We start from the raw sequence: 57,671 nt of genomic DNA on the forward strand, positions 1-57,671 counted from the left end.
TGGCGCTGATACTACATTAACTGATTCTTCAGCTATCGTTACTGATACTAATAAAGTTGATACAATCGTTAAAGATTCTACAGTAAAAGATACAACTGTAAAAGTAACTACAGAAAAAACTGAAGTTAAACACTAGTTTAAACTTTATTTTATAAGAGAAGGCTTTGGATTATGTCCAAAGCCTTTTTTTATTTTAAAATTTCAGGTTAAGTTTTTCAATTGGAGGCAAGAATATTAATCTAGCCCTAAAACATTCATCAATTATGAAAAACGCAATCTAATCCTGCTTTTGGCTAGATTTATTTTTAACCTTTTTTGCTTGTGGAAAATCGACTAAAAAAGTTGATGGCGCAGATACTACTCTAATTGAATCAACAATAATTCTATTTATACAACTGCGATTTACAAACCATTAAAAAATCTACAATAAATTCGCTATATTAAAGCTATAATCACTACTTAAAGAGAAAAAGACTAATTTATTTTATTCTTAACAATGAAAATGATTCTAATTTTCATTACAATCTTTTTTATTTAAAAAATATGGGTTACCTTTTCATTTTTTAAGTATAAATAGATAATTAATTAATTTCAAAACCACAACAAAACGAAAAAAAATGAAAAATGCATTCAAATTAGGCTTTTTAGCTTTAGCTTTATCTTTATCAGTAGCAGCTTGTAAATCAGAGAAAAAAGATGGCGCAGCAGATTCTACTACTGTTGATTCTACAGTTGTTGATACTACTGTTAAAGACACTACAGTTAAAGATTCTATGGTTAAAGACACAATGATGAAAGACACAACAAAAAAAATGTAGTCTAAATTTTACTAATACGAAAAGGCTCTGAGTTTTATTCAGAGCCTTTTTTGTTACAACAGGAATTCTTTACATCCCAAATCCCCGAAAATCCATCAATTGTAGTAAATTTGCGAAAAAATATATTTCGCCTAATGAATTTAACCTCACTACAAGCTATTTCCCCCGTTGATGGTCGTTACAGAAAGACTACCGAAAGTTTAGCTGCCTATTTCTCTGAAGAAGCATTAATTAAATATCGTGTTTTTGTTGAAATCGAATATTTCATTGCACTTTGTGAAATTAATTTACCTGGATTAGAAAAGTTTGATAGAAGTGTTTATGCTGAATTACGTAAAATACACCAAAATTTTTCAGAAACGGATGCGCTGGAAATCAAAGAAACGGAGAAAGTAACCAATCATGATGTTAAAGCGGTTGAATATTTTATCAAAAACAAATTCGATGCTTTAAATCTTCAAGACTATAAAGAGTTTATTCATTTTGGCCTAACCTCTCAAGATATAAACAACACGGCGATTCCTTATACGATTAAATTGGCGCTAAGCGAAAGCTACTACCCTGCTATCGCGATATTAATAGAAAAGATAAATGCTTTGGCTGTAGAATGGAAAGACATTCCGATGCTTGCCTTTACCCATGGACAGCCGGCTTCTCCTACCAAATTGGGCAAAGAATTTTTAGTTTTTGCTGAGCGATTGAGCATTCAGCTGGCAAATTTAAAGTCCATTCCAAATAGCGCAAAATTTGGTGGTGCAACAGGAAACTTCAATGCACACCACATTGCTTACCCACAAATAAACTGGGTCGATTTTTCAAACGACTTTGTAAATAATACATTGGGTTTAAGCAGGGCGCAACACACTACACAAATTGAGCATTATGATCAGTTCGCTGCTCAATGTGATGCATTGAAAAGAATTAACAACATCATAATCGATTTAGATAGAGATATTTGGACTTACATTTCCAAAAATTATTTTAAACAAAAAATCAAGGCAGGAGAAATTGGCTCATCGGCTATGCCACATAAGGTTAATCCTATCGATTTTGAAAATGCAGAAGGAAATGCGGGAATTGCAAATGCCCTGTTCGAATTTTTTGCCGCAAAATTGCCTATTTCTCGCTTACAGAGAGATTTAACGGATTCTACAGTATTGAGAAATGTAGGCGTTCCATTGGCGCACACCTTAATTGCTATAAATTCTACTTTACGCGGATTAAACAAAATTATTTTAAATGAGCAAGCTTTGCATGCAGATCTGGATGATAACTGGGCTGTTGTGGCCGAAGCTATTCAGACCGTTTTAAGAAGAGAAAATTTCCCTAACCCGTATGAAGCTTTAAAGGAATTGACCAGAACAAATTCAAAAATCAACGCAGCTAGCATTGCAGAATTTATTGAAGGTTTAGCCGTTTCAGAAGAAATAAAAGTTCAGTTGAGAACAATTACTCCTTTTAACTATACAGGAGTTTTCTAGTAAATTAAATTGACGCTAAACAGACAGCGTAGAAAAGCTTTATTGATGAGTAATTGTTAATTTTGTTTATTCAAATTGATTAAAGACATGACGATTAACGTATATACAGAACAGACTCCTAACCCAGCAACCATGAAATTTATGGTTAACAAGCTGTTAATTAATGGAAGTGAAGATTTTGCTACTAAAGATAGTGCGGAACAATCGCCATTTGCAAAGGAGTTATTCAAGTTTAACTTTGTTGCTGGTGTGTTTTTTGCCAGTAATTTTGTAACAGTTACCAAAACTGAAGATGCAGAATGGGCTGATATTGAGGCCATTTTAAAGGAGTTTGTTAAAGGTGCCGTAGAATCAGAATTGAAGATTAAAGAGGCAACTTCAGAAGAAGCGCCTAGTTTTGAAGGTACTGAAACTGAAATCAAAATTCAGCAAATTCTACACGATTACGTTCGCCCGGCTGTAGAGCAAGATGGTGGCGCAATTAGCTATAAATCTTTTGATGAAGGTGTTGTAACTGTAGAATTACGTGGATCTTGCAGTGGTTGTCCTTCTTCTACCATGACTTTAAAATCTGGGATCCAGAATTTATTGCAAAGAATGGTTCCAGAAGTTACGGATGTAGTTTCGGAAGCACTATAAAAAGCGCATTTTTCAAATTAAATAAAAGAAGGGCTTACTAAATTTTAGTAAGCCCTTTTTATGCTTTTAAATTAATCGTTACTAGTTAAAATGTCTCTTCATTGCTTCCAACATCTCCTCTGTCAATTTTCCATTGGTTGCTAGAATCTCTCTTTTATTGAAGAAATCACATCCTCCTGAAAAATCAAAAACTTCTCCCCCGGCCTGTTGAACAATAAAGCACCCAGCTGCGAAATCCCATTGTTGTAAATTGTATTCAAAAAAAGCATCAAAACGGCCACAGGCTGTATAAACAAGATCGATTGCTGCTGCACCAATTCGCCTAACACCATGGCTTTTCTGCATCATTTCCTCCAAAAGCTTTAAGTATTGAGGCTGCTTATCAAATTGATAATAGGGAAATCCAGTGGCCAGTAAGCTCGATTTTAAATCTGGATTTACTGAAACCTGAATTTCTTTTTTATTCATAAAAGCACTTCCACCTTTAAAAGAATAAAACATTTCTCCTCTATTTAACTCATAAACTACACCAATTACAGCTAAACCATCTTCGTAAAGTGCAACGCTAATTCCATAAGCAGGAATGCCGTGAATAAAATTAGTGGTTCCATCTAAAGGATCAATAATCCATTTATAAATTTTTCCTTCTCTGCTGATTGTTTTTTCTTCGGTAATAAATCCAGCATCTGGAATCAGTTTCTCAAGGTTTTGAACCAGTTTCTGTTCTGCTGTTTTATCAACATAAGAAACCATATCATTTAAACCTTTGTATTCTATTTTATTGGCATCGAATTGCATCGCTTCTTTACGGATAAAATTTCCGGTGAGCTTTACAATGGAGATTACCTTATTGCACAGTAATTCGTAATTCATAATTGTTTAACAAAAACCAAGATTGGTTGTTGGATTTTTAATGAATTTAATAAATGGTTTTAAGCGAGTTTATTCTTGTTTCGCAAGGCGTAAGCAGATAAAATAATTCCACCCACCACTAAGAATGTCGAAATCATTTCTGCTTGAGTAAAAGATAAGCCGAAAACATGATATTTTGAGTTTACTCGAATCAATTCGATGCAGAAACGCTCAATCCCATTTAAGATCATGTAAATACCGAACATGAGTCCTGGTGCTTTAATTTTGTCTCTAATTTGCCAAAGAAATGCAAAAAGAATTAAGCAGATGATGACTTCATATATTGGAGTTGGGTAAACGCCTTGTGCAAGCTCTGCACAAAATTTACCGTTACAACCCGGAATTGGAATCCCTTCTCCTACTACATTGTTTGGATATTTGTAGGACCATAACCAATCTGGAAGCCAAGAAAAAGGCTTTGGATTGTTATTTACAATTCCCCAATCGCCATCGCCAGCCAAATGGCAACCAATACGGCCAACGGCATAAGCAAGCATCATTCCTGGTCCGCCAACATCAAGCATGTGCAATGGCTTAATTCCATTTCTTTTTGCAATGATCAGAACCGCTGCACCACCACAAATTAAACCTCCGTAAAAGGTTAATCCACTAAAAGATAAAAGTCTTTCGATTGGATGTTGAACGAAATCGTCCCAATATTCTAAATTATCAAAAAACTTTGCACCAAGAAATCCCCACACCGCAGCCCAAACAATTAGGTTGCTCATTAATTGGTACGGATGAACAGTTACCTCAACATTTTTTGTTTTAGCAAGCTTATTTTTATCTTTCTCCTTGTAATCCCAATAGGCAAACAAGCCAGCAAAAAACAATCCACCTATAATGTTTCCTTTAGTCGACATTAGAATAGACTGCGCATCATTTACAAAAAGGCTATAATTAACCAATGCATAAACCAATTTGTAGCCGATAATGAAACCGAACAAACCGTTTAAAAGAAGTTCTGAAGTTGTTGCAGGTTGCCCAACAACCATTGTTTTTTTAAATGGATGAAGAATGCCCAACGCTTCTTTACGCTTAAGTTCTTGAGAAAAAGCCCAATAACCTGCTATAAATGCTAGCGCTACAAAAACCCCGAAAGTATTAAATGGTAAGGGAAGATTAATCCCGAATAAGTATTGTAAAAAGTGCGAAACGGTAGGAAACATACAAAAAGTTTGATGCGAAGATAGTAAAGAAAGCTGAAAGACTAAAGGTGAAAGCTAAAAGACTAAAGGTGAAAGACCAAAGCTTAAAGACTAAAGGAAAAAGCGAAAAGGATAAAGGTGAAAGACTAAAGCAGAAAGACAAAAGGTGGAAGAGGCTAGACACAGCTAATCTCGATACCTGATACTCTCTATATAATACTAAAAAACAATTTAATGATGTGCGTAAGCAGTTTCTAATTCGGCAACTTCAACTTCTCCATCGGCAGTAATTTCTAAAAGCTTAACACCTTTAAGTTCATTAACCATAATGGGATCGTATTTTGCTCGAACTTTTACATAATTTTTAGTGAAACCATGCATATAACCAGACTTCTGATCGGCTTCGAAAAGCACTTCTGCGGAGCTACCAATTTGAGATTGGTAGAAGGCTCTGCGTTTTTTATCAGAAAGAATATGAAGCATTTTACTTCTTTCGTTCCGCTCACTTCCGGCAACTACCCCTTTCATTTCCACAGCAGCAGTCTGCTCACGTTCAGAATAGGTAAATACGTGTAAATAAGAGATATCGAGTTGATTTAAAAACTGATAGGTATCTAAGAAATCTTCTTTTGTTTCGCCTGGAAAACCTACAATAACATCTACACCAATACAGCAATTGGGCATCACTTCTTTAATTTTAGCCACTCGCTCAACATACAAGTCTCTACGATAACGGCGTTTCATTAAGCCTAAAATTTTATCAGATCCAGATTGTAAGGGAATATGAAAGTGCGGAACAAATCTTTTTGAGGTTGAAACAAATTCAATAATTTCATTACTTAATAAATTGGGTTCAATAGAAGAAATACGGATTCTTTCTATGCCTTCAACTTCATCTAAAGCTTTAACTAAATCGAAAAATTTATCTTCTCTTGATCCGTTTCTGATTCCAAAATCACCTAGATTTACACCTGTTAACACGATTTCTTTAACACCACCTTCAGCAATTATTTTGGCACGATTTACCACGTTCTCAATTGTATCACTCCTACTTGCCCCACGAGCCAATGGAATTGTACAATACGTACATGGGTAATCGCAACCATCCTGAACTTTTAAGAAAGTACGCGTTCTATCGCCAATTGAGTAAGAAGCAATAAAATTGTGGTTTACCTTTTCTATATTTTGTTGGTGAACAATTGCCTTTTGGTTTTTAGTTAGATCAGAAATATATTCAACAATTCTGAATTTTTCCGCAGCGCCTAAAACCATATCAACGCCTTCTATCTCGGCAATTTCTTGAGGTTTCAACTGGGCGTAACATCCAACAATGGTTACATAAGCATTAGGCGAATACTTTAATGCCTCTTTAACAACCTTACGGCATTTTTTATCAGCATGATCGGTAACCGAACAAGTATTAATTACATATACGTCTGCCTGATCCTGAAATTCTACAACAGCATAACCCGCATCGGTAAATAAACGCCCGATGGTAGAGGTTTCAGAAAAATTTAACTTGCAACCTAATGTATAAAATGCGACCTTTTTCATTGAGTCTGCAAAGATAGGAAAATAGATTTGAGATAAGAGATAGGAGATTTGAGATAAGAGGTAAATTACAGTGAATTAACATTTCATCTCTGGCTATCGACTGTGTTTTAAAGTTATTGAGGCCCAGCGATATTGAAACTAGAAATTGCCAATTGAAACTATTTCTCTTGCCAACGATAGCTTTCCTGTTCAAAACCAGCCAAATCTAAAACCCTACTCACAACAGTTCCAGCAACTTCTTCGATGGTTTTTGGCAAACTATAATAAGATGGATTAGCCGGGCAAATTATTCCGCCAGCTTCTGTAACCGTTTTCATATTATTGATGTGGATTAAACTAAAAGGTGTATCTCTAACAACTGCAATCAGTTTTCTCCGTTCTTTCAACACAACATCGGCTGCACGAGAAATCAAATCATTAGATATGCCGTGTGCAATTCTCCCTAAGGTTCCCATAGAACAAGGAATAATAATCATCGTATCGTATTTCGCAGAGCCAGAAGCAAATGGCGCATTAAAATCATTTTTGTTGTAGAAGGTAAAGTCGTAATCATTGTAAGCCTGATTGCCTAATTCAAACCGCCAAACTTCTTTAGCATTATCGCTCATTACTACACCAACTGCTTCTATTTGATCTTTTAACTTTTGTAATTGATCAAACAAAACTTTAGCATAAACAGATCCACTAGCACCGGTAACCGCAACAATTACTTTCTTTTTTATCATAACAAACAAAAGTAAGTTTTATTGAATAGAAATTAACAAAAAAGGGCCAGAACAAAGTTCTGACCCTACATCTACCTATGAAAAACATACCCTCGAAAGGGTAAGAACAAATATATATATTTTTTTAAAAAAAGTTGATTGTTAACTGTTAAATCGTGTATTTAACACACTATTTCCGTTGACAAAAGTCAATCTATTGATTTTCAGTGAATTAATTTTATAAAAAACAATAAAATATTAACTTTTACTTAACATTAAAAAGTCCATATTAGAAAGTTTCGTGTATTGAAAGCGTAAATCAGGCCACAAAACATTCTCATTAGCTCTACAATTTTCTATTTTTTTGTTCTTAAAAGTTTAGGAAATTTAATTTCCATATGAATAAAATCAAGATCTAGCTCCATTTAACGATCCAAATACAAAAAGAGAAGAATAAGATTTTCTTGAGATTTTATCTAGAAAAATCGACAACATAAAACTTTACTATTCTTTTGTTGGGTATGAAATTAGGCATGTAAATCACAATTACCATCCAAGTTGCCAAAACTTATTATCTATTGGAATATTTGCAAAATATGAATAAGATTTATATAAATAATTATTCGTAAATTGGGATAAATTATACGTGTCTACATCCCTAATTAAGACAGTTATTTTGATAACCAAGCGACTCTTCTAATCAATGGATTTATTATCAAATGTTTTCTTAAAAACTTTGCTTGATCAATCAGCAAATCCAACATTTATTATAAATGTAGCACACAAATCTCAATTGATTGATAAGAACAAGGCTTATAATAATTTGCTAGAGCGAATATCATTACTCACTAAAGCCAACAAAATTCTTAAACCTGCTGATTTTTTTAACGCTGAAGGCAAAATAATATTCAGTGAAGGGATTTCTAAATGCATTGAGTTAAAAGAAAAAATAACTTTAAAAGTTCAACCAAGTTATTCGGAAACAAGAGAAAATATTTTGCAGGTAGAATTATTACCTATAATTGATGATCAAGCATTTTCATCTTACATTATTATTATCATTTATGAAAACATTCAGCAGGATGCAGAAAAGGCTGATCTTTTAAGTCGCGAGCAAAATTTAAACGAAGAATTGGCGACCATGCTAGAGGAAATGGAAGCGACCAATGAAGAATTAAATCAGGCCCAACAAGCGCTCGTTTTAATTAATCAAGACTTAGAGGAACGGGTAAAGGACCGAACCAAAGAACTGCAGATCAGCGAAGCCAGATTAAAATATATGATTACTGAAGCTCCGGTAGGAATTGCTGTTTTAAAGGGCAAACAACATATTTTGGAGTTGGCAAACCTTAAGATGTTGGAGCTTATTGATAAAACGGACAGCATTGTTGGTTTCCCATTTATTACCTCGATACCTGAATTGGCAGATCAGGTATATCCAAAAATACTGGATGAGGTATTTGAAACTGGAAAGCCCATTTATGGTGAGGCATCTAAAGTATTGCTTAAACGAGATGGACAAATTAGAGAGGGCTATTACAGCTTTGTAAACTACCCACTAAAAGATTCTAATGGAGTAACTGAAAGTATTATGATTGTTGCTTCTGAAGTAACAGAGGAGGTATTAAGCAGGGCAAAAGTAGAGAAACTAAACGAATCTCTCTCCATTATAAACCAAAAATTGGAAATCACCAATGCCGATTTATTAGAGAGCAATAGAAGTTTGGCATTAACGCAAAACAATTTAGAGCGCATTTTAGAAGAGCTATATAAAAGTGAAAACAGATTTAGAGGTTTTTTTGAAAAGGCTCCGCTTGGAATGTGCGTACTTAAAGGCCGCGAATTAATTACCGAGTTCGCAAATGATAATATTTTAGCGCTTTGGGGCAAAAAAAGAAATGAAGTAATAGGTTTGCCACAAGAGGTTGCCAGACCAGAAGTAGCCAACCAAAGAGAAGTATTAAACAAAATAAAAAATATATTTAATACCGGAAAACCACTCTACATTGATGCATTAAAAGTATCTACATTGGTAAAAGAGGGGTATTTTAATGCTACTTATCAGCCCTTAAACAATGATCAAGATGAAGTAACCAGTATTTTGGTTATTATAAGTGATGTTACCGATCAAGCCAATTATAGAAAGGAACTCGAAAAAGCGAAAGATATCTTAAAGCTTGCCATGGATGCATCGAGTATGGGCTCGTGGAATATTGATTTAATTTCTAAAAAACTCATTCTATCAGAGCGGGCACAAAGAATTTATGGTCTAGAAACCAATCGGTTAGATTTAGATTTAGCAAAAGCATTGGTTGCAGATGAACATTTGGAGTACCTAACGGGAAGCCTAAAAAAAGCACTCCACAACCGAACTGCATTTAATATTGAATATAAGATTAATCCAACTGGAGGCAATCAGGCAAAATGGTTACGATCCACCGGAAAAACATATTATGACAGTCAAGATAAGGCGCTATACATAGCAGGCGCCGTTTTGGACATTACCGAACAGAAAGAAGAGGAATTACGTAAAAACGATTTCATCGGAATGATAAGTCACGAACTTAGAACACCACTTACTTCACTCAGTGCGTACATTCAGCTATTGCAGTATAAGCTTAAAGAAGACGATAATATTTTTACGAAGGAAACCCTAACTAAAGTGAGCATTCAGCTCAAAAGAATGTCGGGAATGGTTGATGGTTTTCTTAACGTTTCTGTTCTAGAATCTGGCAATATTAAGCTTCAAAAAAGCAATTTCGATTTAATTGAATTAATAAAATCTATAGCTGAAGAAAATCGGGTTTTGATGCCCGGACATTTTATACAAGTTATTGGAGAGCAAAACATTAATATTTGTGCCGATCAGCAGAAAATCGGTAACGTAATAAATAATTTAATCAGTAATGCGGCAAAGTATTCCAGAAAGGATTCGCTAATTGCGCTTAAATGCGAAATTATTGGGGATTTTGTACAAGTGAGCATTGAAGATGAAGGCATTGGGATTCATAAAGAAGATCAGTCTAAATTGTTTAATCGCTTTTTCAGAGTTGATAGCCCAAATACTAAAACAATAGCCGGTTTTGGTGTGGGCTTATATATTTGTGAAGAGATTATTAAAAAACATCAGGGAAAAATTTGGATGGAAAGCGAAATGGGTAAGGGATCTACATTTTATTTCATTATTCCGTTGATAGGTGCATCTACCTCAAAGCAATAGAAAAATCCGTAAACAAAAAAATGCAGAATGTGCATCCTGCATTTTATCGTAACTAAACTAGTTGGGCATAAAGCCCATTGTAGTTTTTACACACCAGTACAAAATGGTGTATATTTCTCGTTTATTCAATCCTGAATAAACGATTCATTTCCGTGTTGAGCGTTAAATTAATAACATTCAAATTTAATTAATTGCTAATGCTACCAAAATTAAGTAGACCAATTGATTATATAAATAGATTAATCTGCATTATTTAGTGGAAAACGACTATGGGAGCTCAATAGCAACTGCTCTTAACCCTTCTTGCCCAAGCTCTATCTGAAATTTAACTTCAGCATTAATTCCTACTTGAGCCAACTGCTCATTAAGCTCAAAAGAAATATCCTGACCATTTTCATCAATGATAACTCCTCGGCCACTACTCAAATCTAAATCGGCAATCTGGCCTTTTCTGATTGTGCTCATGTGTTTACTAAATTAATTATTGAGCAATAATAAAGAATTTAGTATAATTAATTTGTATTATTAAGATTACGTATTATTGCTTTTATGTTAAAATTTAACATTTTCTATTTCAGAAGATCACGCTCAAACATTTTTTGTGTTCAAGAATACGTTTTCATTTTAGAACTTTCATTTTCGATGTTTTTTTAATACTTTCGTCGCCCCAATATTTGAGACATACTTAGCCCCTTTTTTACGATGAAAAACTTTCTATATGGAATTGACTTTGGCACAACCAACTCTGCCTTAGCGATATATGATGAAGACAAAAAAGAAATCGTATCAACCATTATTATCCCATCTTTAATTTACTTTCCAGAAGATGTAGAAGTTTCAAACCAAAAAAAGTATGTTATTGGCGAGTCTGCAATTTCATCGTACTTAAAAGATGGCATGAAGGGTCGTTTTATAAAATCCATTAAACAGATTTTATCTCGAAGTAGTTTTACTGAAACCCGCATCCAAAACAAAAGATATAATGCATCCGATTTAGTTTCGCTTATATTGATCGAACTTAAAGAAAGAGCGGATCAAATTATTGGTCAGGATTGTAAAAAAGCGGTAATTGGCAGACCTGTTTTTTTTGATGATGATGATACACAAAAAGATACCCTTGCACAAACAAGGTTAAACAAAGCGGCTATAATGGCAGGTTTTACCGAAGTTCGATTTCAGTTTGAGCCGATCGGCGCAGCCTTTGCATATGAGAAAACACTTACAAAGAAGGAAAATGTTCTTGTTGCCGATCTTGGTGGTGGCACAACAGATTTTACTTATTTGGTGCTAGACCCATCGCAAGTGGGAAGCAAAAATAGAAAAAACGATATGATGGCCACTGGTGGTATTTATATTGGTGGCGATAGTTTTGATTCTGCTTTTATGTGGGAACGAGGAACACCGCACTTTGGCAAAAATACACTTTACGAGGCCACGCCAGGAAAAGTGCTTAATGTTCCCAAATCATTATTTGCCAATATATGCTCTTGGGATAAGATGAATTTTTTTAATGGCCTCCGTATTAAAAAGGATATGGAAGATTATTACTACTATTCTAACAATGATAAGAATTTTAAAAATTTGATCACGCTAGTCGATAATAACTTAGGCTACTCCTTGTTTCAGGCTATTGAAAAAACAAAAATCAATCTATCAAGCAAAAACACCGCTTCTTTTCAATACTCGAATATGGAAATAGAGATTAACGAAAATGTAAGTTCAGAAGAATATCAAAACATTATTGATAAAGATATTAATAGGATTACCGCGTATCTTGAAGATTTCATGCTGAAGAATAAAATCAAGAGTGAAGATATAGACAGCCTTTTCTTAACTGGCGGAACATCGATGGTGGTTGCAGTCCAAAACATCTTTAAAACAAAATTTCCACACCTAACTTTAAATTCGGGAGATAATTTTAAAAGTGTGGCAAAAGGATTAGCGTATAGCGGTTACCTATTCGAAAATAATTAAGCAACCTAAGGCTATTGATTATTGGATAGGCTTAGGTTGCGAACAAATTGTTTTATAAACTTTTTACCTTTACCGAATCAAAAGTAGCTTGAGCATTATAGGTTCTTAAACCTATGCTGCCTGAGCCATATTCATTATCCGTAGCAGAGAGGATGGCTTTTTCCGATCCATCTAAAAATACATTAAACTGATTTCCTTTTGCTACAAGTTTTAACTTGTAATTGTTATTCATTTTAACAGGGTATTTGGCAGAACTGATTACAACCCATTTTTGATTACTTGCTTTGCCCATCTCAATGTTACCCGAAATTGGATTTATCCCCACATAATAACCTTTGTAAGCATCGGCACCAATGGCAGGATCACTCACTCTAAACATTAGGCCGGCATCGCCTGCGGTGTTTACATTAACATCTGCTTGATAGGTAAAATCGCTAAAATCTGTTCCGGTAGCAATTATTTTCGACCCATGAATGCCAAATCCTCCGGAACTTGCGTTAGAGGCCGAGTGAACTGCTCCATCCTTCCAATACCAGCCACCACCATAAAATACCCAATTTAGTGGCATTGCATTGGTAAAGTTTTCATCTAAATTTTTAACTGTTTTTATTGGTTTACCTATTGTTGGAAAACAACTTAATCTAATGCTTTCGGCTCCATAAGGAATAAGCGTAATTTCTTCTTCTTGCTCGTTAGATAAAACCGGACTAAAGGGAACATCAAATGCTGAAATGTTATTATATGCCATCCCCCATTCTGGGATCCGCTTTGCCTTCAATTTCAATTTTATTGGTGTTTTTATCCCATCAAATGGATTTTCTGGCATCACCGTTTTTTCAATTTTTATAGCTTTGGAGATTGCTCCATTGTTTAATACCAATCCGTAGTTCCATGGAGATGTTGGTTTAATTTCGTAATCTGCAAAGCCCTTAACCGAATGTTCCTTAATAATTTTACTGGCTGAAGAAATCTCTAACGCATAAACCATTGGTCCGCGTTCTATACTTACCGAGTTATTAACTTCCTGCTGACTTTTAATCTGCATTGGAAAATTTAATTCGAGTTGATCACCGTTATTCCACGTTCTCGCAATTTTGTAAATTTCTCCAGCCTTTACGTCTTTCAAAACGGTTCCGTTTAATTTAATTTCCGGCTTAATACTCCAGGATGGAATTCGTAAGGATAACGGAAAATCAGTTGCGCTAGTTAGCGTTAGGCCAAGTTTAATTTGTTCATCGAATGGGTAATTGGTATCCTCGGTAATCTTTATCTTTTTATGCTCTCCAACTAAAGCTTCAACTTCCATCGGTCCATAACTCACTATAGCTAAACCACCATCAGGAGTTGCCACCCAACTGTTTTTTACATAATAAGGCCACCCCATGTGCATATTGTAACGGCAACAACCATAACCAGAGTATGGACTAGAAACAATGCCCGATGCATAATCTTGATTAAAACCATGTTCGCCCCATACCCCTTGCACTTGATTGGGTAAGGTATAATAGGTGTGGTTTTTAAAATCGTGGCTAAATTGTGCAGGGAGCGCATTAAAAGCAACTTTTTCTAACTGATCTCCAATATTGGCATCAGAAAGAACTCTTGCTGCCGTTTCTAAACTTTGCATCCACTCTACAACGGTACAGGTTTCTACGCCTTGTGTAGAGCTTCGTCCGGCCAAAAATTCGGTACCAGAACCCAAACCTTCTGGCTGACCATGATCATGCATAATGTGCTCAATCCCTTTTGCCATTGCAGTGCGATAAATTGGCAAAGCATTAGCCTGAGCATAAACTAGAGGTAATTTAAGTGCTTGTGCTACATTTACCATATGTTTCGGCTGGAAATCGTCTCCATAAAAGAAAAACTGGTTTTCGCTATAAATATCCGTCCATGGGTAGGCTTGGTTTTTCAGCTTTTCTACTAGAGATAACAGAAACTGATCACCTGTTTTATTGTAAAGCCAGATGGCGATTTCCATATTGTCGCCAGCTCTTGATTTCCCCCATTCTTTTAACGGATCAGCATCAAGGTTGGCCAGCTCATATTTAAAGTATTTTGTTAAAAAAGGAATTACTCTTTTATCGCTTGTAGCCTCATAATAGCTTTGTAAAGCGTACATCATGGGCATCCGTGGCCACCAATCTTTCATTTTAGGTGGACCAAACAAACCATTTGCCTGTTGGTTATTTAAGGTCCAATCGATATATTTCTGAGCTTTATTTTTCAACCCTGCATCATCTAAAGTGTAAGCCAGTGCAATTAATCCTTTAACATAATAAGGTACGCGTTCCCAGCCAGAACCTTTTCCGCCCAGCCAATCCGAGTTTTTCCCTAAATTATCATCTTCCGGATAAAGATCTTCTGCCATACCAGTTGCTCCATCCTTTTGCATTTCTAATTGCTTAAGCAACCATCCTTTGGCCTTTATACTGCCTAAGGGCAATTGAACAGAAACATTTTGATCTAGCGGTTTTCTATTGAATACATAGTTTTCACTCTGTGCAAAAACTACGCTGGAGCAGATTATTCCGATGAATGACAAACTTAAAATTCGCTTAGTTAAACGATTGTTGTGGTTCTCCATAAAAAACATTTGGTTTCGATTTGTGTATCAGGCACTAAAATAATATTTATAATTCATATTAAATCGATTTACTTAACTCAAAAACGAACAATCTTAAATTATTCCATTATTAATGATTTATAGGCGTGTGACTGTTCGCAAAATTTTTGTTACAACAATCTCACTTATTTTGAACAAAGTGAATGATTTAATTGTTGTTTTGTTGCATAAATTCGCATATCCAAACACACACATCTTGAAATCCATAATAGAAAGAAACCATGTTAACATTCTTGGCGAGGGAACCAAGGTAATTATGTTTGCGCATGGTTTTGGTTGCGACCAAAGTTCTTGGAAATTTATAACAGATGCTTTCATTAAAGATTACAAATTGGTTTTGTTTGATTATGTGGGCTCTGGAAAATCAGATGTAAGCCAATACGATTTTCATAAATATTCTACATTGGAGGGTTATGCCTGTGATGTTGTAGATATTATTGAAGCGCTAAACTTAAAAGACATTATATTTATTGGTCACTCGGTGAGCAGTATGATTGGAATGATTGCAGCCTTGCAGATTCCTGAAGTTTTTGATAAACTTATTTTTATTGGTCCATCGCCAAGGTACTTAAATGATAGAGATTATTTTGGTGGTTTTGAAACAGAACAACTCGAATCATTGCTTAATTTTATGGCTAAAGATTTTCTCAGCTGGGCTGCGTTAATTGCACCTATGGCTATGGGTAATTTAGCCAGACCTGCCCTATCCGAATTTCTGCAAGAGTGTTTTGAAGCTATGGACCCAAAAATTGCATTAAGCTTTGCAAATGCCACTTTCCGTTCTGATTACAGGAGCAAACTTAAAAACTTAACAGTACCAAGCTTAACTGTACAAAGTGCTGAAGATCCCATGGCACCAATTTCTGCTGGCGAATACATTAATGATAATATGCCTCAAAACACGATGCACATATTAAACGCAACGGGGCATTATCCGCAAATAAGCGAGCCTAAAGAAACGATAGCTGCAATAATGGCTTATATTAACGGCGACAAAAATTTAGAGCAAGCCATGGAATCGGATATGGAGGCAAATGGCACTTAAAGAATTTAAAATCGACCCTAGGTGAAAAAATAATAGCCTGCAATGCTTTACCATTTAGCTTTGCAGGCTATAAATAAATTAAACGGCTATACTTTCTATCGCTTTATCAAGCGCTACCTCCTTAAATTCGGGCATATTTAAGCCTTCTGCTCTAATAACGGTAACATCTGTCATACCGATAAAACCTAAAACAGCTCTTAAATATGGCTCTATAAAATCATAAGGTTTCATTGGTCCTTCAGAATAAACACCTCCAGTAGTGATGGCTAGATATACTTTTTTACCTTTAATTAATCCTTCTGGGCCATTAGCAGAATAACTAAACGTTTTACCCGCTCTGGCAATATGATCTATCCAGGCTTTTAAGGTTGATGGAATACTAAAGTTATACATACCAACACCGATAACAATTGCATCGGCTTCTAAAAGCTCCGCAATAGCTTCATCAGAATGTTTAATGGCTTCTATCATTTCTGGACTGTGTTGTTCTACAGGCGTAAAAAATGAGTTTAAATGAGCTTCTTCTAAATGTGGAAAAGGCTTATTGGTAAGATCATGTATTTTTAGGCTAGCATTTGGGTTGGCTTCCTGCAGTTTCTCAACTACTGCATTACCAAGTTTAATACTGAAAGATGCGCCACCGCGTGGGCTCGAAATTAAATGTAATATGTTCATATAAATAATTTTATTTTGAGCTGTAAAATTATCTATAGCAAAGATCAAAAAGATACTACTATACCAAAGGATAGTGCTATCGTTTAGGATAGTAATATAAATTTAAATGGGTTTAAATTTTAGTTACGACTTTTTATTTAAGCAATAAGCAACTAAAAAGACTCTATCTTTTGATGGATTTGATTTAACTACGTCGATTTCAATTGTTTTATTTAACAAGGATGATACTAGGCTGGCGAAAGCTGGAAGATCATCAGGATTACATTCTGTAAAAAGAACAGGATAAAATTCCTTTTCTATAGTGGCCTTTTTGGAAGCTGTACATTCTGTAATTGCCCATTTATCGCTGGTAGAAAAACTATATTCGTGCCTAGCATCATTTAATTCGTACAGGAACTTTTTAGCCTGCGCATTCAATTCTTTACTTAGCATTTTAGGGTAATTATAAAAATGGGAAAGCCCCATTTTTAGGAGGGTATTTATAAACTTACGCATTTATAATGAATTACATTGAATTTAATAACCCCTCCCAGCTTATCTTTGGGTAAATAATTCATTCAGAAAATCCATTCCTACAAGTTTTGTCGTATGTAGATTCAAACCAAACCATAATGTTTACGCAAAAAGCTACTACACCACAAATAGAACTAATTCGTTATTTTAATTCGATCTACCCGGTAACACAAGGATTTATTGATGAGATTGTTACCAAAACTTTTTCTGTTAATGTTAAAAAGAACAAGTTTTTACTTTCTCCTTTAGAGCCCAACAATTATTTATTTTTTGTTAACAGTGGTATTGTAAGAGGATTCATAAAAGAAGAAGGAAAGGATATTAGTACTTGGTTTAGTTTTGGCAAAGAGATTATTGGTGCTTTTCGCGATCCAGGCAATACTATAAAACCATCAATTGAGTACCTACAGGCTTTGGAAGATTCCGAATTGCTTGCCATTCCTTACGATTTAATCGACCAATTGTACCTTCAATTTCCTGAAACCAATATTATTAGCAGAAAAATATTTGCTATGCAATATCATCAGGCTTCTGAAAGATCTATTTTAGCTAGAATTCCTTCTGCGCAGAAACGTTATGAACGATTTATAGAAATTAGTCCGCTTGGTGTAACCCAACTTCCTTTAAAATGTATAGCGAGTTACCTCGGTATGCGGATGGAAACCCTGAGTAGGATTAGAAATAAAATTGTTCGATCTAAAAAAGATGCGGCTTAATAATTTGGAAAGATTGATTTGAAAACATTTTTAGTTTAGTACTGTTTTTTGTTTAAACACTAAACATTAAAAACTAAAACTATGGCAACAGATCAATACCACGAACCACCAGAAGAACTGTCTGAAGAAACCAGAACTTTCGCAAGAATGATTACCTCGCTAACCGAAGAGGCAGAAGCCATAGGTTGGTATGAGCAAAGAATTGCCGTTGAAAAAGATCCGGAAGCAAAAGCGATTATGGAAAATGCACAGCAGGAAGAAATGAAACACTTTGGCATGGATCTCGAATTTCTACTTCGCAAAAAAGATAAATGGAAAATTACGCTTCAAGCCATCTTGTTTAAAAAAGGCGATATTGTTAAATTGGGTAGTAAGGGTGAAGAAGCGGCTGAATAGACTTGCCTATTTTAATTGCGAGCATTATATTTTCCCAGTCCGGATCTTTAGATTGGGGCCAAGGTGGAATGAGGCGCTTTAAGAAACAAATCATTAAAAAAGGCAGCTCGATTTCTCGAACTGCCTTCGGCCAAAGCCTCAATTAAACCAAATTTTAAGGTTAAATAGTTAAAATAACCAATTATTTTTTATCCTATTAAGGAATTTTATCAAGCGCCGGCACATTGGTTTCGTAACCCGTGTAACCTTTGTTTTGATTAATATGCCCTTCAGTATTAAATCTTTGTGCGGTTCCCGGAACTGGCCACAATACATGATATGGAGAAATTTTAAAATTTACGCCAGATATTGTTGGTACTTTGTTTCTGTAGAAATCATTTTTCTCTATAATTCTATCATAGAAAAAATTGTTATCGGAGAAATTAGTCAATGTATATGTTTTGCCGTTATAAGCAGCTTTGCCAGTTAACGCAAAAATATAGGCAATGCGAGTAAGCTCCGTTTTACGTGGCTCTTCATAATAAAGCTCGCGGGCACGTTCATCCAAAATAGTTCCAATGGTGATTGCTGATGCATCTGTTAGCAATGTTGCATTTGCTCTTGATCTTACTTGGTTTAAATCGGCCATTGCCAGCGCTAAGTTGCCTTTCCAATAATAAGCCTCAGCTCTTAACAAATAAGTTTCAGCTAATCTGAAAATGTACCAATCTGTGTCTGTTCCTCTAGGTGGCGACCAATATTTATCAATAGCCAAGGCATTGGTAGAGTTGATAAAGGTTTTGTAATGTGGCCAGCCAAAAAAGTGACGGATAGTATCTAAGCCCTTATTTAAAAACATATTGTTTACATTGGCTGGCGTTACATCTACAAGTGGCTTACCATACAGCGCTTTTTCTGTTGCGTTTGATGAATTTTTTAATGCAGGATTGTTATAAACCAAATCCGTCATATTCATCCACATACCTGGCGCATGGCGATAATCGGTATTATCTGTCCAAATGTTTTTGGTGCTGTAAGCGGTACCGCGATAACGACCGATTCCCCTTCCGTACATTAAGGTAAGCGGAATTTCGGCAGTTGTAGCATCTACAATTGCTGGGTTTAAACCTGATGGCGTTCTTAAATTTGCGAAATGCCAAGCGGGTACACAATTACGCATTACCTGAGAACCGAAATCTGTAAAACCGGCTAAGGTTTCTCTATCGATGGTTAAGAAAAGTGCTTCTCTATTTGCTGGAATAGCTTTGTTATCCATTCTATGCAAATCCCAAACTACATTTTTTGTTGCATCGCCAGCGGTACTTCCGAAACGATTTCTCATCAAGGCATATTTCCCACCATTAATTACATTATTTGCAGAGGTAATGGCGGCATCAAAATCGCCCAAAGATAAATTTACCTTGGTTAATAAATGGCTACAAGCGCCTTTGGTTACCTCTCCTTTATCTACATTATCCTGAACCCAAAGTTCTGCAAAAAGTAAATCTTCCTGCATTTTCTTCAAAATCACTTCTCGTTTAGTTGAAAAATAATCCAGTTTTGGGGCCGTAATATCTTTCAGAATCAAGGGTACATCTCCAAATTGATTAACCAAACGGTAATAATAATAAGCTCTGTAAAAGTAAGCCGATCCTAAAATCGCATTCTTTTCTGCGGCATCTTTAAAGGTTACATTATCAATATAAGTAATTACGGTATTGGCGTAACGGATGCCTTTGTAACCTTCTGTCCAATAAAACCCAATACGGTTAAAATCTGGGTTATCCAGGTTTGCATCTGGCGTTACGCGGGTATCCATATCCTGTGCCTGTGTGCTTTTATCTGTCGTTCCATCTACCGCAACTTCAGAAAATATAGATTCTGTTACAATAGGCGCCATATCTCCGGTAAATTCTCTGCGGATGTTTGAACCAATTGCAGCAAGCGCAGCTTTCATAGAAGCCACATTGGTTAGCGTTGTTGCAGGTTCTAAAGATGATAACAGCTCTGCATCAAGATCTGATTTTTTACATCCATTTGCAGAGAGCAGAACAGCCAGTGCAACAAATGGAATTATTTTTTTATATAAAACTTTCATAGTCATCAAATTTTAAAAAGAAACATTTAATCCAAAAGTGTAAACCCTAGGCGTTGGTACAGGATTGCCATTTCCATCTGCCGTTTGCGGATCCCATTGATTCCAGTTTGGTGCATAAACACCTGCATTGGATACGTTGCCGTAAATTTTAGCACTCTGAATTCTCAATTTTGCCATCAATTCTTTAGGGAAACTGTATGAAAGTGCAATTGTATTTAACCGGATGTACGAGCTTTTACGATACACGCTGAAACTTGTTCCACTTAAACCTGAGCTTAAACGGGCGTAATCATTAATGGGATTATCGGGTGTCCAATAAGGAACGATGTAAGAACTGGAACGACCGAAGCCTACACTTCCAGGCTGATTTTTAGCATAATTATCAGTACGCTGTTGCCCCCAGCTCGAAACCAGTTGGAAAGAGAAATCTATATTTTTTAGAATGTTAAAATCGTTGCGTACCGACCAGTTAAACCTCGGACTCCGATAGCCAATAAATTGTTTATCTAAATCGTTATAAACATAGTTTCCATCTACATCTTCTAGCTTAAAATCGCCTGGCTTAATGCCCTTGTTATACTTGTTGGCTTCTGCAACTTCATTCTGTTGCCAAACGCCCAAAATTTTATACTCCCAAATTACGTCGATATCTTTTCCAATAAACCAGCCATTTCCCAAATCATCATTTGGAGTAGCCAAAGCCACAATTTTATTTCTGTTTAAAGAAAAATTAACCGATGTATTCCAAGTTACAGGTCCGCTGGTAATGTTTTTACTATTAATGCCTAATTCAATACCTCGGTTATTTACGCGACCAAGATTTGCGATTACGTTGGTATATCCAGAAACGTTTGGAAGGGTTTGGCCGATTAATAAATCACTGGTTTTTTTGTCGTAAACATCAATAGATCCAGATAAGCGGTTGTTTAATACGCCAAAATCCAAGCCTAAGTTTAAAGATTTTGTTTTCTCCCACTCTAAATTTGGATTTCCTAAGCGAGAACTATTTACAATCGTATTTACTTCACCCGGTGTACCGCCACTATTTACGCTTTGATATTTACCGCCGGTTAAAGTCTGAATGGCCACATAAGGATCTATTACATTATTGGCATCTCTAATTTCTCTGTTTCCGTTAATACCGTATGATAATCGCAGTTTAGCAAAGTCTAACCATTTAATATCTTTCATAAAGCTTTCTTCGCTAAATGTCCACGCTACCGCAGCAGCTGGGAAACTTGCTCTTTTTTTCTCTGCGCCAAATGCAGAATATCCATCTCTACGGACAGAACCTGTTACTGCATACCGGCCTTTGTAAGAATAATTAATCCGAGCCAGCAAAGCATCGCCTGTGTAAACCTTATCATCACTACTTACGGTTGGCTTGTTTCCACTGGCAAGATTATGATAGCCCAAAACATCGGTTGGGGCAAAACCCTCATTGGTAGCATTGGTGTACCAAGTAGAATATTTTTCGGCATTGGCCAATAAAGTAACATCGATATTATGATCCTTAGCAAAGGTTTTGTTCCATTTTAATAAATTATCCAACTGCCAGTTATATCTTGTTTCTTGCGCACGTTGAGCCGAACCACCGGGAATAGTAACATTTGGATTTTTTGAAGATTGGTGATTAAATGTACGATACTGATCTAAACCCGGACTAAAATTTAGCTGATAGGTAATTCCAAATGGGAGCGTTACTTTTCCGTATAAACTACCAAATAGAGTGCTCTGTTTTTGCAACCTCGAATTGTAAGTGGGATTTAGAAATGGGTTCCTGGCATTTAAACCATTATCATCCGTGGGGATTCTTCTTAGTGATCCATCTGCATTATAAAAATCGCCATAGGGAGAAAGATCTGGCAATTGATTATAATCAGCCTCGATTGCACCCTCATCACGATCTGCAAATTGCATATTGATGCCAACGGTTAAAAATTTCGCTGCCTTTCCTTCCAAATTAATCCGGGTACGAAATGTGCTGAAACCACCGCCAGAAATAATACTTTCATTTTTGAGATAACCTAAAGACATGTAATAAGTAAGTTCTTCTTTCTTACCACTCATACTCAAGGTATGATCTTGACGTTGCCCTGTTACGAAAAGCATATCATACCAGTCTACGGTTTTACCAGCATAATAATTGTTTTTCTCATTGGTTAATAAGCCCAATCGGGTTAACCACAAATCTGTCGGGTTTGTAGTGGTTTGTCCATTAAGCCATTGGGTTAGGGTAACACCTTCTGGCAAATTATTTGGGTCGTTATAAATATAAGCTGGGTTAACGCCTCCACTTCTTTGCACATCAGCACGCCAGTTTAAAAATCCGGGCCCATCATAAACAGGCTGATCTTTAGCCAAGGTAGACATGCCGAAGTTTGTATTTAAGGTAATGGTTGGAGAACCGCTCCTACCTCTTTTTGTGGTGATGGCAACAACGCCTGTAGCCGCCTTTGCACCGTAAACGGCGAGCGAACTCGCATCTTTCAATACATCAACAGATTCTATATCGTTTGGGTTAATATCAGAAAGTTGCCCAATATAAATAATACCATCCAACACAATTAATGGCGAAGTTGTTCCGGTTAAGGTTGTTTTTCCACGAACCAATAAATCGCCACCACCTTTTGCACTGTTGTTAAAACCAACATTTAATCCAGGGATATTTCCCCTTAAAATATCCGTAACACTGTTTGGGTTTTCGTTTTCTAGCTGTGTTGCCTTAATGCTCGATACAGCACCAGTAACATCTTTCTTTTGTGCAGTACCGTAACCAATTACTACAACATCTGTTAAATTGTTTGCTTCTTCCAACAATTGTAGGTTAATGCTGGTTCGGTTGTTTACAGCAAGCTCTTGAGTGGTAAATCCAACAGCGGTAAACACTAAAGTGGAATTCGCAGGAACGGTAATGGAGTAATTACCATCAGCGTTTGTTGATGCACCAATTTTCGTGTTCTTTATGGTTACAGAAACACCCGGCATCGGATTGCCGCTCTTGTCTTTAATGGTTCCTTTTACGCTGAGATCCTGTGCAAAACAGAACGAACAGATAAAAACAACCAGACCGATTAGTAGGGTAATTTTTTTTCTCATTTTTTATTTGGTTAGATTGATTAGATGCAGTAAAGCTATTTCAATTAAATTGAAAATACAAGCAAATAAATATGTAATTAACTATAAATTAGATAGTTACAAATTAACTTAATACGTTTTAAATACAACCTATTGTGCGTAAAAATGGGATTGGAATGCGTACCAAGCGATTTATTATTTTAGGCTGATACGCTTGGTACACAAGAAATATTTTAAATAAAACACAAAATAGATGTTAAAAATTATGTGTTTTCTAATACGCTCGGGTTTTCTAAAACAAGCTTGGCCCATCCCTCTTCGCCAGCATTTTTAACTTCTTCTTTTCGCTCCTGCAACAACTTCTGCATCTTCGAATTATACGTCCAACAAGTACTTTGGCGAATCATTAATATTTGCGAGAGCTTGTGCGAAGAAATGGTGCCCTTTGTAGAGTAAACCAAAAACAGCATATATAAAGCTTTATTGATTGGAATTTTACTGTTCTGAAATAAGGTATTTGCAATCACGGATTCATCATAACCGCATTTGGTGCATCTTCTACTATGGATCGTTTGGCCAGCTAACCAATGGTTATTGTCACATTTTCGGCAGGTATAACCTTTGGCCCATTTAAGCTCGGCAATGTATTTAAAGCCACTTTCCTTATCTGGATAAACCTTACTAAATTCTTCAAAATCGACCAGTTTGCTCATTACTCTTGCTCGGGTAACTTTTTCTATATTTAAATGTAATTCGGTATTGTCTTTCTTCAACATTGCATTCATGATGGAAATTTCCTCATTCTGCTTTTCTATAATCAATGCATTGTGTTGCAGCTCTTTAGTGCGCTCATCTACCAAAACTGTTAATTCTGCATTTAATGTTTGGTTAAGCTCTTGGTTAATCCGCAACTGCTTAATGGTTCGTTTTTGTGCTCGATCTTTTTTCTTCCTTAAGGTTCTAATGCTGTTGCCAATGGCGAATGAAACCAGAATCATTTCTACCAAAAAGCAAAAACTTAAACTGTAATAGCTAAATGGACCATAAGGAATCCACTTTAAAAGCAATAAAATCTTAACAATAAAACCGCCCACTAAAAAGCCATATCCGGCAACTAAAAAAGTTGCAGGTTGATAATGGTGTCGCATTACATACACACTGGCAGAAAAAACAGCCAATAGCGGGATAAATTCTACAACCTTCAGATTAAATAATGAAGTATAAAATAGGCAGGTAATAAAAAACAAACTTCTCAGTACAATTATGGTTAGAAGAAACCGATAGAATTGAGGTGCCTTATATTTTAAATACAAAAAGTTGATGGTAAAAAGCAATCCGAATAAACTGCTTGCAAAAAGTGCAATTCCAAATCCATAGGTATTCATACCTGGGTAATTTGGCCATAAATATTGAAAGGCTATGCCATCGCTGCACATCTCGTAAAGGCCAATACTTAAGTTATAAAGCACATAGAACAGGTACTTTTTTTCTTTGATGGCAAAATACATCAGTAAATTATAAAGACTAAAAACGATGATCATTCCATAGAAAAGCCCGAACAAAAAATATTCGTTTAACGCATAACCAACAAACCATTTCAAATCTCGCAGTACGATAATGGCACTAATGGAATGTGGCGATTTCAACCTAACATAGTAAGTAAGCACGTGATCTGATTTATTGGGCAGATCGTAAGTGAAATTTTTGTGTTGATATTCCCTTTTGGCAAAGGCATAATTGGTTCCAAAATAATGGGCGTGGTAACTTCCATAATCATCGGGTACGAAAAGGCTTAAATCATTGATGGATTGATCAAAAAACTCGAGCATCCACTTTTTTAATGATTCTTTATCGTGCTCTATTCTAAACCGATACCAATATACTGAGGCCGTATTGTAATTTTTTGGAACGTAATTTTTATTAGCTTTAAATTGATGTTGGTAAGCTGCGCTTGAAACCTTATCGATATTTAAATTACCTTGAGCATCTTCCAACACATCCACCTCGGCGAAGGAAAAAATATGATGGGGTTGCTGATCATCTATCCTCACCGGAACCTGAGCCCTCACCGAAACTGTAAAAAGAAAGGCTAACGCAATGATTATTTTTAAAATTTTGTAGAAATATTTTAGACGAAATGATAGACATTCAAAAACATTCCGCACGAATTGGAATTTCAAGATCTGTGTAAAAGTCTCGCTCATGATGTTAGAATTTGGTTAGGGCTACTCCAAAGCGCAGAAATAACTGCATTTCAGAATATCTGATTTAAACTAACTTACATAAATGATAGGTAAAAAAGAAGGCACTATAAAAAGTAATATCGAAAAAACGATGTTGTAAGGGGTTTCTATCGTTTGAAATTTTAACATTTAGGTAAAGACCACCCCGCCTTGCAGGCACCCCTCGAGAGGGGAATCAAAACCCATAGACCAAACAATGGGAACAAACCCAAATCCGTCATTGCGAGACTGGACATGAGCGAGCCAAAGCAATCTCTTCCTCTTCGGAGCGAAGTCTTAATTATAAATGTTTTAGGTAAAAACCACCCCGCCTTGCAGGCGCCCCTCGAGAGGGGAATAAAACCCATCGGTCAAACAAGGGAACAAACCCAAAATCGTCATTGCGAGGCTGGGCATGAGCGGGCCGAAGCAATCTCCTCCTCTTCGGAGCGATAATAATTATAAATGTTTTATATAAAAAACCACCCCGCCTTGCAGACACCCCTCGAGAGGGGAATTAAAACCCATCGGCGATACAAGGGAACAAGCCCAAATCCGCATGAGCAAGCCAAATCAATCTCCTCCTCTTCGGAGCAACAAACCAATCTTAATCTAGAGCTTAGGTAGGTTGATTTACCCTAATCTAGCGGAAGTGTAAAGTAAAAAGTAGAACCTTTATTTGGTTCGCTTTCTACCCATATTTTTCCATTATGGCGATCGATAATTTCTGCACTCAGGTATAATCCAATCCCAAAACCAGATATGGTATGGTTGCTTTGTACACGATAATACCTTTCGAAAAGTTTACTGCTATCCTCCTTACTAATTCCTATTCCTTCATCCTTTATTCCTACACAAACTTCGTTATCTTTAATTTCGCAACTCACTTCTATATGGGTTCCATTTGCCGAATATTTATGTGCATTACTTAGAAGATTTGAAATTACGTTGCCAATTTTATCTCGGTCTGCATAAACATCAACCTTACAGCCTTTAACAAACTTTATGCTGTGGGTAGATTGCGATATATAAGTATCTTCTATTGCTTCCTCTAAAAGTTCATCTAAATTAAATTTACTTTTTTCTACCAATAGCTTACCAGATTCTAACCTCGAAACATTTAAAAATCCATTAATCATGGTCGTCATTTTCCGAACTTGATTGTTAGCTTTATCTAGTGCGTTTACGGCATAACCATCATCAGCAATTTTGGCTTTGCGCTGTAAAACCTGTACAAATCCGTTGATGGCAGTAAGTGGCGTTTTCAACTCATGACTCACCATACCAATGAAATCATTTTTCCTCAATTCATCAAGTTTGCGGTCGGTAATATCCATAAACAAACCAGAGTATTCTGTAGGATTTCCATCTTGATCCAAAAAGACTCTTCCTGTTGCTCTAACCCATTTCTCCTCGCCATTTATCAGATTATTAATCTGGTATTCGGTATCGCTTGGCAAGTTTTTAGTCATTGCATTTTCTAAAGCAGTACCTAGTAATTTATGATATTTTGGATTAATGGCTTTCATCACTTCACCCATAGCTACTGGCTCATCTATAGGTAGGCCCAGCAACTCTTTTACAAATGCCGACATGGTAATTTCTAGTGTATTAGGATCAACGCTCCAAGTTCCCATTTTACCAGTCTCAATGGCCTGTCTAAGCTTTTCATCACTTTCAGAAAGCTTGTTGATATATTGAACCAAATCATCGTGCGTTTGGGCGAGCTCCTCATTAGTTGTAGCCAATTCCTCATTAGAAAGGGCAAGATCTTGGTTAATGCCCTGCAGTTCTTCTTGGTAAAGTTTACGCTCTGTAATATCTGGACTAACGGTAGCTAATGCAATTACTTCATTACTAAGGGCATCTCTAATAAAAAACCCATTCCATTCAATCCAGAAGGGGATTCTAGATTGTTCATTCCAAAAACGGATTTCGTATCTAACGTTTCCCTTATCCAATAGTTCGCTAAAAATTGTTTCGGCTTTTAACTTATCTTCAGGATAAACGCAATCGATAAGCATACGCTCAGCAAAATCACTCCACCCTAGTTTTGATAGGGCCGCAGGATTCAAATATTCAAAATTCCCATCTAAATCTGCCAAGCCAATAAATTCTGAGCTGGCCTCAATAAGTGAGTTTAAATTTTGTCGTTCTAATTCATAAAGTTTACGGTCTGTAATGTCTATGCAGGAGCTGATGTAGCCTAAAAAAGTTCCATCAGAACGTAAGCGTGGCGAACCTTTTGCCAAAAGCCAATAATAATCTCCGGTTTTACTTAAAAGCCTAAATTCTCCAGTAAAGTCTACCCTACTTTCTAATGCGGATAAGTAAATATTAACATAACGTTCGCGATCATCTTCATGCACCAAATCTGCCCACCCAAATGCCAATAAATCATCCATGGATCTGCCTGTAATTTCTACCCATGGCGAATTAAAATAAATGGCATTTCCGGTTTCATCGCCCACTGCAATAAAAATATCTGTAGCTTCTGCCATGTTTTTAAAGCGTTCTTCGCTTTCAATAAGCTCTTTTACACGGGCATCTACCCGCTTTTCGAGCTCGATGTTTAGAATGGATAAAGCTTCTTGTGTTTCCTGAAGCTCTTCATTGGTGGCAATAAGTTCTTCGTTTGTTGCAGCAAGTTCTTCATTAAGCGCCTGCTCTCTTTGCAGGGCAAGTTCTTTTTCTTCTGCCCGATCGATGGCTTGTTGTTTTAAAAACCTCTCGGTTACGTCGATTGCGGTGTGCAAAATACAGATGGTTTTACCCTCCGCATCTTTAATTGCTCGGTATTCAAAATCGAAATAGTAGGTCTGTATTTTTCCATCTACTTCCAAATCGGCAGCGGTGTCCTTACCCGAAATTATAAGTCCTTCGTTCCATACCCGCTTAAACATTTCAATAAAGGGCTGCCCTTTTAATTCTGGAAGTGCATCTTCTAGCGATTTACCTATAACACTCTTATCTTTGCCCCATATTGCAAGCATGGCATCGTTTGCCATTTGTATAATAGCGGTTTCGGCAACGTGTATTGCTGTAGCTGTGGGTGTTACGTTAAAAACTTCAATTAACTGTTGGTTACTTAGCAGATAAGATGGGTTACTCATTACAACAAATAGGGATTTTAAACGATAAAGTTAAAAAAATACTTATTCCAACAACAAAAAAATTCTCTTTAGGTTTGAATTTTAATTCGGTCGATTAAAAAATTAAAAACAGATGATATTTGTTGAGTTTTGGGGCTTGGAAATGATGATGCTCATCGTACAATTGGCATAAAACCCCTATCTGCCACGTGGCATTTTCTCCCCGTAAAAGGAAAATATAGTCTGTTTAAGAATTTGATCCTGTAGAAAAGAAATCGTAAATTACAAAAAGGCGCAAAAAGCCAATCTCCCGTTTGCGGAGCGATAAACGAGCAAAGTCTCACTACGCTTTTGGCATTTGAGACTTCGCAAGTTAAGTTGCTTATTTAAATTTCAATCCATACCGGAGCATGATCGCTTGTTTTCTCCCATCCACGTACATTCAAATCAACGCCCGCAGTTTTTAGGCGTTTATCCAAATGTGGACTCAGCAAAAAATGATCAATCCTTAAACCTGCATTACGGCCATAAGCATTGCGGAAATAATCGAAAAATGTATAAATAACTTCCGTTGGATAAAGCTTGCGAATGGCATCTGTCCAACCTTGATCTACCAGGGTTTTAAATGCTTGTCTTACTTCTGGTCTAAATAAGGCATCTTCCACCCAACGTTCTGGCTTGTAGGCATCCAGTTCGGTTGGTATTACATTATAATCTCCGCAGATTACAGTGGGTAAATCATAGCTCAAAAGCTTAGCTGCGTGCTCTTGCAAACGATCAAACCAGCGTAATTTATAGTCTAATTTTGGTCCGGGTGCAGGGTTTCCATTTGGAAGGTATAAACAACCCACTACAATACCTTCAATCATCGCCTCAATATAGCGGCTATGCTCATCATCGGGATCTCCAGGCAAGCCTTTCCTAAGTTCTTTGATCTCCAAACCTCTGGTTAAAATGGCCACACCATTCCAGCTTTTTTGTCCATGCCATATTGCGTTGTAACCAGCTTCTTTGATTGCCTCCTCAGGAAATTTTTCTTGTGGGGCTTTTAGTTCTTGCAAACAAACTACATCGGGTTGTGTTTCTTCTAGCCAGCGCAAAAGCACCGGCAACCTTCCGTTGATTCCATTTACATTGTATGTCGCTATTCTCATGTTCTTTCTCTAATATTCAAATATGGAGATAAAAATTTTGTTTGGGGAGGTTTATCGAAAAGCATCTATTTCTTAAGTTTTATTTTCAGTCACATCAAAGGTATTACGCTGTTGGAAATTTCGACCGACCACAATGTCGTTTTAGTTGTTCCCCCTAATTATAATGCTTGTATTAAAAATAAGTTCAAATGTCAAAGCTTCACTATTTGTGTTATTCAAAAGGAGAAATTGATACTTTAATCAATAGCTCAGTGGATCTAATCTTACCTTATTAAACTTTTAAAAACTTATTAGTAATTTTGCGCCAATGATTTTTTACAAAACGGATGAACAAGTAGAACTGATGCGAATCAGTGCACTTTTGGTAAGCGAAACTCTTTCTGAAATCGCTAAAATATTAAGACCAGGTTTAGCAACCATCGAAATTGACAAACTGGCGAACGAATTTATTTTGGATAACGGTGCCGTACCGTCATTCTATAACTATAGCGGTTTCCCCCACCACATTATCACCTCTGTTAATGATGTAGTGGTACATGGCTTTCCGGGTAAAGAAATCCTGAAAGATGGCGATATTATTAGTGTTGATGTTGGCGTAATTAAAAATGAATATCATGGCGACCATGCTTATACTTTTATTATCGGCGATGCGAGCGAAGAAATTTTGAATTTGGTAAGAACCACTAAAGAATCGCTTTTTATCGGGATAAACGAAGCTGTTGTAGGAAAGCGTTTAGGCGATATTGGTTTTGCAATTCAAAATCATAACGAGAAACAGGGCTACGGTGTAGTGAGAGATTTTGTTGGACATGGATTGGGCAAAAGTATGCACGAAGATCCTCAGGTGCCTAATTATGGCAAACGTGGAGCTGGTTTAATGCTTAAGGAAAATTTGGTGCTGGCAATTGAGCCCATGATTAATCTGGGCAAAAAAGAGGTATATATCGAAAAAGATGGATGGACGGTTAGAACGAAAGACGGTAAACCTTCAGTCCATTTTGAACATGATGTTTGTGTGAAAAAAGGAAAGGCACTTATTTTATCAGATTATACACCGATTGAGCTTGCTGAAAAAAATAATGTGAATTTGAAATTCATCGCATAAAGTAGGTTTTCTAATATCGAATTGGGCAACTTCTAAACTGTAAATGAGTACAAAAATAATTGAGGGATTAAAATAATTGGATTTAATTCCTCAATACTACATTAAAACAAACTATTAAATCTTTTCTTTACAACCCTTCAAGGCTTTCGCCAACAAGAAATTATATTCAAAAATTTCCAAAGAATAAATCTCTCCTCTTCCAAAAAAAACTTATCCTTCTACAAAAATTATCGTGCCCATTATTTTGATTTGCCTTAAACGGAACGGTATTTGACTAATGGAGTAATCAGCAAAGATTACAGATTTAAGAATTTTAAAAACAAACATTTGATCGTTGATTAGTCTCGTTTTGAAAACAATCTTAATAACGCATCTCTAAAATTTTAGTTTAACATCAGAAATGATGAAGCGTATTTAGTACAAAAAGCAAGATTAAATTTAGAAGTAGAAGATACCTTTATGAGCAAAATAGAACATCCCAATTTTTCGACATTTATAACCATTGGAGAACGATTAGAAGGCACATTGAAACAAGTAAATGTTATAGTTAAGCTGGCTGAACCAAATATAATAGCTTTTTATTTACCTCCCGAAATGAACATTACTACGCCAGAAGCCTTTCACGATTTCGCTGAAATGATGTTAATCATGGCTGGAATTTCTGCACATACCGAACTTGAGTTTCATTATTTTGCTAAAGAAAAGTTTTTAGGAGGCGTGAAATTACAAGCCAAATTGGATTTAGATTAATGTTCTTTATAAGGCGATCTTGTTTGTGATGAACTGGATAGCGTTAATAACTTCTAAATTGTGAACAACTCGCATAAACATCTGACTTTCAATTGGGTTCTACTATCATAAACATCAAAATAGAAGCTTATGAAAAAGTGCATCTATGTAGTGGAAGATAATCCGAGCATTCGCGAAATGATTGAGTTCTTACTAACAGAAGAACTTTACGAAGTAAAAACCTGCGCAGGCACCAAAGATTTTTGGATTCAAATGCAACAGAATATTCCCGATATGGTTATATTAGATATTATGCTGGGCGATGGTAATGGTTTGGATATCTGCAATCAGCTTAAGCACAGCGCAAAAACTTACAATATCCCCGTGATGATGATGTCGGCCAACAACCATTTAAATGAGGTTAAGTCCAAATGTGATGCGGAGGATTTCATCAATAAGCCATTCGATTTAAATGATTTCGCCAGCAGAGTGGAGAAATACGTTTCTAATTAGTGCATTTAATACTTATCTCCTTTTTCAATACTTAACATGTAAGAAATGTAAGAAACATATAAGTTAGGAGCCAAATAATTTCGAATTATATAACAATCGCTATAACCACCTCGCTACCTTTCTCTTTCAGGGGAGAGGTGCCCACAGGGCGGAGAGAGGTCCTGTAACATTATCACAACTTTACGATAAAAAAACACCAGATCATTATCTTCGCCAAATGAAGAAATACAGTATCTTTTTTGCACTCCTTATCATTTCGGCAACCTTAATTTCTTGGGGCTTTAAGGGTCACAAAACAGTAGCCAGCATAGCCGATCGGCACCTTACACCAGAAGCCAAGTTAGCCGTTAAAGATTTGTTGGGAGATGAATCTATTCAAGAGGTGAGCACTTGGGCCGATGAAGCAAGAAATCAACCTGAATATAAAAACACAGGGAATTGGCATTTCATAAATTTACCGTTGGGCTTAAGTAAAAGCGATTTCAAAGATTCGGTTAAGAACTTGAAAGTAGAAAATTTATATCAAGCTTATAATAATGTAATCGCACAGATAGAAGATCCAAATTTACCGAAAACAAAGAAAGTTGTGGCTTTAAAGTTCATTATCCACTTAATTGGCGATGCACACCAACCGATGCACATCAGCAGAGCTGAAGATAAAGGCGGAAACACCATTCAAGTGCAATTTATGGGTAAGGGCACAAACTTACATTCACTGTGGGACAGTAAACTTATTGATTATCAAAACCTAACGGTTGAACAGATGGCAGAGAATGATTCTGTTTCAAACCGCCAAATTAGGAAATGGCAACGAGCAAAACCCATGCAGTGGATTTATGAAAGCTATCAAATCAGTAGTCAAATTTATGCTTCAGCACCAACCGGTAGTATTTTGGGCGAGGAATATTATAAAGCCAACATTGGCATTGTAAACCAAAGGATGGAAATGGCAGGCATCCGTTTAGCAGGCGTTTTAAATAAATTGTTTAAACATGGGATAAGCTATCCGAAAGAAAATTAGTTTACCCTTTTATTAAGTGAAAGATAAATTTACCATATAAGAAATGTAAGAAACATATAAGTTAGGCTATTATATTTTTCTATCCCTCTTGCTATAACCGCCTCGCTACCTTTCCCCTTCAGGGGAGAGGTGCCCACAGGGCGGAGAGAGGTCCTAATAACCTATCCTTTTCTTAAGTAAAAGAAAAATCCACCACTTAAGAGATATAAGAAACATATAAGTTAGCCAAGATACTTTTCTATCCCAAATGAAAAAATTACCATATAAGAAATGTAAGAAACATATAAGTTAGGAGCCAAATAATTTCGAATTATATAACACTCGCTATAACCACCTCGCTACCTTTCCCTTTTAGGGGAGAGGTGCCCACAGGGCGGAGAGAGGTCATTTCTTTTTAACCACCTCGCTATCCTTTCCCCTTCAGGAGAGAGGTGCCCACAGGGCGGAGAGAGGTCATTTCTTTTTAACCACCTCGCTATCCTTTCCCCTTCAGGAGAGAGGTGCCCACAGGGCGGAGAGAGGTCATTTCTTTTTAACCACCTCGCTACCTTTCCCCTTCAGGGGAGAGGTGCCCACAGGGCGGAGAGAGGTCATTTCTTTTTAACCACCTCGCTACCTTTCCCCTTCAGGGGAGAGGTGCCCACAGGGCGGAGAGAGGTCATTTCTTTTTAACCACCTCGCTACCTTTCCCTTTCAGGGGAGAGATGCCCACAGGGCGGAGAGAGGTCATTTCTTTTTAACCGCCTCGCTACCTTTCCCCTTTAGGGGAGAGGTGCCCACAGGGCGGAGAGAGGTCCTTTTTTTTAACCGCCTCGCTACCTTTCCCCTTCAGGGGAGAGGTGCCCACAGGTCGGAGAGAGGTTTAAATTCCTATATTTGCACCATGACCCTCCCTGAAATCCAAAAATTAGAAGAATTCTTCGCAACAGCAGAAAAGCCCGAAATCCCTTTAATGCTAAATCCTGCAACGCAGATTAACGATTACGAACATTTTTTAGAAAGTCATTTTACAGCCCTAAAACAAGATCCTGCCAGCAAGGTTAATCAACCATTACTATGGCGATTACAGGCTTTAAAACTCCTAATCGAATCCAATGCCTAATAATGTTCCTAAAATAAAATAGTATCCAACTTCGTAGAAGTTCTCGGAAAAAATCTAATTTCTAGATGTAAATTGAATACGTTAGTAAAGCATGGAAAACTACAGCATCATTATATTTATTTTAGCGGTTATGATCGGGCTTTCCGCAATTGCCGATAAAATTAAAATCCCCTATCCCGTTTTATTAATTATTGTGGGCGTTGCAATCGGTTTTATTCCCTCTTTACCTTCTATTGATTTAAATCCAGAAATTATCTTTTTAATTTTTCTACCGCCACTTTTGTATGATGCTGCCTTTAACATTTCTTTCAAGGAATTTAAAACAAACATAAGCACCATCTCTACACTGGCCATAACACTGGTTTTCTTAACGGCCATCGGCATTGCAGTGGTGGCACATTATATGATTCCAGGTATGACTTGGCCATTATCGTTTGTGCTCGGCGCAATCCTTTCGGCTACAGATGCTGTTGCAGCCATGAGCATTACCAAAGGACTTGGTTTATCGCATAAAACCAATACCATTTTAGAGGGCGAAAGTTTAATAAACGATGCCTCTGCCCTAGTCGCCTATCGCTTCTCGGTTGCAGCCGTTACCGGAACAGCTTTTGTATTTTGGAAAGCATCTTTAGAATTTGCAATCTTAATGGCTGGTGGATTTGCAGTGGGAATGGCAATGGGAACTGTACTTTCCTTTATCATTAAACGAATTCACGGAAATAGTTTGGCTACCATTAGCCTGATGCTGTTAATGCCATTTGTTACCTACCTAATAGCCGAAAACATTCACGTTTCTGGCGTTATTGCTGTCGTTACTTTAGGCTTAATCATTTCTCGTTTTAGCAATAAAATATTTCCTGTACAGCTAAAAAATCAATCCAAAAATATTTGGGATATTATCATTTTCTTATTGAATGGATTAATCTTTATTCTGATTGGCTTACAGTTTCCTTCTGTTTACAAAAGCATTGCGCCTAAAGATATTTTGCCGTACATCGGCTATTCATTAATAATTACCGTGGTTGCATTGCTACTGAGAACAATCCGTGTATTTCTTCAAAAGGGCAACCTACAAAGGGCTTTTCTCAAAGGAAAACATAAAATTAAGGAAGATGCATTGCTCGATTTTAAAAACAGTCTCATCATTAGCTGGTCTGGAATGCGGGGCATTGTTTCCCTAGCCATCGCAATTGGTTTACCCCCTAACTTTATCAAACGGTAGTGCTTTTCCACAACGCAGTGCGATAATTTTCATTTCCATTGCGGTTGTTTTATTTACGCTCGTTGGACAAGGACTCACGTTGCCTTGGTTGGTTAGAAAGTTGACAGATGAACGCTGAACAAAAAAGGGAAGCAGCAAAAGCTGTTTCCCTCTATCTAAATTACCGCTCTCAACGATGATTTTTATAAGGCGCTCACTCCTTATGAGTACAATATTAGCATCCAATTATTAAGATTTCATGAAGAAATCCTCATCAAATTAATTATTCCAAAATTAGGGTAGAAATAGATCGTGCAGGAAGTGAAACCCGATGATCTAAATGACTAATTTTTTCTGGAAGCATATTCACATCTTCAGCAGAAGTAGTTAGATACCAAGTTCCATTCTTATAATTATGAGAAGTATTTTTAAGATCGATCTTGATTTTTACATCCTTCATACCAGAGTTAATCGCAACCAAAACCAACTTTCCCATATCATCTAAGTAAGCAGAAACAAGTAGATTTTTATCTGCTTGATCTTTCGAATCGGTTAACTTTTCAGTAAGCAATCGGGTCATTCCCGGTCTAACAAACCGACTAAAATGCCCCAAAGCCCATAAGTTTTTCGTCGCCGTGAAACTTCCATCTGTAAATTCGGCATTGCCCTGCAAAGCGATAAGATGGTATCGAGTATTAACCAAAGCACTCCCAGGTTCATAAGCATTCCAAAACTGCCAAGCGGTGGCATTGCCAATAGTTAAATCTGTATGAATTACTTTGGAAAGGAATAATGCACAGTCCATAGCGCTTCTATCTGTTTTCTGTCCTTCCCTAAATCCATCGGCCAGCATAGAATATTCAGATTGCCAATAATTAACTTGGTATTTCTTTACGGTATCAGCCAAAAATTTCCGCGTATTCACCAACACGTCATCATTACTTTCGGTAAAGTAGCTATGGCCGGCAACTATTTTGGCTACATGCTTAAAATCCCCTAAATAAAAAGGGCTTTTCTTTCCAAAGAAATCTTGAATTTGATGTGATGCAGTGCTAGAACGCGAGTAAAGGTAAGTGAGCATTCCAGCTTCTGGCACAAGAATTTTACTACTTAGTTTAGCTTGATCCATTTCGGCATTCAGCGCTTTGGTTAACCTAAAAATTTCTTCGTTCCGCCAAGCACTCCCCTCCTGATCGGCTTCTCCAAACTTATGAGACCAATCCCATTGAGGTTCGTTAACCGGACTTACATAATCAAAGTGCAAACCTAATCCATCAAAATGTTTAACAACGGTTGTTAAAAATTTAGCGAAATTGCCGTAAGCATCTGCTTTTAAATTAGATTGATAATCCTTTTCTGTTTTGTAACCCAATCCGTTTTTAGTGTAATTTATTGGAGGTGAGTTTGAAAAGGCAATCAGCGTTTCTACCCCATAATTTTTGGCCTGTTGTAAAAAAAAGCGATAACCGGCCTGTTTTGTCCAATCATAAGTGCCATCCAGATTCAAAAAAGAATCCGATCTTTTTCTAAAATCCCTAATTCCACTTTTATCGCCTTGCTCCAAAGTTCCAGCGCCAATGTTAAACCGCCAAGCCGATAAACCAATACCTTTCGGCTGTCCGTTGGATTCAAATTGTTTACTAAAAAGTAGTTCTGCAATCCTTTCCTTTTTTTCTTTTGGCCAATATTTGCCAATGCCTTCAGAAAACCAACAACCCGATGAACCGATGTTTTCAATCACTTGTACCCGCTTTTTTAAATCAACTTGAAGTGTTATTACTGAATCTGGTACTTGGGTAGCGAAAACCTGTACATTCAAAAATAAGCCAATGAGCAATAGAATAATTAATTTATTCATCTGGATAATCAGGTGTTTCTGTATAAAGTTTGAAAGCAAATTAACAGCGCTAAAATCGTAAAAAAAATGCAGGGTATAATTAAATACCCTGCAATCATTCTTTGGGATTTGAAGTACCATCTAGATCGGACACCATGTGTAAATCCGTTTTGCTTATAAAATCATAGCTTTTTATTGTTCTCTCACCGCAACTTTAAAATAGCAAATTAGATCCTAATCAGGAGGTATATCGTCACCAGCCCTAAATATAATTCAAAAAATTCTTTTACGGAATACTTTAGTCTAAAAATATTTGCAATCGGGTGTAAATTGGAAATAAGCACTCTTTTTCCATCGATTTTCGCAAATAAAAAATGAACAAAATGAACTTTTCAAAACATAATCATTCCTTTATATTTACAATAGAAAACTAAATAATTATTTATGAAAAGCTCAAGAAGAGCACCATACAGTTGCGTTATCATCGATGATGACTCAATGGTGGTTAGCATCCTAACCCATTATGTTTCACTCATTGATAAAATAGAGCTGAAAGGAAGTTATACAGATCCAATCGATGCAACCGCAGCCTTTTTAAACTTTAAAAAAATAGATTTTCTTTTTATCGATATCGAAATGGGTATCTCAGGAATTGATGTTGCTAGAATGTTGAGAGACAAAGTAGCATACGTTATCTTCATTACCGGACATAGTGCCTATGCTCTCGATGCATTTTCTGAGGGCGATCGATTTCTGGTTAAGCCAGTTAACTTTGAAAAATTTATGGAAACTGTAAACAGCATCATCTCCCGCGACCGCAGTAAAAATCTTTTGGGAAAACAATCTAAAATCTAAAACCAGAAAATTAATTTCTGAAGAATCTATTTAACGTTAGAAAGATTATTTTGGGTATTTACACGGATTGTGTTTTGAAAGATATTGATTACTTTTATTAAAAAAATAAAATCTATTAAAATGAAAACAGGTACAGTAAAATTTTTTAATGAAACAAAAGGCTTCGGCTTTATTATCGATGACAGTTCTAGTGAGCAGATTTTTGTTCACGTATCAGGTTTAAGAGATCAGATCAAAGAAGGCGATAAAGTTGAATTCGACACTGAAAATGGCAAAAAAGGCATTAATGCAACAAACGTAAAAGTAGTTTAATTAACCAAATATAATTTTCAAAGAGGTGGCAATAAGGGAAACCGAGATTTAAGCTTCGACTAAACTAATCATTAGCTTATTTTATTGAAAAGATTGCCACTGATGCAGGTTATTAATTTAACCTGCATTTTTTATTTGATTTCGATAATTACTTCAATTGTAACCTTACTTTCTTTTAAACGGAAAAATAATTGGTAAATCGCCTATTCTTTATAATGTATATTTTTAATACCCTACCTTTTTATCAACTCCTCCGTTGATAAAATCATCATTATGAGTCGAATTTAATACCTTGCATAACTTGTTCATCCCCTATTACATTTAGAATCCCATTTCTTACATTAATATTGACTCCCGCAAAGCTATTGATCACCATCCCCCAGATTATTTTTGGGTTGGCGGGAAAGTGCTTTCATTTCAGTTTCAATGCCTTTATCATTTTGCTGTTTCATAAAACTTATCAGTTTATCTTTCAAGCCTTTCTTAATCTGAAAATATTGTGGATCGAGCGCAAGGTTTTTTAACTGATAAGGATCTCCTTTAACCGCATATAATTCTTCCTCAGGCCTTGTTTGATACGTACCTGCCCTTTGAGCATCCTTTTCCATCCACTGCGCAAATAGTTTAGAATTGGTAACCGTATTAGTAAATTTATTCTGATAATTTAAGTTGCGTATATATAAATAATCTGCACTTCTTACCGAACGGATTGCATAAGGTGCTTTAGCATCAAAAATGCCAACAGTTGTATTCTCTGCATAAACAAAATCACGCATGTGATTGGTTTCGCTCCTTAAAACTTTTATAAAACTTTCTCCGTCAAATCCTGTATCTCCAAAGCCATCTTTTGATCCCGTATTAATTTTTGAGGGATTTCCGCCTCCAATTTCTATTAAAGTTGGGGTAATATCTGCATATTCCAACATTGCTGGATTTCTGGATCCTGGCTTTACTTTACCCGGCCATTTAACAATCATGCCAGAATGCAGGCCCTGATCATAAAGTGTCCATTTGGAAAAAGGAAAAGAATTTCCCTGTTCAGTAACCAGCATAATTATGGTGTTTTCCTTTTGCCCTGAACGATCAACCATATCCATACAAACCCCAACTAAACTATCTAGGTAAGTAATTTCTGCAAAATAGTTGGCCATATTCTTTCTGGTTAGCTTGGTATCCAGCATGTTTGGATTTAGCTTAATTTTTTCAGGATCATATGCTTTTTGATTACCCCTTGTCCAAGGAGAATGTGGTTGGTTACTTGTAAACATCAGCAAAAATGGTTTATCTGCCGATTTACGAATGTACTCGGAAGCCTTAGTTAAATCAATATCTATTCCACTTCCGTCATCGTGATCTCTTCCACCAAGAAAATCGAATGGATAAGAAGATTCTGGCGCATAATGACGCTTACCTATTAAGGCCGTATTATAGCCAAGCTCCTGCATATAAGTTGGCAATGTTTTAATCCCATCGTAAATCATCGTGTGGTTGGGGTAAGCTCCGTTTCGAACAGGGCCAAGTCCTGTTAACAACGATTGTCGAGTTGGGGAGCAAACGGGAACCATGTTAAACATATTGTCAAGACACATTCCTTCACTTGCCAGTTTAGCCATATTGGGTGTATGTACCTGCTTACTACCAAAAGGCTCGATATCGGTCATGGTTAAATCATCAGCCATTATAAAAATAATATTTGGCTTTCTTTCCAAATGCTTCGCCGAAATGGCGGTTTTAGTAGTCATGGAAATTATTGAAATGAATACAATAACAAGAGAAAGCATGATGAAGATTAACTTCACAATTTTATTATTTTTAGTTCTCATAAGATCAATTTTTTAGGAATACCTATATCATCCCTACACTATTTTTTTCTCGAAGCCATAATTTTTTGGATCTCTTCGAAAGGCACAACGCCCACTCTATTTGCCCATGCTTCGTATTCTTTCTGCATTATTTTAACTTGCTCTGGCATCAAAGTCGATAGATCGACAAGCTCCGAACGATCTTTTGCCATATCGTAAAGCGCCCATTTATTTTGCTTGCCTGCATAGTATTCGCAAATCAATTTGAAGTTTCCAGAGCGAACGGCAGCATTTCCCTCATGTTCCCAAAAAATAGGTTTGTCGTGTATGGGTACATCATAACCCCGAATTATAGGCAACAAACTTTTTCCTTCCATCGGAAAAATCTTATTCCCTTTAAATGTTAGCGGATATTTAGCTCCAGAAACCTCTACAAGTGTAGCCATGATATCGGGTAGAAACCCAAATTGATTGGTAATTTCCCCATTCAAAGCTTTCGGGATTGCTTTAGGCCAATGAACAATTAAAGGTGTGCTAATGCCACCCTCGTTTACCCAATGTTTGTATTTTTTAAATGGCGTATTCGAAACATTTGCCCAAGATTGGCCGTAACTTAACAAGTAGCCTTTCTTAGTCTCCAAGTTTTCTTTAAGCCCTCCGCCTAGCATTCCTCCTTCTGCACATGCACCATTATCAGCTAAAAATAAAATTAATGTATTTTCAAGCGCTCCTGATTTTTCCAAGCTTTTTATCAATCTGCCAATATTCTGATCCATACGATCGATCTGGGCGGCATAAATAGACATTCTCAGATCCATTTCGTCTTGTTTTGCAGGACTCAATTTGTCCCATTCTTCTGCATCATCAGCTGTAAGTCCATCGCTTGGCTTAAGTAAACCAATTTCTCGCATACGCTGATAACGGGCTTCGCGAAGCTTTTTCCATCCCATTTTATATTTACCTCTATACTGATCAATATCGGCCTTAAAAGCCTGCAATGGCCAATGTGGACTAGTATAAGCGAGATACAAAAAGAAAGGTGCTTTTGCAGTACTGCGACTCTGATCTATAAAATTTAAGGCATTATCTGTAATAGCATCAGTAAGATAAAAATTTTCTCCCTGAGGCTTAACAGCTTCGTTCATAAAAGTAAGCCCTCTTAAACCCTCTGGATTAAAATAATTGGTAGCACCTGCTAAAATTCCATAATACTTATCGAACCCCCTTTGTAGAGGCCAACGATTTATACCATGATAACCTACGTGCCACTTGCCCGACATAAAGGTTTGATAGCCTGCAGATTTGAGTACTTCGGCAAGGGTAACACATTTATTATTCAATCCACCTTGATAACCAGGCAAATTCATTTGGAAAGCAGTACTGTCTTCAGGGTCATTAGTCATGTGGCCAATCCCGGCTTGATGAGGATAAAGACCCGTGAGCAAAGAAGCTCGTGTTGGGCAGCATCTTGCGCCATTATAAAATTGTTTAAAACGGATTCCGCCAGCAGCTAAACGATCAAGATTTGGCGTCGAAATTTCACTTCCATAACAACCAATATCAGAATAGCCCATATCATCGGCCATAATAACGATAATATTTGGAGATTTGGCAACACTCAAAACCTTAGTTGACTTTGTAATACTGAAAGCACAAATGACACATAAACTGATTCCACCCAATACAGATAAAATCGTTTTTTTGGAAAGAAATTTCATGGCCTTATCTTGTTTTAGGTAAAACGTGGCTACACAAGTAAACAATATTAAGATCGTGAGTTAAGAAAGCGGTTCCAGCAATATAATTTTTCATAGAGGATGATTAGAACAGTAAAGGAAATGTTTTTTTTTGATTAAAGCAATTGGCAGTTTTTACAGAAGCGAACCTATTTCATAATCCCTCACCAATAATAAAATGTCTTTATTGTGAGGTATTAAATGTTAAACAACTTTCAGCTGACAAACATTTACACCCGCCCATCCGTTCGTTTATTAGTACTTAAATAATATAAATTATCATGTCAATATTAGAAAATAAAGTAGCCCTTGTTTCGGGTGCGGGTTCGGGAATTGGTAGAGCCATCGCCATCACATACGCAAAAGAAGGCGCTAAAGTTGTTGTAGCCGATATCAATGAAGAACATGCAATTGAAACCGTAAATCTGATTAAAAAGGATGGTGGTAATGCGATCGCTGTAAAAGCAGATTCATCAAAAGCCGAAGAAAACAAAAGACTGATAGAAGAAGTGGTTAAACAATATGGCCGACTGGATATTGCTTGCAACAATGCCGGCATAGCCGGACCAGCAAAACCCACAGGAGATTACGAACCCGAAGAATGGGATAGAGTGATTGGATTGAACCTTAATGGTGTTTTTTATGCCTGCAAATACGAATTGCTTCAAATGGAAAAAAATGGTGGAGGTTCCATCATTAATATTGCATCCATCCACGGTCAAGTTGCCGCACCCAATAGCCCGGCCTATACAGCCTCTAAACATGCAGTTGTTGGCCTAACCAAAAATATCGCTGTAGAGTATGCTCAAAAAAACATTAGGTGTAATGCAGTTGGTCCAGGTTATATAGAAACCCCTTTACTTACCGCAAATTTAAATGGAGAGGCACTAAAAGCAATTGCCGCCAAAAGTGCCGTTAATAGATTAGGTACCGTACAAGAAATTGCCGATCTGGTTGCTTTTCTAAGTTCGGATAAATCATCTTTCACCACAGGAAGTTATATTATTGCCGACGGCGGATATACTGCGGTTTAAAAAATTATTTTGCATTTAGCAGGAAAGATCAATCTCTGTAGAGGTTGATCTTTTTATTTGAGCCAATATGCTCTGGCTTCCTTTTAATACTGTAAGCGTTAATGTATAAAAATACCGCATTGAGCATCATTGCCAGATTCATCAATTTCTGTTATTTTCGCCCTCATTAAAACCCATAGAAATGTCGATAAGCAGAGCAAACTCAACAGATGTACCATTTTTACATAAACTGATTAACAGTGCTTACCGAGGCGATGAATCTAAAAAAGGCTGGACCACAGAAGCAGAAATTTTAGGCGGTATTCGAATCGACGAACAAACCTTAAAAAATTATTTCGACAAGGCGCACATCCGTATCCTAAAATACAACGACACTAATGGTGTCATTTTGGGAACCGTATATCTCGAGCTTAAAAAACCAGAAGTCTATTTAGGCTTATTTGCCGTTTCGCCCACGCTCCAAGCGAAGGGCATTGGGAAGGCATTACTTCAAGAAGCCGAAGCATATGCGTTGGCAAATGGATGCGATAGGATTGCAATAAGCGTAATCAGCAGTAGAATAGAATTAATAGAATGGTATAAAAGGAATGGATATATCATCACCGGTACTTCCATCGCCTTTGAAGAAATTGAGGGGCGCTTTGGCGAACCCAAACAAAACGATATTGTACTTATTGGAATGGAAAAGCATTTATCTCAATAACGGAAAATGATGATCAAGAAAGCTGAACACGCACCACAAAAACCTGGAGCAGTTTCGGTTTATCAGGCATATAAGGAGCTTACCTAACACAACAAACCCAGCCATATGGAAAACCATCCACTAATCCTGACTCTTCGCCTCGATCCAGAAAGCCAGCAGTTCTTTGACCAGATGCGGACGGAACACTTCCCCCCCGAACGCAATTTTCTGCGGGCACATTTAACGCTGTTCCATCACTTAAAAAACGAACCTCAAACCACCAGAGTGCTGCAAGCTATTGATCAACAAGCCTTTTCGATCAAGATAACCGGAATGAAATTCTTAGGTGCAGGCGTGGCCTATGCCATAGAAAGCCTCGAACTTCAAGAAATCAGGAATCACCTTGCCCGAGCATTCAAGGAAACCCTAATTCCTCAAGATCTTCAAGGCTACCGCCCACACATTACCGTTCAGAACAAAGTAACCCCTGCGCAGGCAAAATCCCTCTTGCAAAGCCTTAGCGAAAACTTCGAACCCTTTAGCGCAACGGCCATAGGCCTAGACCTTTGGCACTATTTAGGAGGCCCATGGGAACACCACAGCAGTTATACTTTCGGCAGCTAATAATTTGTGGTAATGATACATCAGCTTACAGAATTGATAGAATTCCCGAAATACAAATGATCACCATTAGCTTTAAGTACTAGAAATAACTTTGTTTAACCCAATAATATGGGTCGCTTTACCATCCGCATCATACATCGGCTTGCCATAAGCTCTAATGCGGTGTAGAGTTCCATCTCTCCACTTTACCTCATATTCTGCTTGATAAATACCTTTATTTAAAATAGCATCACTAACCGCTTTTTTTATCAGTTGCCTGTATTTGGGGAGCATTGCGTTGAAAATATCAGGATAACTAAATGCCTCCTCGCTCAAAAAGCCATAATTAGCCTTTAGCTGTGCGTTGGATTGCATTATTCCGGTTTCAAATTCAACTATCGTATAACCCATTCCAGTGTCCTCTATGGCGTTCATCAGCACTTCATTTGCCTCACGGGCAATCTGACTGAGAATTACCTGCTCAGTAACATCGGCAAGAATGAACATAATGTTCTGAGACTCGTCTCCCATTCTGCCCACAAGCTGCAGCGAGAGATCGGCATAAATATTTCTGTACCCTTCAGCGTGATGGATTTTTACTTTAGCGCCCTTTAAATGGTAAGCATTTGAATTGGCTTGAACTAAATCTAGTGTCTTACAAGCAGCCTTTCCGTTAATCTGGCTGATCAGTGTTTCCAGCTTTACCCCGATTAGCTCGCTACCCTTTCCGAAAACATGATTAAGTGCCTCATTTGCCTGCCAGATAATCTTTTCTTCAAAAGAACAAATTCCAATGGCAACAGGCGTATATTTAAAGAGTAGCTCATAACTATCCAGTACATTTTCCAAGGTGCTGTTCGCTTTGGCAATCTGATCGTTGTAGCCGGTTAAAAGCATATTTCTAGCAGTTATCTTTTTATTGGCTTCAATTAATGCTTCATTGCTTTTTCTAATAGATTGATCCTCTAATCTTACAAGCCTTGATTCAACCAGCCCAACAACAGTTTTTGCCAGCTTTCTCATAATTTCCTGTTTTTTTTCGCTAAAAGCAGAAACCCTTTTACTTCCCATTAACGCTAAACTTCCTACAATATGACCGTCGGAGATGACTAGTGGTACTGCTGCAAAAAAAGAGACGTTATGCATACTGTAGAAAAAATCTCTGTGTTCTACCAAACTTTCCGAAACCACAATATCCTCTTGCTGGCCAGTTAAATCTAGCATACTTCCCTTTCTAGGCTCAGAATCCTTTCCCGAAAACCCAATGTTGGCCTTATAGAAAATCTCATCTCTACCAATGAACGAAATTAAACAGATTGGGAGATCAAAAATGGTACAGGCAAGAGTAGCCAAGTTATCAAAGGCATCTTCTGCAGGGGTGTCGAGTATTTTGTAGCGATCAAGTACAGAGAGTCTTACCTGTTCGTTATCCCCCGATAAGAGATTTTCAGTTGATTTTTTCATTATTTGTACCCGCATTACCTTGGCAAGTTTGTTATAAACAAACAAGCTCTGTTCTTGTTTTAGTGGCTAACCTGCATAAATCAATTATTTTCCGCCTTGTGCTCAATCCTCAATACTATGGCCGAAAATGTTTTTTTACAGGATATTTTTACTGCGAGATAGAGTCAATGTGCTCCGATTGATCCATTTAAAAACTAGTTATGGATCTGGTTTAAAATTTTCAATTGACTGATTCCTTTACAATCCACCACAGCCAGATAATCCAAATGCAAGTCTTAATGCGTTGGTAAGGCACCTAAAAGAAATTGTGGTTAAATTAACATTACAGCCCAGTAAGATTCAGGCTCACCAAGTATTTCTATTATTAACACCTACATCAGCAGATGCGGTAAAACATCTCTAAAACCTAAAATTTAGGATCAAAGTTGAAATAAATCGGATTTGATAAGCTAACCATATTTTCGCTTAATGCCATTGATTTTGGAACCTGAGGATAGTCTGTATTCTTACCTTCCACAACCACCCGATAATATGTTCGTCCGTTAACATCTGGTGTGTCTGTAAATTCTGTTATAGGAACTTTGCCTTTAATCTGATAGACATTAAGTTGTTTTCCATTTTTAATAACGGTTACCTTATAGGTTTCTTCTGGCAAAGTATTGCCAATCAATTGAACTTGAAATTTGACAGGCCTACCTGTTGAAACGGCATTATCGCCCATCATCATTTCAAAATTTCCATTTCCTTTTGGGTCTGCATAAAATTCAACTCGAGGGTTAAAAGGATTTGAACTTACTGAAACCTTGCCCCGATTTAAAGCTTCAATAATAGCAGTTAAACTACGTTCTTTTGCAAAAACCCAAGTGGTTGGTGTGCCTACATAATTAAATTCTGCTTGATAGGTGTTTGGTCCCGACTTTTCTGATCCAGTTGGAACGCCATGGTGCGCATCACTTCCTCCCCTGCCAGTCATCATTCTGCCCGAAGAAAGCATATCATCCCAAATCATTATGGCATTTGCATTTTTTGCCCACATGGCAGAATTCCATACTTCTATTGACTGAACCAAATCATAGGAAAATCCAAAGTTATCTTTACCGCTGGGATGATTGGCAGATAAGTGGATATTTAATGATTTTTTAACCTTGCCAATATTTACGTCACGATCATCTCTTACATCGAACAGTCTTTGATGGTTATATGACTTATCAGAAAAAACATTCCCATGGCCTCTAGTCGTCGTCCATTCGGCACCATAGAGCAAAAGCAATGAATCTGATTTGAATTCTGGATCTGCCCAAGTATGGTGAGCAACATCTCCATTAACATGATTATCATGATCGGTTATGCACAAATAGTCCATGCCAACTAACTTTGAAAAGTTTATGATTTTCGCAACCGAATTATTTGATGACTCGGTACTATGCCTAGAATGCACATGCAAATCGCCTTTCAGCCAAACGCCCGATGCATTTACTATTGGAACAGGCAATCTGTTATCTTGTGCAAAAACACAATCAACATTTAGCAGTAGAACGGCAATTATTAAGAAACCGTAATATTTTGAATATAAAAGCATTAGGAAATTATAAATTTAAAAACGCACCTGTAAAAATCAGGTACTTGATTATTTGTTCAATACTGAATATGTTTGATTTTTTACTCCTGCCTAATCCTCTAAACACCCAACTTTCAATAAAGATTTTCTGCTAAAGTCTGCGCTTACTTTTTAAATAGCGGGTTCTCTCTAAAATATTTACCATCAGCAAAGCTAACCACATAATCAGATTTGAAATGAGTGCTTTTTTTATAATAGTCTGTTGTTATAATCTGAGCTCCAGATTTACACGCAGCCTCAAAATCGCTAAAGTCATTTTTACGGGCCTGTTTCGTATCGCTGTCGGCTCTGGTTCTTACCAGATAACCTTTTTTAACGAGTACTGGAATTTGCACGTCCGTTGGATTATTTCTGATCATAAAAGCAGCTTCGGGCGTTCCGGCATCTGCATTTGCAAAAAGAACACGTTGAGCTAACGAGGCATGGCCATTTATATAGAGAGATCGCTTTTTTCCGATTGCATCCAGCACGAAAATAAATTTACCCTTGGCCTTGCTTAACTTTGGCCAGTTACCGGTAAGAACAGCTTCTTCCAAAGTTTTATATTTGCCCCTTACCTCATCGGGTGTTATAATATGCTCTTTGCCTAAATTTTCAAGAACTGTAGCATCCAGCTCATCAAAAGTATTTGCTGTAAATACTTCTGGCTGAGTAAATCCCTTACGTTTTATGGAGTCATCTTTTGCCTCAAGGGTAATGAAAACCGGCGTATGTTGAGGATTATTTTCCGACCATTTTTTAAGCTGTTGCAAAGCAGATTTAAGTGAAAGTGCAGAAGATCTGAAATCAAAATCTGGCACATGCAAAACTTTAAATCCAGGCTTATCCATTTCACCTTTGCCATCAAATTCTGGCTGGCCCTTAACCAATTCTAATCCCTTTGGATGAGCATATTTACCACCTTTTTCATCCGCATAAACATCAATCTCCAAATTTCGAAGCCCCATGTTCAATTGCTCGGCCATACCAAGGTGTTCGTAATCTAAGCTCTTAGCGGTAGCAGAATCTGAAGCGCTGATTAATTTAAATAAAGCCGGATCAATGGCTTGTTTGTAACTATTATGGGAACCGATAACCTGAATCTCATTTATCGGCAAATCTTCCCTTTTAGAAATTAAGGCTATCGCTGGCAGAACCAACAATAAACCAACGCAGGTTATCAGTCTCATGTTTTTAGTTTTTGAATGGAAAAATTAGTAACCCGGATTCTGTTTTAAATTTGTATTCAACTTTAATTCATTTGCAGGAATTGGATAAATCCTTCTGGTTAAATCCTTATTCATAAACAATACATCATTTGGTAACGGGTATTCGGTTTCGAATTGTCCGAAACGAATTAGATCGTTTCTTCTCCAAGCTTCCCAGCTAAATTCGCGTGCTCGCTCATCCAACAAAGTGTTTAATGTTACCGTGGATGCAACTGCAGCACCGGCACGATTTCTTATTTTATTTACAAGGATTAAAGGGGTTTGCAACTCGCCGTTAACGGTTGTTGCGGCCGCACCTCGTAAAATTGCTTCTGCTTTCATCAACATAACATCTGCTAAACGCAGAACAGGCATATCGTTTCCATTTAACCTAGTTGCTTGTATTGCGTTAACGTCTGGCCAGTATTTAACCGAGCGTACACCTTTTGCTTGGTCGGCAACTGTATTGCCCAAATCCATTGGCTTACCCGGTTTCAAAATTAAATCAGGCGTAATTTCAATTTGATTTGTTGTACCCGCTACAAAAACAGGCTTGGTTAAATCAGGTTTGCGGTTAGCATCTGGTGCATATTGTTTACCAATTAACCAGAAGCTGTTGCGAATATCGTTTGTTAAATTAAAGCGATTGTAATAATCAGGCGTAGTGCTCATTGCAATACTAAACCCAACATTTATACCGTAAGCAGGTGCCAGTGCAGGATAAAATCCAAATCTGGTCATCTGATTACCCGGAATCTGCTGATCGTAAGGAATGGCAAATATGGTTTCATTAATTTGTGGCCCGTTATTTACGTCGAAAATATCGCTATACTTTACATCTAATGCGTAGTTGCTATTTTTCAAAATATTATCAGCCATTACTACTGCATCCGTATATCTCGCTTTTCCTGTATAAACTTCAGCATTAAGATACATTTTCTCCAATAAGGCATAAGCCATCGCCTGCGTTGGCCTGCCATACACTAAAATGCGGTTGTTGTTATCCTTTACCGGCAATTGTGCAACAACGCTCAAAAGCTCTTTTTCAATAAATCCGAAAACCTTTTCACGGGTTTGATTCCCTGGAAGTGTGCTTACAGGAAAAGTATCGATTATGGGAACATTACCGTATAAATCCATCATAAAATAATAGTAAAGCGCCCTCATTGCTTTTACTTCTGCCAAACTACTAGCCTTTGAAGCATCAGAAACCGACGATTCATTGGTTAGGTTTATTAGGCGGTTACAGTTGTTTATGCCCCCAAAACCCCACTGCCAGATATCTCTAACATTTGGATGATCGATTGTCCAGGTGTGGTAATGGAGCTGGCGATACTGACCGCCATCATCAAAGTTTCCATCGCGTGCCGGTATAATTGCCGCATCACCAGAAAGCTCCTGCATTCTCCAATAGGGAACGCCATATTGAGAAGAAAGATTAGAATACATGGTACCAAAAAGAGCCGCGTAATCTGAGTTGGTGTATGGAAAATTATCCTTAACGTATTGTGATTCTACATCGACATCAAGCTTACTGCAAGATTCGAAAACCATGAGGCAAGCCAGAATATTAAATAAGATTATAAACTTTTTCATTTTCGTATTTTTTTAGAATGATGCACTTACACCAAAGCTGAACGTTCTTGTTTTTGGATAATAATTATTATTGTCGATACCAGGAGTTAAACCACCAATGTTGATTTCGGGATCGATACCACTGTAATTTGTAATTACAAATAGGTTATTGGCCGTTACATATAATCTTACGGCTTTAATTGAAGGCGTTTTGGGCTTAATTGTATAACCGAATGTTGCATTATCCAAACGGAGATAAGAACCACTCTCCAGAAAACGATCTGAAATTAGGTAAGCATTAATATCGTTGAATGACTCGCCCAAGGTAAAGCGGGGAATGTTCTGCAACTTCGCATCGGCAGGGTTATTTAGAGATGCCTTGGTTGCATTTAAAATTTTGTTCCCCAGCACTCCGCGAACAAGGAAATTCAAATCCCAGTTTTTGTAGCTGAAACTGTTCGCCCAACCATAAATTAATTTTGGCTGCGCATCGCCCGCAATTTTTGCATCTGTCGTTAACGGTTGCGTTGCAATGGTTTGCCCAGCAGCGTTGATGTAAGTACTTACACCCGCAGCGTTTTTACCTGCATAATTCCAAAGGTTAAAAGTACCCAAGGCATAACCCGGCTGGATCAGCTGACTAAAATTTCCAGACTGGCCTTTACCACCAAGTTGTGCAGTTTGAATGGCCGCAATCTTATAGAAATCATCTGATAAAGTTTCGACAACGTTTTTGTTATGTGCGATGTTAGGTGAAGTTGTCCATTTAAAATTATTGGTTTTAACGGCCACCGCATTTAATGAAAACTCAATACCTGTATTTTTTATTTTACCAACGTTTGCCGTAATTGTTGGCAGGAAGAACTGTGTAGTAGAAACTTCGTAGCGATCGTAAATCAGATCAGAAGTTCGCTTAACATAAAAGTCGACCGAACCGGTAATCCTATCTTTAAATAAACCAAAATCTAAACCGATGTTGGTTGTTGCCGTACTTTCCCATTTCAAATCTGGATTTTCGTTTCTAACCGGACCAATTGCATTGCTAATGTTTCCATTATTCAAAAACTTGTTGCTTCCAGAAAGCGTTCCGTAAATTAGCAAAGAAGAGAAAGCATCGAAACCTAAACTGTTACCAGATACACCATAACCCGCACGAAGCTTTAAATCGCTAATAACCGGAACAGCCTGCATAAAATCTTCACCAATTATTCTCCAACCTGCAGAAACTGCCGGGAACAAGCCCCACCGGTTATTTCTACCAAAAGCAGAAGAACCATCATCTCTTAATGAGGCTTGGAATAAATATTTCTCATTATAATTATACTGCACCCTTCCATAATAGGATATGAGTCTTAAAGTAGAGATTGGAGCATTGCTAAAGGCAATTTGTGAGAGCAAAGTTGGATTAGAAAGAAACAAGTTGTTGTAACCTAGGTTATCATTAGAGAAATTCTGCGTGGTTACGCCAAAACCATCATTGGTTCTATCTTCCTGCCAAGAGTAACCTCCAAGCAATTTTAAACTGTGTTTGCCAAAGGTTTTATCGTAATTAAAATAACCTTCAAGCACCTGGCTTTTGTTTAAAACATCTATTTTTTGAGCCTGCCCGTTTACGCCTCTGGCCAAACCAGACTGGCTGTTTAAATAAGTACTGTAATTATTCTGATCTCTCTGTGAGGAAACACTTGCCGTAAATTTCAATCCATCTAGAATATTAACCTGTGCCATTCCGTTAATCAACGTTTTGTTGTTCAGGTTGTCGATGTGGTTATTATCTACAATAGATAAGGGATTACGCGTTCCACTTCCGGTACGGTTATAGTTCTCCTTATAAGTTCCATCTGTATTAAAGGGGCTAACCGTTGGCAAGTAGAAAAGCATATTGGGCAAAGCCTGCGATTGATAAATATCGGTACTCTTTGAGTTGCTGTTCGTAATGGTTAAGCCAAGTTTTAATCGATCGTTAAAGAACTTTTGATTAAGATAACCTCTTACAATTGTACGTTTTAAAGAAGTATTTTTTAAAATCCCTTTGTTATCCAAATAGTTTACGCTTGCACCATAATCAGCTGATTGACCGGAGCCACCATAAGAAATATTATGGTTCTGAGAATAGCCTGTTCTTTCTAAAAGAGATTGCCAGTTCGTATCAGAACCATCATCGTCAATGGCGTTTAAGGTTTGCTTATTATCTGCAAGGTACTGTCTCAATTCTGGTGCAGAAAGCATATCGTATTTTTTCGATACCTTTTCAACAGCGGCATAGCCATTGTACGACAATCTTGCTTGGCCATTTTTAGAGCGTTTCGTGGTTACAATGATTACACCATTTGCAGCTCTCGAACCGTAAATTGCTGTGGAGGAAGCATCTTTAAGAATATCAATATTTTCAATATCTGATGGCGCAAGTAAATCAATAGAAGCACCAGGCACACCATCAATTACATAAAAAGGCTCTTGTGCAGCACCTTCTCTTAAGGTAGAGGGGCCACGCAAAATGGTAGAGGGTTTAGCATTTGGATCTCCACTTTTGGTAACATTTAAACCAGCAACTTTACCTTGTAAAAGCTGTGCAGGATTAACCATTACGCCCTGATTAAACTCTTCAGATTTTATTGATGTAACAGCCCCTGTCAAATCTTTTTTATTTGCTGTACCGTAGCCAATTACAACCACATCCTTCAACGTTTGGTTATCTGGCATTATGGTTACATTAATATTGGTTTGGTTGCCCACCGTAATTTCTCTTGTAACACCGCCTAGCAGAGAATAAACCAATACATCCGAACTCTTGGCTTGAATGCTGTATGCACCATTTGGCCCAGTGGATGTTCCTCCAGTGCTTCCTTTTATCCTTACGGTAGCACCGGGAACAGGCTGGCCAGTTTCGTCTACAACTTTACCGTTAATGGTTTTAACATTGACCTGTGCGCAAACATTAAGGGAGAAAAAAAGCAGAAATACAGCAAGGCACTGCCACTTTCCGATCAAAGACAAATAATTGAATTTGTAATTTTGTTTCATGAATAATTAGTTATGATTGTTTGGAAACCAAGTTTAAAGTAAACCTAATAGGCTCCTTTAAGTATGGCACAAAGATGGAAATGCCGAGTTAGGAATTTGGTCAGATAGGATTACGATATTGTTAAAAAAAGACTTTGCAGTTAAACAAAATGTTAACTGATTAACAAAAATCGTTCGATAATATTAAGGATTATGAGCAAAGAGACTTAAACGGATCATCTACGCTTATGAATCATGTCACAAAAACTTAACTTACCGCAGATTTAACAGAAATATATCTTATTTATCTTAGCGCTATGTTTTGGTATGAAGAAGAAGTTAGGTTACTAGAAAAGAGAAACGATCGGGAGAGAGCCCATCCGGGGATTATTTTTTATGGAAGTTCTTCTTTACGACTTTGGGAAACTCTCGACGAAGATTTTTCCGACCGTAAAGTTACCAACCTTGCTTTTGGCGGCTCAACACTTGCGGCCTGTGTATGGTTTTTTGAACGGATTATGGCCGATTACAAACCCAAAATGCTCATTATTTATGCAGGAGACAATGATTTGGGAGATGGCAGAAATCCCGAAGAAATCTTTATATTCTTTCAGCAGTTAGTACTTAAGGCTTTCTTAAGGTTTGGAGAAATACCCTGTTTTTTCATTTCCCTAAAACCGAGTTTATCGCGATGGCACATGGCTGATCAATTTAAATATACCAACAACCTAATAGAAAGTGAGATTATAAAGCAGAACGGAAACTGGAAATTCATAGATGTTTTTAAAAAAATGCTCGATAAATCCGGCCATCCCAATCCAGTTTATTATGACCATGATGGACTTCACTTAAGTAGAGCAGGTTATCAGTTGTGGCAATCAATTATTAAAGAAAAACTGGTTTAATCATCACAGAAAGTTAATATCGGGCTAACATTCGAACCGTACTTTTCTCCAAAGTTTAAACCATGCACAGAGAATACCATAAATGGTTCAGCAGTAGCCTACAGAGGGATATGGAGCTTTTAATCTTCGGACATAGCGGAAGAGCGGTTCTTTTCTTCCCAACACGAATGGCACGGTTCTTTGATTACGAGAACTGGGGAATTGTTGCCTCACTCAATCAACGGATCGAGGATGGCGAAATCCAGCTTTTCTGTTTGGACAGTATAGATGCAGAGAGCTTTTACAATGAGTCAATCTTCCCATCGGTCAGAATCGCAAGGCATCTTCAGTACGAAAAATACATTCTAGATGAAGTAATCCCGCTGATTCATTTAAAGAATAATATAGCCGAGATAGAAGTTGCAGGTTGCAGTATGGGTGCTTACCACGCAATAAACCTCGCCATGAAATATCCCTGGTTATTTAAGAAAGCGGTTGGAATAAGCGGTAGATATGATTTAACGGATGCACCCGGAGATTTTAGAGACCTTATGAACGGGTTCCGTAACGACATGACCTATTTCAATATGCCTGCCCAGTTTCTGGCAAATCTAAACGACAATGAGCTGTTAGCGCATTTAAAAAGAATGGAAATTATACTTGCAGTGGGCGAAACAGATCCTTTTCTAAGTGGAAATCATTACATCAGTCGTTTGCTTTGGGATAAAGGCATACAAAATCACCTACATACTTGGGAGAGCAACGCCCACCGCCCACATTACTGGCGGAAGATGGTTCCACTTTACATTTGAAATAATCGCCAATTTCATTTTACTGGTTAATGTTTTCCTGCTCCAGTTTTTAAACGAAACAATAGCATAACAATAACTTAACGTAAAAAACTCTTTTAATCAGGCAGTTATACTGTTATTTGGGGAATCACTTCTGCAACAGAGATCCAAAAAAAATATGCACCCCTTTTGTATAGCACTCCCTTTTATTGGTAATACCGACTTGAGTATGCCTTTAGCAATCATATTTCTTGTTTGCCTGCTCGCCGTAGTAGGCTTTGAATTTGTAAACGGTTTTCACGATACGGCAAATGCAGTAGCAACAGTAATTTATACCAAAGCACTCAAACCGGTTATCGCCATTCCTTGGTCTGGTTTTTGGAATTTTATGGGTGTATTTACCGGCGGAATTGCCGTTGCAATGGGCATATTAAAACTTGTTCCCTTAGATGCATTGATGAATCTTCCAATTGGCGTGGGTGCCTGTATGGTACTGGCAGTATTGCTCGCTTCAATCGCCTGGAATTTGGGCACTTGGTATCTCGGCATTCCCTGTTCCAGTTCACATACCATGATCGGGGCAATGATTGGTGCCGGACTGGCCTTTACTTGGTATTATGGTGGAAAAGGCGTAAACTGGGGAAAAGCCGAAGAAATTGGACTTTCATTAATACTCTCTCCGATAATAGGCTTTGGCTTGGCCGTGCTCCTTATGTACTTTTTAAAGCATGTGATAAAATACCATGCTCTTTTCCATATTCCACACGGCGAAAACGACAGACCTCCTATAATTATAAGGGGTTTGCTCATTACAACCTGCACATTGGTTAGTTTTTTCCACGGCAGTAATGATGGGCAAAAAGGTGTTGGTTTACTAATGCTGATCCTAATTGCATTTTTACCCGCTAAGTTTGCCGTAAACCACAACATACCCAATAGCAAAATACTTTTTCAGCTTAATCAAACAGAGCAGTTAATCAATCATTTAGCCACTTCTAATCAGGATAAAAAAAGTAATCTCACGGAATTGATCGGCAAAATACAACAGGCCAAAATTCACTTGGTTTTAAAAAACGAAACGGATAAACACGGAACTTACAAATTCCGCAAACAGATTGAAGAGGTAACAGCTTCCTTAGCCGTTGTAGAAAAAAATCAATCGCTGGTTTTAAGTAAAAATGATACCCTGCTCCTTTCTCAAAGTAGACAGGAACTAACCAAGCTCTTTGAGTTTGCTCCCCTTTGGGTTATTCTGATTATCTCAATCTCACTGGGCTTAGGCACAATGATTGGATGGAAACGAATAGTGGTTACCATTGGTGAGAAAATCGGGAATGAGCATTTAAATTATGCACAAGGGGCTACATCCGAAATCGTTGCCGCATCCACCATCGGATTGAGCACAGCCTTCGGACTTCCTGTAAGTACCACCCATGTGCTATCAAGTGGAATTGCAGGGGCTATGGTGGCATCGGGCGGAAGAGGAAACCTCAACAACAATACTTTAAAAAATATCGGATTGGCCTGGGTGCTCACTCTTCCTGTATCCATTATTTTGGCTATGGCTTTATTTATGCTTTTCCATCTCTTCGTTTAAAATAGTTTTAGTTAGATTTAATTAATGATCACGAAATGAAACAGATCCTCGTTGCCACAGATTTTTCCAGCAGTGCATCCAATGCAATGGCTTATGCCCTCTCAATGGCCAAAATACTGAAGATGGAAGTTGTAGCCATTCATGCAATCCATCCGACAGAGGGCATAAACAACAGCACCTATAATGCAATTTTTATTGAATCGTATTACAAAAACAAGAGAGAAGCGTTAAAAGAATGGACAGAGAAAATAGCCAAAAAAGAGGGTTTCTTAGACATTAAAATCGAGAGCCTATGCGAAGTTGGCTTTCTAAAAACAGTAATCAGTAAATACATTAAAGAAAAACCTATAGAATTGCTGGTTATGGGCATTACTGGCTCAACAGGAATTAGCGGAATTGTTGGTAGCAATGCCAGTATGGTGGTTACCAGAATGAGGATTCCTACGCTGATTGTTCCGATGGAAAGCAATTTCCCAAGCGCTCCAATCGTTACCCTTGCCACGGATTATCAAACCAAACTCTCTGCAAAGGATGTAAACGCACTGAACGAAATGCTCAAGGCTTCGGCAACGAAAAAGATGCAAGTGCTTTACGTAGCCGAAAAATCGGATGATCTGCATATCCAGACCGGTGAGAAAAGAATCCGCGAACTCTTACCGCATACGGAGATCGAGTTTAATTATATCAGAGACAACAGTGCACCAAACGGAATCATGGATTTTATAAAAAATAACCATACAGATATCCTTTGCCTTGTAAAACACCACCACAACATTATTTACAGGCTTTTTACAAGCAGCACGGTAAACCAAGTTATGAACCGATCGGTAAAGGCCATCTTGGTGCTCCACGAATAGAAAGATTCATGCTTTCTCAGCAAAACAACCGAAAGAAGTTGATCTTCCTTGAAATCATAGGTATCCTAATTTCAGGTTAGAACCTAAAATAAAATGCTCCTATTGTCGTCATTGCAAGG

The 57,671-nt window shown here is 37.3% G+C and carries 44 protein-coding genes; 23 read left to right on the top strand and 21 right to left on the bottom strand.

Annotation, left to right across the window (positions count from 1 at the left end):
- The first annotated feature begins 617 nt into the window (after positions 1 to 617).
- The 3 genes from H7U22_RS10525 (at position 618) to H7U22_RS10535 (ending at position 2,938) form a co-directional block, all read left to right on the top strand.
- On the top strand, positions 618 to 818 hold the full coding sequence (locus H7U22_RS10525) for a hypothetical protein (protein WP_187071320.1): 201 nt from the start codon (positions 618 to 620) through the stop codon (positions 816 to 818).
- A gap of 134 nt (positions 819 to 952) precedes the next feature.
- A complete protein-coding gene (gene purB, locus H7U22_RS10530) occupies positions 953 to 2,299 on the top strand; it encodes an adenylosuccinate lyase (RefSeq protein WP_187071321.1) in 1,347 nt (448 codons plus the stop codon).
- Between the two features lie 87 nt (positions 2,300 to 2,386).
- Entirely contained in the window at positions 2,387 to 2,938 is a 552-nt protein-coding gene (locus H7U22_RS10535; RefSeq protein WP_187071322.1) for a NifU family protein, read from the top strand.
- Between the two features lie 81 nt (positions 2,939 to 3,019).
- Here the strand turns inward: H7U22_RS10535 and H7U22_RS10540 are convergent, their stop codons facing one another.
- The 4 genes from H7U22_RS10540 to H7U22_RS10555 form a co-directional block, all read right to left on the bottom strand.
- Positions 3,020 to 3,811: an inositol monophosphatase family protein gene (locus H7U22_RS10540; protein ID WP_187071323.1), complete on the bottom strand. Its 792-nt coding sequence runs from the start codon at positions 3,809 to 3,811 to the stop codon at positions 3,020 to 3,022.
- 59 nt (positions 3,812 to 3,870) lie between these two features.
- On the bottom strand, positions 3,871 to 5,019 hold the full coding sequence (locus H7U22_RS10545) for a prolipoprotein diacylglyceryl transferase (protein WP_187071324.1): 1,149 nt from the start codon (positions 5,017 to 5,019) through the stop codon (positions 3,871 to 3,873).
- Between the two features lie 210 nt (positions 5,020 to 5,229).
- Positions 5,230 to 6,552, bottom strand: a complete 1,323-nt coding sequence (gene mtaB, locus H7U22_RS10550) for a tRNA (N(6)-L-threonylcarbamoyladenosine(37)-C(2))-methylthiotransferase MtaB (RefSeq protein WP_187071325.1) — start codon at positions 6,550 to 6,552, stop codon at positions 5,230 to 5,232.
- Positions 6,553 to 6,710: 158 nt separating this feature from the next.
- Positions 6,711 to 7,277 (bottom strand): UbiX family flavin prenyltransferase, encoded by a 567-nt coding sequence (locus tag H7U22_RS10555; protein WP_187071326.1) that lies wholly within the window; start codon positions 7,275 to 7,277, stop codon positions 6,711 to 6,713.
- Positions 7,278 to 7,959: 682 nt separating this feature from the next.
- Here H7U22_RS10555 and H7U22_RS10560 point away from each other — a divergent pair.
- A complete protein-coding gene (locus tag H7U22_RS10560) occupies positions 7,960 to 10,476 on the top strand; it encodes an ATP-binding protein (protein ID WP_187071327.1) in 2,517 nt (838 codons plus the stop codon).
- A gap of 267 nt (positions 10,477 to 10,743) precedes the next feature.
- On the opposite strand, the gene H7U22_RS10565 is transcribed toward H7U22_RS10560, so the two are convergent.
- Positions 10,744 to 10,941: a hypothetical protein gene (locus H7U22_RS10565; RefSeq protein WP_187071328.1), complete on the bottom strand. Its 198-nt coding sequence runs from the start codon at positions 10,939 to 10,941 to the stop codon at positions 10,744 to 10,746.
- Positions 10,942 to 11,178: 237 nt separating this feature from the next.
- Here H7U22_RS10565 and H7U22_RS10570 point away from each other — a divergent pair, with 237 nt between their 5' ends.
- The gene (locus tag H7U22_RS10570; protein ID WP_187071329.1) at positions 11,179 to 12,450 is read left to right on the top strand and encodes an Hsp70 family protein; all 1,272 of its coding nucleotides are present in this window, start codon (positions 11,179 to 11,181) and stop codon (positions 12,448 to 12,450) included.
- 52 nt (positions 12,451 to 12,502) lie between these two features.
- On the opposite strand, the gene H7U22_RS10575 is transcribed toward H7U22_RS10570, so the two are convergent.
- A complete protein-coding gene (locus H7U22_RS10575; RefSeq protein WP_187071330.1) occupies positions 12,503 to 15,037 on the bottom strand; it encodes a beta-L-arabinofuranosidase domain-containing protein in 2,535 nt (844 codons plus the stop codon).
- A gap of 235 nt (positions 15,038 to 15,272) precedes the next feature.
- Between H7U22_RS10575 and H7U22_RS10580 the strand changes: the two genes are divergently transcribed.
- Positions 15,273 to 16,121 carry an alpha/beta fold hydrolase gene (locus H7U22_RS10580; RefSeq protein ID WP_187071331.1) on the top strand — a complete coding sequence of 283 codons (849 nt, stop codon included), beginning with the start codon at positions 15,273 to 15,275 and terminating at the stop codon, positions 16,119 to 16,121.
- Positions 16,122 to 16,199: 78 nt separating this feature from the next.
- Here H7U22_RS10580 and H7U22_RS10585 read toward each other — a convergent pair whose 3' ends face one another.
- The gene (locus H7U22_RS10585; protein ID WP_187071332.1) at positions 16,200 to 16,796 is read right to left on the bottom strand and encodes an FMN-dependent NADH-azoreductase; all 597 of its coding nucleotides are present in this window, start codon (positions 16,794 to 16,796) and stop codon (positions 16,200 to 16,202) included.
- A gap of 123 nt (positions 16,797 to 16,919) precedes the next feature.
- Positions 16,920 to 17,291 (bottom strand): hypothetical protein, encoded by a 372-nt coding sequence (locus H7U22_RS10590; RefSeq protein WP_187071333.1) that lies wholly within the window; start codon positions 17,289 to 17,291, stop codon positions 16,920 to 16,922.
- Positions 17,292 to 17,407: 116 nt separating this feature from the next.
- Here H7U22_RS10590 and H7U22_RS10595 point away from each other — a divergent pair, with 116 nt between their 5' ends.
- Together H7U22_RS10595 and H7U22_RS10600 are read left to right on the top strand one after the other, a co-directional pair.
- Positions 17,408 to 18,025: a Crp/Fnr family transcriptional regulator gene (locus H7U22_RS10595; RefSeq protein WP_187071334.1), complete on the top strand. Its 618-nt coding sequence runs from the start codon at positions 17,408 to 17,410 to the stop codon at positions 18,023 to 18,025.
- Between the two features lie 81 nt (positions 18,026 to 18,106).
- Positions 18,107 to 18,421, top strand: a complete 315-nt coding sequence (locus H7U22_RS10600; protein ID WP_187071335.1) for a ferritin family protein — start codon at positions 18,107 to 18,109, stop codon at positions 18,419 to 18,421.
- 196 nt (positions 18,422 to 18,617) lie between these two features.
- Here H7U22_RS10600 and H7U22_RS10605 read toward each other — a convergent pair whose 3' ends face one another.
- The 5 genes from H7U22_RS10605 to xth form a co-directional block, all read right to left on the bottom strand.
- The gene (locus H7U22_RS10605; protein ID WP_187071336.1) at positions 18,618 to 20,498 is read right to left on the bottom strand and encodes a RagB/SusD family nutrient uptake outer membrane protein; all 1,881 of its coding nucleotides are present in this window, start codon (positions 20,496 to 20,498) and stop codon (positions 18,618 to 18,620) included.
- 12 nt (positions 20,499 to 20,510) lie between these two features.
- Positions 20,511 to 23,597: a SusC/RagA family TonB-linked outer membrane protein gene (locus H7U22_RS10610; RefSeq protein WP_187071337.1), complete on the bottom strand. Its 3,087-nt coding sequence runs from the start codon at positions 23,595 to 23,597 to the stop codon at positions 20,511 to 20,513.
- Positions 23,598 to 23,839: 242 nt separating this feature from the next.
- Positions 23,840 to 25,780 (bottom strand): 7TMR-DISM family protein, encoded by a 1,941-nt coding sequence (locus H7U22_RS10615; protein ID WP_187071338.1) that lies wholly within the window; start codon positions 25,778 to 25,780, stop codon positions 23,840 to 23,842.
- 656 nt (positions 25,781 to 26,436) lie between these two features.
- Positions 26,437 to 28,911 carry a PAS domain S-box protein gene (locus H7U22_RS10620; RefSeq protein WP_187071339.1) on the bottom strand — a complete coding sequence of 825 codons (2,475 nt, stop codon included), beginning with the start codon at positions 28,909 to 28,911 and terminating at the stop codon, positions 26,437 to 26,439.
- A gap of 365 nt (positions 28,912 to 29,276) precedes the next feature.
- On the bottom strand, positions 29,277 to 30,044 hold the full coding sequence (gene xth, locus H7U22_RS10625) for an exodeoxyribonuclease III (RefSeq protein ID WP_187071340.1): 768 nt from the start codon (positions 30,042 to 30,044) through the stop codon (positions 29,277 to 29,279).
- Positions 30,045 to 30,351: 307 nt separating this feature from the next.
- Between xth and map the strand changes: the two genes are divergently transcribed.
- The 6 genes from map to H7U22_RS10655 all read left to right on the top strand — a co-directional run bounded on the left by map (position 30,352) and on the right by H7U22_RS10655 (position 35,736).
- Positions 30,352 to 31,149, top strand: a complete 798-nt coding sequence (gene map / locus H7U22_RS10630; RefSeq protein WP_187071341.1) for a type I methionyl aminopeptidase — start codon at positions 30,352 to 30,354, stop codon at positions 31,147 to 31,149.
- Positions 31,150 to 31,608: 459 nt separating this feature from the next.
- Entirely contained in the window at positions 31,609 to 31,899 is a 291-nt protein-coding gene (locus tag H7U22_RS10635) for a hypothetical protein (RefSeq protein WP_187071342.1), read from the top strand.
- A 129-nt stretch (positions 31,900 to 32,028) separates the two neighbouring features.
- Positions 32,029 to 32,391, top strand: coding sequence for a response regulator transcription factor (locus H7U22_RS10640; protein ID WP_187071343.1), 363 nt, complete (start codon positions 32,029 to 32,031; stop codon positions 32,389 to 32,391).
- A gap of 217 nt (positions 32,392 to 32,608) precedes the next feature.
- Positions 32,609 to 33,412, top strand: a complete 804-nt coding sequence (locus H7U22_RS10645) for a S1/P1 nuclease (RefSeq protein WP_187071344.1) — start codon at positions 32,609 to 32,611, stop codon at positions 33,410 to 33,412.
- Between the two features lie 883 nt (positions 33,413 to 34,295).
- Entirely contained in the window at positions 34,296 to 34,514 is a 219-nt protein-coding gene (locus H7U22_RS10650) for a DUF6965 family protein (protein WP_187071345.1), read from the top strand.
- 91 nt (positions 34,515 to 34,605) lie between these two features.
- Positions 34,606 to 35,736 carry a cation:proton antiporter gene (locus H7U22_RS10655; protein ID WP_222621835.1) on the top strand — a complete coding sequence of 377 codons (1,131 nt, stop codon included), beginning with the start codon at positions 34,606 to 34,608 and terminating at the stop codon, positions 35,734 to 35,736.
- 262 nt (positions 35,737 to 35,998) lie between these two features.
- On the opposite strand, the gene H7U22_RS10660 is transcribed toward H7U22_RS10655, so the two are convergent.
- Positions 35,999 to 37,573, bottom strand: a complete 1,575-nt coding sequence (locus H7U22_RS10660; RefSeq protein WP_187071346.1) for a glycoside hydrolase — start codon at positions 37,571 to 37,573, stop codon at positions 35,999 to 36,001.
- A 423-nt stretch (positions 37,574 to 37,996) separates the two neighbouring features.
- Here H7U22_RS10660 and H7U22_RS10665 point away from each other — a divergent pair, with 423 nt between their 5' ends.
- Entirely contained in the window at positions 37,997 to 38,407 is a 411-nt protein-coding gene (locus H7U22_RS10665) for a LytR/AlgR family response regulator transcription factor (protein WP_187071347.1), read from the top strand.
- 120 nt (positions 38,408 to 38,527) lie between these two features.
- The gene (locus tag H7U22_RS10670) at positions 38,528 to 38,719 is read left to right on the top strand and encodes a cold-shock protein (protein ID WP_187071348.1); all 192 of its coding nucleotides are present in this window, start codon (positions 38,528 to 38,530) and stop codon (positions 38,717 to 38,719) included.
- Between the two features lie 362 nt (positions 38,720 to 39,081).
- On the opposite strand, the gene H7U22_RS10675 is transcribed toward H7U22_RS10670, so the two are convergent.
- Both H7U22_RS10675 and H7U22_RS10680 read right to left on the bottom strand, forming a co-directional pair.
- On the bottom strand, positions 39,082 to 40,542 hold the full coding sequence (locus H7U22_RS10675) for a sulfatase family protein (RefSeq protein ID WP_187071349.1): 1,461 nt from the start codon (positions 40,540 to 40,542) through the stop codon (positions 39,082 to 39,084).
- Between the two features lie 38 nt (positions 40,543 to 40,580).
- Entirely contained in the window at positions 40,581 to 42,239 is a 1,659-nt protein-coding gene (locus tag H7U22_RS10680; protein WP_187071350.1) for an arylsulfatase, read from the bottom strand.
- 299 nt (positions 42,240 to 42,538) lie between these two features.
- Between H7U22_RS10680 and H7U22_RS10685 the strand changes: the two genes are divergently transcribed.
- The 3 genes from H7U22_RS10685 to H7U22_RS10695 all read left to right on the top strand — a co-directional run bounded on the left by H7U22_RS10685 (position 42,539) and on the right by H7U22_RS10695 (position 44,597).
- On the top strand, positions 42,539 to 43,291 hold the full coding sequence (locus H7U22_RS10685; protein WP_187071351.1) for an SDR family NAD(P)-dependent oxidoreductase: 753 nt from the start codon (positions 42,539 to 42,541) through the stop codon (positions 43,289 to 43,291).
- 181 nt (positions 43,292 to 43,472) lie between these two features.
- Complete coding sequence (locus H7U22_RS10690; RefSeq protein WP_187071352.1) at positions 43,473 to 43,994, top strand: GNAT family N-acetyltransferase; 522 nt, start codon at positions 43,473 to 43,475, stop codon at positions 43,992 to 43,994.
- Between the two features lie 105 nt (positions 43,995 to 44,099).
- The gene (locus H7U22_RS10695) at positions 44,100 to 44,597 is read left to right on the top strand and encodes a 2'-5' RNA ligase family protein (protein WP_187071353.1); all 498 of its coding nucleotides are present in this window, start codon (positions 44,100 to 44,102) and stop codon (positions 44,595 to 44,597) included.
- Positions 44,598 to 44,669: 72 nt separating this feature from the next.
- On the opposite strand, the gene H7U22_RS10700 is transcribed toward H7U22_RS10695, so the two are convergent.
- The 5 genes from H7U22_RS10700 to H7U22_RS10720 all read right to left on the bottom strand — a co-directional run bounded on the left by H7U22_RS10700 (position 44,670) and on the right by H7U22_RS10720 (position 53,444).
- Complete coding sequence (locus tag H7U22_RS10700) at positions 44,670 to 46,040, bottom strand: PAS domain-containing protein (RefSeq protein WP_187071354.1); 1,371 nt, start codon at positions 46,038 to 46,040, stop codon at positions 44,670 to 44,672.
- A 406-nt stretch (positions 46,041 to 46,446) separates the two neighbouring features.
- Positions 46,447 to 47,619, bottom strand: a complete 1,173-nt coding sequence (locus tag H7U22_RS10705; RefSeq protein ID WP_187071355.1) for a CehA/McbA family metallohydrolase — start codon at positions 47,617 to 47,619, stop codon at positions 46,447 to 46,449.
- Positions 47,620 to 47,762: 143 nt separating this feature from the next.
- Positions 47,763 to 48,827, bottom strand: coding sequence for a phosphatidylinositol-specific phospholipase C1-like protein (locus H7U22_RS10710; RefSeq protein WP_187071356.1), 1,065 nt, complete (start codon positions 48,825 to 48,827; stop codon positions 47,763 to 47,765).
- Positions 48,828 to 48,851: 24 nt separating this feature from the next.
- The gene (locus tag H7U22_RS10715) at positions 48,852 to 50,441 is read right to left on the bottom strand and encodes a RagB/SusD family nutrient uptake outer membrane protein (RefSeq protein ID WP_187071357.1); all 1,590 of its coding nucleotides are present in this window, start codon (positions 50,439 to 50,441) and stop codon (positions 48,852 to 48,854) included.
- A gap of 12 nt (positions 50,442 to 50,453) precedes the next feature.
- Positions 50,454 to 53,444, bottom strand: a complete 2,991-nt coding sequence (locus H7U22_RS10720) for a SusC/RagA family TonB-linked outer membrane protein (RefSeq protein ID WP_187071358.1) — start codon at positions 53,442 to 53,444, stop codon at positions 50,454 to 50,456.
- Between the two features lie 296 nt (positions 53,445 to 53,740).
- Between H7U22_RS10720 and H7U22_RS10725 the strand changes: the two genes are divergently transcribed.
- The 4 genes from H7U22_RS10725 (at position 53,741) to H7U22_RS10740 (ending at position 57,552) form a co-directional block, all read left to right on the top strand.
- A complete protein-coding gene (locus tag H7U22_RS10725) occupies positions 53,741 to 54,328 on the top strand; it encodes a GDSL-type esterase/lipase family protein (RefSeq protein ID WP_187071359.1) in 588 nt (195 codons plus the stop codon).
- Positions 54,329 to 54,390: 62 nt separating this feature from the next.
- Entirely contained in the window at positions 54,391 to 55,119 is a 729-nt protein-coding gene (locus H7U22_RS10730) for an esterase family protein (protein ID WP_187071360.1), read from the top strand.
- A gap of 208 nt (positions 55,120 to 55,327) precedes the next feature.
- Complete coding sequence (locus H7U22_RS10735; protein WP_248284720.1) at positions 55,328 to 56,695, top strand: inorganic phosphate transporter; 1,368 nt, start codon at positions 55,328 to 55,330, stop codon at positions 56,693 to 56,695.
- A 35-nt stretch (positions 56,696 to 56,730) separates the two neighbouring features.
- A complete protein-coding gene (locus H7U22_RS10740) occupies positions 56,731 to 57,552 on the top strand; it encodes a universal stress protein (protein WP_187071362.1) in 822 nt (273 codons plus the stop codon).
- Positions 57,553 to 57,671: the final 119 nt, after the last annotated feature.

The sequence above is a fragment of the Pedobacter fastidiosus genome, from assembly GCF_014306625.1.
Lineage (GTDB): Bacteria > Bacteroidota > Bacteroidia > Sphingobacteriales > Sphingobacteriaceae > Pedobacter > Pedobacter fastidiosus.

Bases quoted from the DNA above. Each gene is read 5' to 3' on its own strand.
- H7U22_RS10525 (WP_187071320.1), top strand. From the start codon at position 618: ATGAAAAATGCATTCAAATTAGGCTTTTTAGCTTTAGCTTTATCTTTA.
- purB (WP_187071321.1), top strand. From the start codon at position 953: ATGAATTTAACCTCACTACAAGCTATTTCCCCCGTTGATGGTCGTTAC.
- H7U22_RS10535 (WP_187071322.1), top strand. From the start codon at position 2,387: ATGACGATTAACGTATATACAGAACAGACTCCTAACCCAGCAACCATG.
- H7U22_RS10540 (WP_187071323.1), bottom strand. From the start codon at position 3,811: ATGAATTACGAATTACTGTGCAATAAGGTAATCTCCATTGTAAAGCTC.
- H7U22_RS10545 (WP_187071324.1), bottom strand. From the start codon at position 5,019: ATGTTTCCTACCGTTTCGCACTTTTTACAATACTTATTCGGGATTAAT.
- mtaB (WP_187071325.1), bottom strand. From the start codon at position 6,552: ATGAAAAAGGTCGCATTTTATACATTAGGTTGCAAGTTAAATTTTTCT.
- H7U22_RS10555 (WP_187071326.1), bottom strand. From the start codon at position 7,277: ATGATAAAAAAGAAAGTAATTGTTGCGGTTACCGGTGCTAGTGGATCT.
- H7U22_RS10560 (WP_187071327.1), top strand. From the start codon at position 7,960: ATGGATTTATTATCAAATGTTTTCTTAAAAACTTTGCTTGATCAATCA.
- H7U22_RS10565 (WP_187071328.1), bottom strand. From the start codon at position 10,941: ATGAGCACAATCAGAAAAGGCCAGATTGCCGATTTAGATTTGAGTAGT.
- H7U22_RS10570 (WP_187071329.1), top strand. From the start codon at position 11,179: ATGAAAAACTTTCTATATGGAATTGACTTTGGCACAACCAACTCTGCC.
- H7U22_RS10575 (WP_187071330.1), bottom strand. From the start codon at position 15,037: ATGGAGAACCACAACAATCGTTTAACTAAGCGAATTTTAAGTTTGTCA.
- H7U22_RS10585 (WP_187071332.1), bottom strand. From the start codon at position 16,796: ATGAACATATTACATTTAATTTCGAGCCCACGCGGTGGCGCATCTTTC.
- H7U22_RS10590 (WP_187071333.1), bottom strand. From the start codon at position 17,291: ATGCGTAAGTTTATAAATACCCTCCTAAAAATGGGGCTTTCCCATTTT.
- H7U22_RS10595 (WP_187071334.1), top strand. From the start codon at position 17,408: ATGTTTACGCAAAAAGCTACTACACCACAAATAGAACTAATTCGTTAT.
- H7U22_RS10600 (WP_187071335.1), top strand. From the start codon at position 18,107: ATGGCAACAGATCAATACCACGAACCACCAGAAGAACTGTCTGAAGAA.
- H7U22_RS10605 (WP_187071336.1), bottom strand. From the start codon at position 20,498: ATGAAAGTTTTATATAAAAAAATAATTCCATTTGTTGCACTGGCTGTT.
- H7U22_RS10610 (WP_187071337.1), bottom strand. From the start codon at position 23,597: ATGAGAAAAAAAATTACCCTACTAATCGGTCTGGTTGTTTTTATCTGT.
- H7U22_RS10615 (WP_187071338.1), bottom strand. From the start codon at position 25,780: ATGAGCGAGACTTTTACACAGATCTTGAAATTCCAATTCGTGCGGAAT.
- H7U22_RS10620 (WP_187071339.1), bottom strand. From the start codon at position 28,911: ATGAGTAACCCATCTTATCTGCTAAGTAACCAACAGTTAATTGAAGTT.
- xth (WP_187071340.1), bottom strand. From the start codon at position 30,044: ATGAGAATAGCGACATACAATGTAAATGGAATCAACGGAAGGTTGCCG.
- map (WP_187071341.1), top strand. From the start codon at position 30,352: ATGATTTTTTACAAAACGGATGAACAAGTAGAACTGATGCGAATCAGT.
- H7U22_RS10635 (WP_187071342.1), top strand. From the start codon at position 31,609: ATGAGCAAAATAGAACATCCCAATTTTTCGACATTTATAACCATTGGA.
- H7U22_RS10640 (WP_187071343.1), top strand. From the start codon at position 32,029: ATGAAAAAGTGCATCTATGTAGTGGAAGATAATCCGAGCATTCGCGAA.
- H7U22_RS10645 (WP_187071344.1), top strand. From the start codon at position 32,609: ATGAAGAAATACAGTATCTTTTTTGCACTCCTTATCATTTCGGCAACC.
- H7U22_RS10650 (WP_187071345.1), top strand. From the start codon at position 34,296: ATGACCCTCCCTGAAATCCAAAAATTAGAAGAATTCTTCGCAACAGCA.
- H7U22_RS10655 (WP_222621835.1), top strand. From the start codon at position 34,606: ATGGAAAACTACAGCATCATTATATTTATTTTAGCGGTTATGATCGGG.
- H7U22_RS10660 (WP_187071346.1), bottom strand. From the start codon at position 37,573: ATGAATAAATTAATTATTCTATTGCTCATTGGCTTATTTTTGAATGTA.
- H7U22_RS10665 (WP_187071347.1), top strand. From the start codon at position 37,997: ATGAAAAGCTCAAGAAGAGCACCATACAGTTGCGTTATCATCGATGAT.
- H7U22_RS10670 (WP_187071348.1), top strand. From the start codon at position 38,528: ATGAAAACAGGTACAGTAAAATTTTTTAATGAAACAAAAGGCTTCGGC.
- H7U22_RS10675 (WP_187071349.1), bottom strand. From the start codon at position 40,542: ATGAGAACTAAAAATAATAAAATTGTGAAGTTAATCTTCATCATGCTT.
- H7U22_RS10680 (WP_187071350.1), bottom strand. From the start codon at position 42,239: ATGAAATTTCTTTCCAAAAAAACGATTTTATCTGTATTGGGTGGAATC.
- H7U22_RS10685 (WP_187071351.1), top strand. From the start codon at position 42,539: ATGTCAATATTAGAAAATAAAGTAGCCCTTGTTTCGGGTGCGGGTTCG.
- H7U22_RS10690 (WP_187071352.1), top strand. From the start codon at position 43,473: ATGTCGATAAGCAGAGCAAACTCAACAGATGTACCATTTTTACATAAA.
- H7U22_RS10695 (WP_187071353.1), top strand. From the start codon at position 44,100: ATGGAAAACCATCCACTAATCCTGACTCTTCGCCTCGATCCAGAAAGC.
- H7U22_RS10700 (WP_187071354.1), bottom strand. From the start codon at position 46,040: ATGAAAAAATCAACTGAAAATCTCTTATCGGGGGATAACGAACAGGTA.
- H7U22_RS10705 (WP_187071355.1), bottom strand. From the start codon at position 47,619: ATGCTTTTATATTCAAAATATTACGGTTTCTTAATAATTGCCGTTCTA.
- H7U22_RS10710 (WP_187071356.1), bottom strand. From the start codon at position 48,827: ATGAGACTGATAACCTGCGTTGGTTTATTGTTGGTTCTGCCAGCGATA.
- H7U22_RS10715 (WP_187071357.1), bottom strand. From the start codon at position 50,441: ATGAAAAAGTTTATAATCTTATTTAATATTCTGGCTTGCCTCATGGTT.
- H7U22_RS10720 (WP_187071358.1), bottom strand. From the start codon at position 53,444: ATGAAACAAAATTACAAATTCAATTATTTGTCTTTGATCGGAAAGTGG.
- H7U22_RS10725 (WP_187071359.1), top strand. From the start codon at position 53,741: ATGTTTTGGTATGAAGAAGAAGTTAGGTTACTAGAAAAGAGAAACGAT.
- H7U22_RS10730 (WP_187071360.1), top strand. From the start codon at position 54,391: ATGCACAGAGAATACCATAAATGGTTCAGCAGTAGCCTACAGAGGGAT.
- H7U22_RS10735 (WP_248284720.1), top strand. From the start codon at position 55,328: ATGCCTTTAGCAATCATATTTCTTGTTTGCCTGCTCGCCGTAGTAGGC.
- H7U22_RS10740 (WP_187071362.1), top strand. From the start codon at position 56,731: ATGAAACAGATCCTCGTTGCCACAGATTTTTCCAGCAGTGCATCCAAT.